Annotated in this window: 53 protein-coding genes; 33 read left to right on the plus strand and 20 right to left on the minus strand. The window is 63.8% G+C overall.

Features of this window, described 5'->3' with window-relative positions; all coding sequences use genetic code 11:
• Positions 1-256: 256 nt before the first annotated feature.
• Both RS897_RS25410 and RS897_RS25415 read right to left on the minus strand, forming a co-directional pair.
• Positions 257-691, minus strand: coding sequence for a hypothetical protein (locus tag RS897_RS25410; RefSeq protein WP_315831470.1), 435 nt, complete (start codon positions 689-691; stop codon positions 257-259).
• Between the two features lie 103 nt (positions 692-794).
• Positions 795-2489: a mucoidy inhibitor MuiA family protein gene (locus tag RS897_RS25415; protein ID WP_315831471.1), complete on the minus strand. Its 1695-nt coding sequence runs from the start codon at positions 2487-2489 to the stop codon at positions 795-797.
• Positions 2490-2711: 222 nt separating this feature from the next.
• Between RS897_RS25415 and RS897_RS25420 the strand changes: the two genes are divergently transcribed.
• Positions 2712-3314, plus strand: coding sequence for a hypothetical protein (locus RS897_RS25420; RefSeq protein WP_315831472.1), 603 nt, complete (start codon positions 2712-2714; stop codon positions 3312-3314).
• A gap of 6 nt (positions 3315-3320) precedes the next feature.
• Here RS897_RS25420 and RS897_RS25425 read toward each other — a convergent pair whose 3' ends face one another.
• From RS897_RS25425 to RS897_RS25435, 3 genes are all read right to left on the minus strand, one after another.
• Positions 3321-4364, minus strand: coding sequence for a YiiG family protein (locus RS897_RS25425; RefSeq protein WP_315831473.1), 1044 nt, complete (start codon positions 4362-4364; stop codon positions 3321-3323).
• 291 nt (positions 4365-4655) lie between these two features.
• The gene (locus RS897_RS25430; RefSeq protein WP_315831474.1) at positions 4656-5081 is read right to left on the minus strand and encodes a universal stress protein; all 426 of its coding nucleotides are present in this window, start codon (positions 5079-5081) and stop codon (positions 4656-4658) included.
• 87 nt (positions 5082-5168) lie between these two features.
• Positions 5169-5711 carry a SixA phosphatase family protein gene (locus tag RS897_RS25435; protein WP_315831475.1) on the minus strand — a complete coding sequence of 181 codons (543 nt, stop codon included), beginning with the start codon at positions 5709-5711 and terminating at the stop codon, positions 5169-5171.
• Between the two features lie 289 nt (positions 5712-6000).
• Here RS897_RS25435 and RS897_RS25440 point away from each other — a divergent pair, with 289 nt between their 5' ends.
• From RS897_RS25440 to RS897_RS25485, 10 genes are all read left to right on the plus strand, one after another.
• A complete protein-coding gene (locus tag RS897_RS25440) occupies positions 6001-7449 on the plus strand; it encodes an NAD(P)/FAD-dependent oxidoreductase (protein ID WP_315831476.1) in 1449 nt (482 codons plus the stop codon).
• 149 nt (positions 7450-7598) lie between these two features.
• Complete coding sequence (msrB, locus tag RS897_RS25445; protein WP_315831477.1) at positions 7599-8117, plus strand: peptide-methionine (R)-S-oxide reductase MsrB; 519 nt, start codon at positions 7599-7601, stop codon at positions 8115-8117.
• A 381-nt stretch (positions 8118-8498) separates the two neighbouring features.
• Positions 8499-10325, plus strand: a complete 1827-nt coding sequence (locus tag RS897_RS25450; protein ID WP_315831478.1) for a flagellar hook protein FlgE — start codon at positions 8499-8501, stop codon at positions 10323-10325.
• A 102-nt stretch (positions 10326-10427) separates the two neighbouring features.
• Positions 10428-12284, plus strand: a complete 1857-nt coding sequence (flgK, locus tag RS897_RS25455; RefSeq protein WP_315831479.1) for a flagellar hook-associated protein FlgK — start codon at positions 10428-10430, stop codon at positions 12282-12284.
• Between the two features lie 195 nt (positions 12285-12479).
• Positions 12480-13967, plus strand: coding sequence for a flagellar biosynthesis protein FlgL (locus RS897_RS25460; RefSeq protein ID WP_315831480.1), 1488 nt, complete (start codon positions 12480-12482; stop codon positions 13965-13967).
• 489 nt (positions 13968-14456) lie between these two features.
• Entirely contained in the window at positions 14457-15686 is a 1230-nt protein-coding gene (locus RS897_RS25465) for a flagellin N-terminal helical domain-containing protein (protein ID WP_315831481.1), read from the plus strand.
• Between the two features lie 561 nt (positions 15687-16247).
• Complete coding sequence (locus tag RS897_RS25470; protein WP_315831482.1) at positions 16248-17501, plus strand: flagellin N-terminal helical domain-containing protein; 1254 nt, start codon at positions 16248-16250, stop codon at positions 17499-17501.
• Between the two features lie 230 nt (positions 17502-17731).
• Positions 17732-18109 carry a flagellar biosynthesis repressor FlbT gene (gene flbT, locus RS897_RS25475; protein ID WP_315831483.1) on the plus strand — a complete coding sequence of 126 codons (378 nt, stop codon included), beginning with the start codon at positions 17732-17734 and terminating at the stop codon, positions 18107-18109.
• 3 nt (positions 18110-18112) lie between these two features.
• Positions 18113-18481, plus strand: a complete 369-nt coding sequence (gene flaF / locus RS897_RS25480; protein ID WP_315831484.1) for a flagellar biosynthesis regulator FlaF — start codon at positions 18113-18115, stop codon at positions 18479-18481.
• A 31-nt stretch (positions 18482-18512) separates the two neighbouring features.
• Complete coding sequence (locus RS897_RS25485) at positions 18513-18878, plus strand: hypothetical protein (RefSeq protein WP_315831485.1); 366 nt, start codon at positions 18513-18515, stop codon at positions 18876-18878.
• Between the two features lie 4 nt (positions 18879-18882).
• Here RS897_RS25485 and RS897_RS25490 read toward each other — a convergent pair whose 3' ends face one another.
• A complete protein-coding gene (locus RS897_RS25490) occupies positions 18883-19137 on the minus strand; it encodes a hypothetical protein (protein WP_315831486.1) in 255 nt (84 codons plus the stop codon).
• Positions 19086-19874 (minus strand): M23 family metallopeptidase, encoded by a 789-nt coding sequence (locus RS897_RS25495; RefSeq protein ID WP_315831487.1) that lies wholly within the window; start codon positions 19872-19874, stop codon positions 19086-19088. The genes RS897_RS25490 and RS897_RS25495 overlap by 52 nt, the downstream gene beginning before the upstream one ends.
• Positions 19875-20440: 566 nt before the next feature.
• Between RS897_RS25495 and RS897_RS25500 the strand changes: the two genes are divergently transcribed.
• The 3 genes from RS897_RS25500 to RS897_RS25510 all read left to right on the plus strand — a co-directional run bounded on the left by RS897_RS25500 (position 20441) and on the right by RS897_RS25510 (position 24666).
• Positions 20441-22048, plus strand: a complete 1608-nt coding sequence (locus RS897_RS25500; protein ID WP_315831488.1) for a hypothetical protein — start codon at positions 20441-20443, stop codon at positions 22046-22048.
• 67 nt (positions 22049-22115) lie between these two features.
• On the plus strand, positions 22116-22757 hold the full coding sequence (locus RS897_RS25505; protein ID WP_315831489.1) for a hypothetical protein: 642 nt from the start codon (positions 22116-22118) through the stop codon (positions 22755-22757).
• Positions 22758-22827: 70 nt separating this feature from the next.
• Positions 22828-24666 (plus strand): GMC family oxidoreductase, encoded by a 1839-nt coding sequence (locus RS897_RS25510; RefSeq protein ID WP_315831490.1) that lies wholly within the window; start codon positions 22828-22830, stop codon positions 24664-24666.
• A 223-nt stretch (positions 24667-24889) separates the two neighbouring features.
• Here RS897_RS25510 and RS897_RS25515 read toward each other — a convergent pair whose 3' ends face one another.
• On the minus strand, positions 24890-25255 hold the full coding sequence (locus RS897_RS25515; protein WP_315831491.1) for a hypothetical protein: 366 nt from the start codon (positions 25253-25255) through the stop codon (positions 24890-24892).
• A 400-nt stretch (positions 25256-25655) separates the two neighbouring features.
• On the opposite strand from RS897_RS25515, the gene RS897_RS25520 reads away from it, so the two are divergent.
• Positions 25656-26474, plus strand: coding sequence for an FkbM family methyltransferase (locus RS897_RS25520; protein ID WP_315831492.1), 819 nt, complete (start codon positions 25656-25658; stop codon positions 26472-26474).
• A 197-nt stretch (positions 26475-26671) separates the two neighbouring features.
• On the opposite strand, the gene RS897_RS25525 is transcribed toward RS897_RS25520, so the two are convergent.
• From RS897_RS25525 to RS897_RS25535, 3 genes are read right to left on the minus strand one after another with little or no spacing between them, the layout of a single operon-like run.
• Positions 26672-27157 (minus strand): hypothetical protein, encoded by a 486-nt coding sequence (locus RS897_RS25525; RefSeq protein WP_315831493.1) that lies wholly within the window; start codon positions 27155-27157, stop codon positions 26672-26674.
• Between the two features lie 17 nt (positions 27158-27174).
• Complete coding sequence (flgJ, locus tag RS897_RS25530) at positions 27175-27501, minus strand: flagellar assembly peptidoglycan hydrolase FlgJ (protein WP_315831494.1); 327 nt, start codon at positions 27499-27501, stop codon at positions 27175-27177.
• Entirely contained in the window at positions 27501-28610 is a 1110-nt protein-coding gene (locus RS897_RS25535; protein ID WP_315831495.1) for a flagellar basal body P-ring protein FlgI, read from the minus strand. The genes flgJ and RS897_RS25535 overlap by 1 nt, the downstream gene beginning before the upstream one ends.
• Before the next feature lie 320 nt (positions 28611-28930).
• On the opposite strand from RS897_RS25535, the gene RS897_RS25540 reads away from it, so the two are divergent.
• Positions 28931-29341 carry a flagellar assembly protein FliX gene (locus RS897_RS25540; protein ID WP_315831496.1) on the plus strand — a complete coding sequence of 137 codons (411 nt, stop codon included), beginning with the start codon at positions 28931-28933 and terminating at the stop codon, positions 29339-29341.
• 8 nt (positions 29342-29349) lie between these two features.
• Here RS897_RS25540 and RS897_RS25545 read toward each other — a convergent pair whose 3' ends face one another.
• A complete protein-coding gene (locus tag RS897_RS25545; RefSeq protein WP_315831497.1) occupies positions 29350-29727 on the minus strand; it encodes a winged helix-turn-helix transcriptional regulator in 378 nt (125 codons plus the stop codon).
• 152 nt (positions 29728-29879) lie between these two features.
• Here RS897_RS25545 and RS897_RS25550 point away from each other — a divergent pair, with 152 nt between their 5' ends.
• The gene (locus RS897_RS25550) at positions 29880-30491 is read left to right on the plus strand and encodes an NAD(P)-dependent oxidoreductase (protein WP_315831498.1); all 612 of its coding nucleotides are present in this window, start codon (positions 29880-29882) and stop codon (positions 30489-30491) included.
• Positions 30492-30675: 184 nt separating this feature from the next.
• Positions 30676-31041, plus strand: a complete 366-nt coding sequence (dksA, locus tag RS897_RS25555) for an RNA polymerase-binding protein DksA (protein ID WP_315831499.1) — start codon at positions 30676-30678, stop codon at positions 31039-31041.
• Positions 31042-31682: 641 nt separating this feature from the next.
• On the opposite strand, the gene RS897_RS25560 is transcribed toward dksA, so the two are convergent.
• A complete protein-coding gene (locus RS897_RS25560; protein ID WP_315831500.1) occupies positions 31683-33041 on the minus strand; it encodes a hypothetical protein in 1359 nt (452 codons plus the stop codon).
• A gap of 416 nt (positions 33042-33457) precedes the next feature.
• Between RS897_RS25560 and RS897_RS25565 the strand changes: the two genes are divergently transcribed.
• Positions 33458-35002: a PIN domain-containing protein gene (locus tag RS897_RS25565; protein WP_315831501.1), complete on the plus strand. Its 1545-nt coding sequence runs from the start codon at positions 33458-33460 to the stop codon at positions 35000-35002.
• A 220-nt stretch (positions 35003-35222) separates the two neighbouring features.
• Here the strand turns inward: RS897_RS25565 and flgH are convergent, their stop codons facing one another.
• Genes flgH through flgF form a run of 4 tightly spaced genes read right to left on the minus strand, consistent with a single transcriptional unit; the run spans position 35223 to position 38637 of the window.
• Complete coding sequence (gene flgH / locus RS897_RS25570; RefSeq protein WP_315831502.1) at positions 35223-35981, minus strand: flagellar basal body L-ring protein FlgH; 759 nt, start codon at positions 35979-35981, stop codon at positions 35223-35225.
• Between the two features lie 5 nt (positions 35982-35986).
• Positions 35987-37054: a flagellar basal body P-ring formation chaperone FlgA gene (gene flgA / locus RS897_RS25575; RefSeq protein ID WP_315831503.1), complete on the minus strand. Its 1068-nt coding sequence runs from the start codon at positions 37052-37054 to the stop codon at positions 35987-35989.
• A 14-nt stretch (positions 37055-37068) separates the two neighbouring features.
• The gene (gene flgG / locus RS897_RS25580) at positions 37069-37857 is read right to left on the minus strand and encodes a flagellar basal-body rod protein FlgG (protein WP_315831504.1); all 789 of its coding nucleotides are present in this window, start codon (positions 37855-37857) and stop codon (positions 37069-37071) included.
• A 12-nt stretch (positions 37858-37869) separates the two neighbouring features.
• Positions 37870-38637: a flagellar basal-body rod protein FlgF gene (gene flgF, locus RS897_RS25585; protein ID WP_315831505.1), complete on the minus strand. Its 768-nt coding sequence runs from the start codon at positions 38635-38637 to the stop codon at positions 37870-37872.
• A gap of 367 nt (positions 38638-39004) precedes the next feature.
• Here flgF and fliL point away from each other — a divergent pair, with 367 nt between their 5' ends.
• The 5 genes from fliL to RS897_RS25610 all read left to right on the plus strand — a co-directional run bounded on the left by fliL (position 39005) and on the right by RS897_RS25610 (position 45805).
• Positions 39005-39493 carry a flagellar basal body-associated protein FliL gene (fliL, locus tag RS897_RS25590; RefSeq protein WP_315831506.1) on the plus strand — a complete coding sequence of 163 codons (489 nt, stop codon included), beginning with the start codon at positions 39005-39007 and terminating at the stop codon, positions 39491-39493.
• Positions 39494-39510: 17 nt separating this feature from the next.
• Entirely contained in the window at positions 39511-40704 is a 1194-nt protein-coding gene (gene fliM / locus RS897_RS25595) for a flagellar motor switch protein FliM (protein ID WP_315831507.1), read from the plus strand.
• On the plus strand, positions 40701-41123 hold the full coding sequence (locus tag RS897_RS25600; protein WP_315831508.1) for a DUF6468 domain-containing protein: 423 nt from the start codon (positions 40701-40703) through the stop codon (positions 41121-41123). The genes fliM and RS897_RS25600 overlap by 4 nt, the downstream gene beginning before the upstream one ends.
• Positions 41120-41935, plus strand: a complete 816-nt coding sequence (locus RS897_RS25605; protein WP_315831509.1) for a MotE family protein — start codon at positions 41120-41122, stop codon at positions 41933-41935. Before RS897_RS25600 ends, RS897_RS25605 begins: the two co-directional genes overlap by 4 nt.
• A 168-nt stretch (positions 41936-42103) precedes the next feature.
• Entirely contained in the window at positions 42104-45805 is a 3702-nt protein-coding gene (locus tag RS897_RS25610; RefSeq protein WP_315831510.1) for a tetratricopeptide repeat protein, read from the plus strand.
• 260 nt (positions 45806-46065) lie between these two features.
• Here RS897_RS25610 and RS897_RS25615 read toward each other — a convergent pair whose 3' ends face one another.
• From RS897_RS25615 to RS897_RS25625, 3 genes are all read right to left on the minus strand, one after another.
• Positions 46066-46374, minus strand: a complete 309-nt coding sequence (locus RS897_RS25615) for a GIY-YIG nuclease family protein (RefSeq protein ID WP_315831511.1) — start codon at positions 46372-46374, stop codon at positions 46066-46068.
• 120 nt (positions 46375-46494) lie between these two features.
• Positions 46495-47202 carry a flagellar type III secretion system pore protein FliP gene (gene fliP / locus RS897_RS25620; protein WP_407654301.1) on the minus strand — a complete coding sequence of 236 codons (708 nt, stop codon included), beginning with the start codon at positions 47200-47202 and terminating at the stop codon, positions 46495-46497.
• A 56-nt stretch (positions 47203-47258) separates the two neighbouring features.
• Positions 47259-48341 (minus strand): flagellar biosynthetic protein FliO, encoded by a 1083-nt coding sequence (locus tag RS897_RS25625; RefSeq protein WP_315831513.1) that lies wholly within the window; start codon positions 48339-48341, stop codon positions 47259-47261.
• A 393-nt stretch (positions 48342-48734) separates the two neighbouring features.
• Between RS897_RS25625 and flgB the strand changes: the two genes are divergently transcribed.
• The 9 genes from flgB to RS897_RS25670 all read left to right on the plus strand — a co-directional run bounded on the left by flgB (position 48735) and on the right by RS897_RS25670 (position 57289).
• A complete protein-coding gene (gene flgB / locus RS897_RS25630; RefSeq protein WP_315831514.1) occupies positions 48735-49133 on the plus strand; it encodes a flagellar basal body rod protein FlgB in 399 nt (132 codons plus the stop codon).
• A gap of 22 nt (positions 49134-49155) precedes the next feature.
• A complete protein-coding gene (gene flgC / locus RS897_RS25635; protein ID WP_315831515.1) occupies positions 49156-49581 on the plus strand; it encodes a flagellar basal body rod protein FlgC in 426 nt (141 codons plus the stop codon).
• Between the two features lie 16 nt (positions 49582-49597).
• A complete protein-coding gene (gene fliE, locus RS897_RS25640; protein WP_315831516.1) occupies positions 49598-49915 on the plus strand; it encodes a flagellar hook-basal body complex protein FliE in 318 nt (105 codons plus the stop codon).
• Between the two features lie 150 nt (positions 49916-50065).
• Positions 50066-50329, plus strand: coding sequence for a flagellar biosynthesis protein FliQ (fliQ, locus tag RS897_RS25645; protein ID WP_315831517.1), 264 nt, complete (start codon positions 50066-50068; stop codon positions 50327-50329).
• Between the two features lie 201 nt (positions 50330-50530).
• On the plus strand, positions 50531-51295 hold the full coding sequence (gene fliR / locus RS897_RS25650; protein WP_315831518.1) for a flagellar biosynthetic protein FliR: 765 nt from the start codon (positions 50531-50533) through the stop codon (positions 51293-51295).
• A gap of 30 nt (positions 51296-51325) precedes the next feature.
• Positions 51326-52393: a flagellar biosynthesis protein FlhB gene (gene flhB / locus RS897_RS25655; protein ID WP_315831519.1), complete on the plus strand. Its 1068-nt coding sequence runs from the start codon at positions 51326-51328 to the stop codon at positions 52391-52393.
• Positions 52394-52529: 136 nt separating this feature from the next.
• On the plus strand, positions 52530-53306 hold the full coding sequence (locus RS897_RS25660; RefSeq protein ID WP_315831520.1) for an HpcH/HpaI aldolase/citrate lyase family protein: 777 nt from the start codon (positions 52530-52532) through the stop codon (positions 53304-53306).
• A 276-nt stretch (positions 53307-53582) separates the two neighbouring features.
• Complete coding sequence (gene cckA / locus RS897_RS25665; RefSeq protein ID WP_315838744.1) at positions 53583-56144, plus strand: cell cycle histidine kinase CckA; 2562 nt, start codon at positions 53583-53585, stop codon at positions 56142-56144.
• Between the two features lie 158 nt (positions 56145-56302).
• Positions 56303-57289: a Tim44 domain-containing protein gene (locus RS897_RS25670; RefSeq protein ID WP_315831521.1), complete on the plus strand. Its 987-nt coding sequence runs from the start codon at positions 56303-56305 to the stop codon at positions 57287-57289.
• The last annotated feature ends 79 nt before the right edge of the window (positions 57290-57368 follow it).

Here is a 57368-nt window from a genome sequence, read left to right on the forward strand (position 1 = left end):
TTGTTGGGAATTGGCCGGGTTTTCCCTCCGTCGGCGAAGAACGGGTAAATGGTTCCTCGGTTAGCCCTCGACAAGCAATGCATCCGTCGTGCTGCCTAACCGTATGTTCGCGGAAGCGGTGATGGGGTGCGTTCGACTTTCGAAGGGCGAGGCGATCGATCCGCGGCTCAAGAGCGGCTTTCTGACGCAGCTGATCCGAGAGGTGTCCCGATCGATTGTGTGAAGGCGCGGGGCACAAGCCTGCGCCTTTTGTGTTTCAAGTGCGGCGAAGCGCGAAGTGGGCGCCGCAAAATGCCATGGCTGCGCCGAGACAGAGCGCGACCAGGCCTCCCAGAACGCCGGATACCGTCGGAATTGCGGTCGGGCCCGAGGCGGCCTGGCCGGCGGCGGCCAGCAGCAGCACGCCGACCCCGATCAGAAATTGCCGCATGCGCAGCGGGATTTGCCCGCCGACGGCGCTATCCATCAGCGAGGCCGTGACGTAGCCGCCGATGAAGGCGGCCAGCGCCACCAGCCACCAGGCGAGCGCGGCGGCGGCCGGAATCAAATCGCCGGTGTCCGATCGCCACAGCGTGGCGAGGTCGAGCCCGAATCGCTGTCCGATCATGTGGACGGCAAGCGCCAGCAGCACGCCGGACAGCATGGCTGCGGCATGGATCAGGTGGCGTGGGAAAGAGGCCGTCTGGGGCATTGGTCTCATCGATGTCGGGCGCGGACCTATGCCCGCCATGTCTTGACGGTGTCATGACATGGCGGTCTTAGCATGAAGCCTGCGGCGGATTGAAGACTCCCAGTTACTTGGGCTCCGCATGCATCAGGATTTCCCGGTCGCCCGGCCACTTCAGGCGCCAGCCGAACCGGATGTCCTTGGCCTCGCTGGCGGCGAGGTCGAAAGTCCAGGCCGAGACGCCACGTTTGTCGGCAACCGATTTGTCGGTGGCAGGCGTGTTGCTCGACAGCGGCTCGACCGTGATCTGGTTCACGTCCGAGACCGGGATGCGGTCGGTGAGCATGATATGGATCGGCGCCTCGTGGAGATTTTTGATGCTGGTCTTGAACTCGGTCACCTGCGAGCGGGAGCTGTTGATCCAGCCGGGTTCGTTGTCCTTCTGGCGCAGCGGCACCCGCGCCACCTTGATGCGATCGTCGCTGCCGGCGCCGAGCGTTGCCTTGTCGCCAGGCGCCACCAGCGGGAAGCGACCTTTGCCGACAAAGATGCCGTCGCGCTGGATATTCACCTCACCGGGCAACAACGGTGCGTCCTCGTTCTGGATGAAGGAGAGGTCGAGATAGGCGGTCTGGTCGAGCGCGGGCGAGATCCGGGCCGTCAGCTCCGGCGGCAGCGTGGTCGAGGACAGCGCGAAGGTTTTGGGCGAACCGTCGCGCGGCACGCTGACGCGTCCCGGCACTTTGAACGAGGCCTGGAAAGCACCGGCATCGAGGGTTGCAAACACCGGTTTCGCCGGCTCCATGGCCTGCTCCTTGGCGACCGGCGGCGGCGCCATGGCGGTGGAGGGAACGGCAGCGGGAGCCGCGGCCTTGAATTCCCTGCGCGCCCTGTCCGCCGCACCGGCTGCGCGCGACGCGGCATAGAAATCATCGGCGAAGGACACGATCATCGGCGTCACCTCGGGCGCCGCGGTGCCGCCCTGGGTGCGGACGGTCGAGACCGCAATGGTCGCCTCGTCCCAGTCTTCCCCGGTGCGCTGCGTCACCTCGGCGCGCCGCACCAGTTCGAGCGACGGCTTGCGGCCCTTGGCGCCGGTGTCGAGTTTGGCATCGTAGCGCGGCGTCCAGGCCGCCTGCGAGACGCGATACACAATGGTGAGGGTGGCCTTGAGCGCGCCGCCGGCGGCGACCGCCACCGTGATGTCGCGCTTTGGCGCGCCGGGCTTCGCGGTCGCCGGGCGGGCCTGCTCGAGGGCGGCGATCTGTTCGGTCAGCTCCGTGCGCTTACCGCGCGCGACACGGATATCCTCATTGACCCGCGCGAGTTCGTCGCCGACCACGTCCCAGGCGGATTTCCAGTTGGCGGGATCGATGCCCTTGTCGTCCTTGCCCTGCCCGGTGGGACTGGTCTCGCTGAAACGCACGATGCTCTTGCGCTTGACGTCCAGGGCGTCGAGCCGGGCGGCGATGGTTTCGCTCTGGTCCTTCAGCGCGGTGATCCTGGCTTCGAGCGCTGCGTCCACCACTGGCCTCGCGTCGCCGGGCGACAGGCGGGTCTCGACCGAACCGATGGCCAGCGCGCCGTCCGCGATCGCCTCGACCCGCACCGAGGCCGGATCGAGCACGGTGGGCAGGCCCTTGATCAGCAGGGTGGAATTGCCCTGCGGCAGCGCAACCTCGGTCAGCCGCGTGACCATCGCGCCGTCGGGAAAGACGGTGACGGCATCGATGCGTGAGGGTGCATCGATATCGGCGGCGTGGGCGGCGGTGAGCGCAAGCGGAGAGGCGGCTGCGAGGAAGGCGAGGGTGGTGATGCGCATGGCAATGCTCCGGTCCTAAAAAATCCCCTGCGTACGTCATCGGTGGACAATTCGGCGGCTTGGCGGCGGCGGCGCGGCGTAAAACGGATGCGACCTGAGTGCCGGCGTCGCACCTCGCGCGCATCTCCCATATGGGATCGGCTGGACCGCTCGTCCCTGCAATCCTATACCGGTGCCGGACCGGTTGCTGCCGGCCTCGGCCCGTTTGTGACAAGAGGTGGCATGTTGCCGACCCAACTGGCGATCTCCGGTGACACGGCCGCCACGAGGCCGTCATATCGCTACAAGCCGTCGCTCATCGGCACGCCCTGGACGTTCGATCTGACCGACGACGGATTGTCGTGGCGGATGGGCGCGCGGTCGGGGGTGTGGCCGTACGCCACTATCGCTACGATCCGGCTGTCCTACCGCCCGATCTCGATGCAGTCGCGTCGCTTTCGGGCCGACATCTCGAACCTGTCAGGCAAATCGATCCGGATCCTGTCGGTGAACTGGCAGACCCCGGCGCTGGTCGCGCCGCAGGACGAGCCCTACCGGACGTTTGTGCAGGAATTGCATCGCCGCGTCGCGGCTGCAGGCGGCACGCCCGTGCTGGTCGCCGGTCTCGGTCGCCGAACATATGCTCTCGCCGGGATCGCGATGGCGCTGGTCGTCCTTGGGCTGGCCGCGCTGTTCATCCGCGCGGCCATGATCGGCTCCTACGGCGGGATGTTATTTTTGGCAGGCTTCGCGGCACTGTTCGGCTGGCAACTCGGCCGCTTCATGCGCCGCAACAAGCCGCGGTTTTATGCGGCCGGCGATGTGCCGCGCGATCTGCTGCCATGAGCCGCGTCATTTCCGGAGCAGGGTGAAGATCTCGCTCGGCAGCTGCAGGTCGATGGTGTCGCGGACGACCCGGAAGTCGGTGCGGGGACGATCGTCGGCCGCGTCCTTGAACGCCGCGGGATTCGCCTTGATGTCACGCAGCATCTTGCGCATCTTCACCGCAGCGTCCTCATTGAGATCGCTGTCGTAGAAGCGCGCCTGCGGCGAGCCTGATTTACCGATGTCGGCGGCGAATTCGGCGCGGCGCTTGTCGGCGAGCGCCGAGATCGCGGTGGTGAGCTCGGTGAGCTTGTTGATGTCGGCGGCGCGGCCCTTCGCAAGTTCATCCGCAAGGCCGCGGGCCTGCTGCCAGTCGGCCAGCATGGTGCGTGCAGCGTCGGCCTGCGTGGCGTTGGGCAACAGGCGATCGATCGCCACTTTCACGGCGTCGACATAGACGGTGTGAAGATCGTTGGAGGCGGCGTGACAGGATTTGCCGAAGGCCACCAGCCGCTCGTTGAGCGCGTCGCCCTTCTTGAACTTGTCGCCCTCATAGTCCTTCGCGTTGACGTAGTTCGACATTTCCTTGAAGACGGGAAAGCTGTCCTTGATGATGGTGTTGGCATTGGTCATCGCCTGCGACAGGCGCTGCTGCAGGTCGGCGCCGAAGGCGGCCGAGACCGGAGGCAACTGCTCGAAAGTCCGGATCGAATAGTTCAGCACCAGCACCGGTGTGCGGCCATTGCGCCATGACGGATACTGGTTGGAGGCCCACAGGGTCCAGGCCGCGTTGGCGCAGGCGCTCTGCAGGGTTTTGATCGCATCGAGTGTGTTGGATACCTCCGCCGTTTCCCTGGCCGCGGACTTTGCAGCGGGATTGGCAGTGGAATTAGACGGTGCCTGCGGCTTCGTTTCGGTCGGTGTGCGACCGGAGCTCGGTGCCGGTGTCTCGGAATTCTGCCAGGGCCACGTCCATGCGAGTCTGGTTGCACGTCCGTTGTCCTGTGCGCCGGCCGGCGTGGCCGCCTGGGCCAGCAGGACGGCGATCGCAGCGAGATGGAGATTCCGCATCGGACAACAGCCTCGTCAAACAGTAGGAGGCCGCACGTGCGGCCGGCCTCCAAAGGAATTCGTGGTGAAATTTCAACAGGCGTCGCTCCCTGAGGAAGCGGCTGCTGAGGCGAGGCCGGGACTTTACACAGCTGTCGTGGCTGAGCCAGCCGTGCGGGCGCAGAGCGGGAATTCCTCAGCGGGCAGATCAAATGGCCTTATCGAATGGGCTTAAAAACTTGACGCGTTTTCTCCGCGCAAACGCTTCGCGTTTGTCGCGGGGAACCGGTCCCCACTTCGCTCGAAAACGCTTTAATGTCGCACCACCAGCACCGAGCACTTGGCGTAACGCACCACGTGGCCGGCGTTGGAGCCGAGGAAGTAGGTGCGCATCGCCGGCCGGTGCGAGGTCATCACGATCAGGTCGGCGTGGATGCTGGCTGCTTCCTCCAGGATCTCGTGATAGATGCCGCCCTGGCGCACGATGGTGGAAATCCGCCGTGCCTCGATGCCGGATTCTGCGGCGACGATGGTCAGCGCTTCTTCGGAGGTCTGGCGTTGCTGGGTGTCGAAATCGGCGGGCACATATTCCGCCAGCATCACCGGCGTCATCGGCAGCACGTTGAGAAGGCGCACGGTGCCGCTGAAGGTCTGCGACAGCGTGGCTGCGGTTGCGATGGCGGGTTTCGCGAGATCGGTGTCGGAGAGATCGATCGGGACCAGAATTGTCTTGAACATAGGCGTCTCCGTGTCTTGAACACCATGAGGTGCTGCGGTTCGGATCGTGCGCTACTTCCCAACTCCACTGTTCTACGATTGACGTCGCTACTCGCCGCCTGAGGCCTCCTTCAGCAGGCGCGGGCTGACAAAACGTTCCAGGCGTCCGCGCCGGAACGACACGTCGCCCCAGTCGTCGGTCGCGAAATCGATCACCGTGAGGCCGCTGGTCGGCAGGTTGTCGAGCAGCGCCTGCCGGGCCTTGCTGCTGCCGCTCGCGACCAGCGCCAGCGCGAGTTCATGAAGCCCCGGATTGTGGGCGATGACAAGCAGCCGTTGCGGATTGTCGCCGGCGGCGGCCTGGATGATGCCGAGCAGGCCACCGGCATCTGCTGCGTAAAGTTCATCGAGGTGGTCGATCCCGATTTTCGCTTTTTTGGGCCACGCGTCCGAGATGCCGTCCCAGGTCTGCCGGGCCCGGACCGCCGTCGACACGAACGCATGGTCCGGCAACAGATCCTGCTCAGTGAGGTAGGTGCCGATTCCAGCGGCATCGCTCCAGCCGCGCTCGTCGAGTCGGCGGTCACGGTCCTTGCCCGTGGGGGCGTCTTTCTCGGTCTTGGCGTGGCGCAACAGCAGCAATTGGCGCATCAGCAGTCTCGGTTTCGGTCCAGCTCCAATGAATAGTGTAGATGATAAGTGTGGTGGTTTGGAAATTCCCCTTTACCCTGCGGCGAGTCGACCCAGGGAATTTCCAAACCAGAGCCACACTAGAATCTAGAGCCACACTAGAATCTAGAGCCACACTAGAATCTAAAGTGTCCAGTGTCCTGTCGAATCCGAAGTTCGCTCAGAGGTTGCAGCAAAGTATGGCGAACTTCGGATTCGGGACACTGGGCGACAACGTGACAAGCGACCACGCTAACCGTAAATAAAAACCATGACGACGGCCGGGAACAAAGATGTCGAGGACAAGAAGCCGGGGGATAACGCCGCAGTTGCGCCGGCGCGGCCGCGGCTGACCTTCGATCTCGACGTCGATGTCTGCGTGGTCGGTGGCGGCCTCGCCGGATTGACGGTGGCGCGGGAGATGGCCCGCAGCGGCGCGAGCGTCGCGGTGCTGGAGGGCCGGCAGGTGGGCTGGAACGCCTCCGGCCATACACTCGGCACCGTGATGCCGGGATTCGGCCACCCGATCGCGGATCTGATTGCGCGCGTCGGTTTCGAGGACGCCCGCGAATTGTGGGCGCTGGCGCAGGAGGGCGCGGATTACATTCGCGCCGCCGTCGCCGACATGCCCGGCATCGGCTTCTCCGAAGGCGCGCTCGAGGTCTCGACGGTGGACAGCGGCGACGAGTTGATCAGCCGGCTGCAAACCCTGGGGGAAGATTTCGGCACCGACGTCGAAGGCTGGCAGGCCGAGCGCGTGCGCGAGGTGCTGCGGACGCCGCGCTACTTCCACGCCATCCATTATCCAAAAGCGTTCCAGATCGATGGCCGCCGTTATGTGCATGGGCTGGCCGCACTCGCCGAGCAGGCCGGCGTGCGCATTTTCGAGGACACGCCGGTGGTCGGCCTCGATCCGGCCGGCATCCGCAAACGCATCGCCACGCCGCAGGCCAAGCTGCGCGCCTCGCATGTGGTGCTGGCGGGTGGCGTGCATCTCGGCGCACCGCTGCAGCGGCTGTCCGACACGCTGCTGCCGGTGCAGCGCTGGGCCGCGGTGACCGAGCCGCTGGGCGAGCGGCTCGCTGACGTCATCGCATTCCAGGGATCGGTCAGCGACACCGGCGGTCTTGCGCATTATCGCATTGTCGAGGGCGATCGGCTGATGTGGTCGGGTCCCGAGACCACCTGGACGACGGGTCCGGAGGCGAAGCCCCAGCGGGTCGGACGGACCATCGCCCGCCAGATCCAAGCGCTCTATCCGCAACTCGGACAGGTCGCGATCTCCGAGGTGTTCGGCGGCGTGTTCGGCCGGACCGTGCACGGCATGCCGCAGGTGGGGGAATGGCGCCGCGGCGTGTGGGTGGCGAGCGGTTTTGGACGACAGGGGCTGAACACGTCGGCCGCCGCCGGGCAATTGATCGCGGGCGGCATCCTGCACGGTGACGATCGCTGGCGGCTGTTTTCGCCGTTCGAACTGGTGTGGGCGGGCGGCCATCTCGGCAAGATCGCCGGCCAGGCCGTCATCACCTGGTCGCGCGGGCGGGCGACCGCCGCCGGCATTCTGGCGCGCTATCGTGAAGGGGCGCGGGCCCGCGCCCGCGCGCAGGAGGCCCGGGCGATCGCTGCCCGCGATGCACGCACGGCCCGGCTTGCCGGCCGGCGCCCGGATTCGCCCGAGGGCTCCGCGCCGCAGTCGATCACGGATGTCACCACGCCTTAGCCAGCCGGGGTCGGCGCCGGAACAGTCGCCCGGGAACCGGGGAGGCTCGCGAGAAAGTGAGCAGGGCGGCGGCGTCTGGTGTAACTTTGGGGCCGGGACGCCGTAACTTGGGTGAACGCTTTCAGGGAGCCCTTGCCAGGGAAACGACCATGACCGATCGCCGCCTGTTGCTGACCACCGTTGCCGGCCTGTCGTTTCTCGCCGCCTTTCGCTGGCTGCGCGGCGATGCCCATGCGGCCGGGGCATCGCAGAGTAAGTCCGAGACCTTCGAGATCAGCAAGACGCCGGAGGAATGGCGGCGCCAACTGAGCTCGGCGCAATACGGCATCCTGCGCGAGCATGGCACCGAGCGGCCCTACACCAGCCCGCTCAACAAGGAGCACCGCAAGGGTACCTTCGCCTGCGCCGGCTGCGACCTGCCACTGTTTGCCTCCGAGACCAAGTTCGACAGCGGCACCGGCTGGCCGAGCTTCTACCAACCGCTGGCGGATGCGGTGGGCACCACGGAAGACCGCACCTTCATGATGCTGCGCACCGAGGTGCATTGCCGCCGCTGCGGCGGTCACCTCGGCCATGTGTTCGACGATGGCCCCAAGCCGACCGGGCTGCGCTACTGCATGAACGGGCTGTCGCTGACCTTCAAGCCGACAGACGCGTCGGCGTCGTAGGTGCGCCTGTCCCACGACTATTTGTGACGGAAAGCGCTTCACAACATTCAGCGTCATCCGCGGGCTTGACCCGCGGATCCAGCTTAAACGCACACGTCGCGTTCTGATTTTGTTGACGAAAGCTGGATTGCCGGGTCAAGCCCGGCAATGACGGAGAAAAAACGCCGCGCCTGATTTTGCGTTTCCATCCGTATCAACATATTTCCCGGTAATTCTTGCCGTCCTAGGCAAGAGTGCACCGGTGGATTCGCCCCGTTAATTATTTAGATCGTTGAATTTACTGAATAAAATGCTTTGGCACGCAACTTGCGATGTCTGCTTCGAACCGTGGCCTGATTTTGTGAACACCGGCAGCCACCCGGTCGAAGTTGGAGACGAAGCATGGGTCTTTTCGGCGCTCTCACCACCTCCGTCGCGGGCCTTCGCGCCCAGTCCTATGCGCTGGAAAACATCTCCGGCAACATCGCGAACTCGCAGACCACCGCCTTCAAGCGGATCGATACCAGTTTCCTGGATCTGATCCCGCAGACCGGGGTCAACAACCAGCTCGCCGGCAGCGTCACCACCGGATCGCGTGAAACCAACACGGTGCAGGGCGACGTGCAGAGCGCGGCGGTCTCCACCTACATGGCGATCAACGGCAACGGCTTCTTCGTGGTGCAGAAGCCGGGCTCCTTCGCCGACAACCAGCCGGTGTTTTCGGGCGTCGACAACTACACCCGCCGCGGTGACTTCGCACTGGACAAGAACGGCTATCTGGTCAACGGCGCCGGCTACTATGTCGAGGGTGTTCCGATCGATCCCTCCACCGGCAACATGACCGGCAGCGTGCCGCAGGTGCTGAAGTTCGCCAACGACTTCCTGCCGGCGGTGCCGAGCTCGGTGGTGAACTATCGCGCCAACCTCTCGAGTTATCCGCTGACCACCAAGAGCGACAAGTCGGTCCCTGGCTCCGAGCTGCTGCGCCCGGCGGATTTCACCGGCGGCAACCCGCGCACGCTCGGCACGCCGGCGACGCCGCCGACCGACGCGACCGTGACGGGGGCGGCCAAGAACAACAAGTTGACCTCGCCGACAGCGATCACGGGATCGACGTTGTTGAACGGCGCTACCAACACCGATTCGCTGACGACCAATTTTGTCCTGGGCGATACCATCACGGTGAACGGCACCCCGATTACCATCGTCAATACCGGCACCAATTTGGCAGCCAACCAGATCGACCTCACCACCGGCACGATCCAGGATCTGTTGACGAACATCGACAAGATCACCGGTGCGTCAGCGACAGTGCCGCCGACGCCGTCGACCATCAGCGGCGGCAAGATCACCCTGCATACCGGCACAACCGCCGACTTGGCGATCACCACCAGCAACGCCACGGCGTTCGGAGCCCTCGGTATGACCGCGCCGGTGAATGTGGCGCGCATCGGCGGCGGCACCGCCGGCACCGGCAAAGTGGTCGGCAACGACCTGACGGCCTTCATCAACGAATCCATCAGCGGCGGCGCGGTGACGGCCTACGACATCTCCGGCTCGCCGGTCAGCCTGCAATTCCGCTGGGCCAAAGCGGATTCGGCGTCGCTCGGCGCCGGCCACACCGACACCTGGAACCTGTTCTACCAGGTCGACCCCAACGCCACCGGCACCGACACCGCCTGGCAGAACGTCAACACCGACTTCACCTTCTCGGCGAACGGTCAGATGAATCCGCCGATCAGCGGCATTACGCTGACCACGCCGACCGTCGGCGGCGTACCGCTCGGCAACATCCAGCTCAATTTCGGCGCCGGCGGCATCACTCAGTTCGCCGACGCCAACGGCAACGTCAAGGTCAACCAGATCCAGCAGGACGGCTTCCCGGCCGGCTCGCTGCAGACGGTGTCGATCGGCCAGAACGGCCGCGTGGTCGGCAATTATTCCAACGGCCGCAACATCGACCTGGCGCAGATCTCGGTCGCGACCTTCAACGGCACCAACTTCCTCAAGCGCATCGACGGCGGCGCATTCCAGGCGACCGACCAGTCCGGCGCGGCGCTGTTCGGCAGCGGCGGCACCGTCGTCGGCTCGTCGCTGGAAAGCTCCAACACCGACATCGCCGACGAGTTCACCAAGCTGATCGTCACCCAGCAGGCCTACTCGGCCAATACCAAGGTGATCACGACGGCGAACAGCATGGCGCAGGATCTATTGAACGTGATGCGCTAACGCGCATCACGCCGATAATGTGATGCGCTGACGCGCATCGCGCGGAAAATTGAAAACGATCGTCAATCTGGTCCCGACCGTAACTGAAAAGAGCCGTTCGTCATGAGTCTCAGTCAAGCTCTCTCGATCGCGATGTCGGGGCTGCGCGCCAACCAGCTCGCGCTGTCTCTAACGTCGTCGAATGTGGCCAATTCCGACACGCCCGGCTACGTCCGCAAGACCATCAATCAGATCCAGACCACGTCGGGCGCGATTGGTGCAAACGTCGCTGTCACCGGCGTCAACCGCGAGCTCGATCTGTATCTGCAGCAGCAGATCCGAACCGAGCAGTCCGGCGCCTCCTATGCCGACCTGCGCGCATCGATCCTGGGCAGCCTGCAGGCGATCTACGGCACCCCCGGCAACACCGGCACGCTGGAGACCTCCTTCAACAAATTGGTGACGGCGGTGCAGGGGCTGTCGACCTCTTCCGACAGCCAGTCGGCGCGGGTCGGCGTGGTCAATGCGGCGCAGTCGCTGGCGTCGCAGCTCAACAGCATGTCGAACGGCATCCAGTCGCTGCGCAGCCAGGCGGAAGCCGGGCTCAATTCGGCCGTCAACACCGCCAACACGGCGATGCAGCAAATCGCCAGCCTCAATGCCAAGCTGCAGGGCACCAACAACAACGATGCCGCGGCCGCCGCGCTGAAGGACCAGCGCGACCAGTATATCGACCAGCTGTCGCAACTGATGGATATTCGTGTCATCGACGGCGGCAACAATCAGCTGCAGGTGTTCACCAATTCCGGCGTGCAGCTGGTCGGCGCCGAAGCCTCGACCCTGTCGTTCAATCCGCAGGGCACGGTGACGCCGAACACGCAGTGGGATGCGGACCCCACCAAGAGCAACCTCGGCACGCTGACGCTGAATTTCCCGAACGGCGGTTCGCTCAACCTGAACCAGACCAACTCGATCCGCTCCGGCACCATCGCCGGCTACCTCGAGCTGCGCGACAAGACGCTGGTGCAGGCGCAGACCCAGCTCGACCAGTTCGCCGCCGGCATGTCGAGCCTGTTGTCGGACAAGACCACGGCGGGCACCGCGGTGACGTCGGGCGCCTCGAACGGCTTCGATCTCGATCTGTCCGGCCTGCAGACCGGCAATGTGGTCCATCTCACTTATACCGACGCCGCCAACGTCAAGCATCAGGTCTCGCTGGTGCGGGTGGACGATCCCTCCGTGCTGCCGCTCTCCAACAACGCGACCACCGATCCGAACGATCAGGTGATCGGCGTCGATTTCTCCGGCGGCATGGCGTCGGTGGTGAGCCAGCTCAATGCCGCGCTAGGCCCGGCCAACCTGCAGTTCTCCAATACCGGCTCGACCCTGCGGGTGCTCGACAACGGTTCGGGGGCTGCGACCGTCAACGCCGCCTCGGTGACGTCGACCACGTCGTCGCTGCAGGGCGGTAGCGGCGAGCTGCCGCTGTTCACCGACGGCAGCAGTCTCTACACCGGCGCGATCACGGCCGGCGGCCAGCAGTCGGTGGGGCTTGCGGCGCGCATCCGCGTCAACAGCCAGATCGCCGGCGATCCCGCCAAGCTCGTGCAGTACAGCGCGACCACGACGTCCGGCGACACCAAGCGGCCGGATTTCCTTTATCAGCAGCTCACCGCCGGCAAGTCGCTGTATCCGGCCTCGACCGGCTTCGGCACCACGGTGACGCCGTTCTCCGCAACACTGGGCAGCTTCTCGCAGCAGATCACCGCGGCCCAGGGCCAGGCGGCGGATACCGCCAAGCAGATCGCCGACGGCCAGGACGTGGTGCTGAGCACGCTGCAGGCGAAATTCAGCAACCAGGCCGGCGTCAACATCGACGAGGAACTGGCGCATCTCCTCTCGCTGCAGAACGCCTATGCGGCGAATGCGCGGGTGATGTCGACGGTGAAGCAGATGTTCGACGCGCTGCTGCAGGTTTGAGTGCCGCAAGGTCGCCAAGCAGTAGGGTGGGTTAGCCAACGGGTCCGCGCGAAGCGCGGCCCGATGACAGGCTCCGCGTAACCCACCGCTGTCTCGGCGATGTGCAAATGGTGGGTTACGCCTTCGGCTAACCCACCCTACGAGTGACTGCTGCGTTATCGGTTCGGTGCGACGGTTTTTGAGAGTGGGGTTATCATGACGGTTAGCGGCGTAGGCTTCAGGACATCGTTCCTGTCAACGCGAATCCTGGATCTGCAGAGCCAGTTCGACGATCTGCAGGCCCAGCTTGCCACCGGCAAGAAATCGGACAATTACGCGGGCATGGGCGTCAACCGCGGCTTCGCCATCGCCCTGCGCGCGCAGATCTCCAGCATCGACTCGTTCGCCGACACCATGACCAACGTCACCACCCGCATCAACGTCGCCAATGCGGCGCTGACCCGGATCAGCACGATCGGGACCACGGTGCAGGGCGCGGCGACCTCGTCCTCGACCCAGATCACCAGCAACGGCCAGACCATCGCCCAGGCGCAGGCGCGCAGTTCGCTCGACGAGATGCTGAATCTCTTGAACAGCCGCTCCGGCGACCGCTACCTGTTTTCCGGGCGTGCCACCGACACGGCGGCGGTTGCGTCGACCGACGACATCATGAATGGCGTCGGCGCCCAGGCCGGCCTCAAGCAGCTGATCAACGAACGCAAGCAGGCCGATGTCGGCACCGGGACCGGACGGCTGACCCAGGCGACGCCGACACCGACCTCGATCTCGCTGACCGAGGACGCCGGCCCGTTCGGGCTGAAGCTCGCCTCCGTCACCTCGTCGGCCGGCAGCGTCACCGTCAGCGGGCCGACCGGCTCGCCCGCGACCGAGTCGATCGATCTCGGTGCGACCAACCTCAACAATGGCGACACCATCACGTTCGCGTTCAAGCTGCCCGACGGCAGCAGCGAGAATGTGCAGCTCACCGCCACCACCACGGCGCCGCCGCAGACCGGCCAGTTCCTGATCGGCGCGAATTCGACCGCGACTGCGGCCAACCTCAATGCCGCGCTGACCACCGGCGTCAGCAACCTCGCCAACGGCGCGCTGGTCGCGGCTTCCGCCATGAAGGCGTCCAGCGAGTTCTTCAGCGGCAATCCGGTGCCGCGGGTCACCGGGCCGTCGTTCGCCACCGCGACCACGCAGACGCCGGGGACATCGGCGAACACGCTCTCCTGGTACACCGGCGAAACCGGCACGGATTCGGCACGTGGCACCGCCACGGCGCGGATCGACGACGGCATCAGCGTGCAGTATGGCGCCCGCGCCAACGAGCAGGCCTTCACCAACCAGCTGCAGACCATCGCGGCCATGGCCGCCATGAGCACCGTGACCGGCGACCCCAACGCCAACGCCCAGATCACCGGGCTCTACCAGCGGGTGTCGACCAAGCTGTTGCCGCAGACCGGCCAGCAGAGCGTGCAGGACATCGCGGCGGATCTCGCCGGCGCGCAGGTCTCGATGAAATCCGCCGGCGACCGCCAGGCGCAGACCAAGAACACCGCGCAGACCATGCTGCAGTCGATCGAAGGCGTCACCGACGCCGAGGTCTCGGCGAAACTGCTCGCCGTGCAGAACAGCCTCAACGCATCGTACCAGACGACCGCGATGCTGTATCAGACGACGTTGCTGAAGTATTTGTAGGGGTAGACAGCTGTCGCCGCGCATGGCGTCTGGTTTGTTTTTCCGGAGCGGATCATCCTCTCCGGGTCATTGCCGGGCTTGACCCGGCAATCCAGCTTTCTTCGGCGACATCACCGCGCGCATTTGAGCGCTTAAGCTGGATCCGCGGGTCAAGCCCGCGGATGACGCTGAGTGTTGGGCGGAGCTTTCTGACAAAACTCCCCCGAACGACTCTGGCCTGCCGTGGGCAAACCAAGCCTTCAACGAAAGCCCACTCAGCGCATTCCGATCGCTGCCGTTCAGGTTTGCTTAAGATCCTGACGCCTCGCCCGCCTGATTCCCGTCGGATCGCTTCCACCATCTTTACCCATTTTTAAGCACGTTTTTTGAACAGGAGCGGTACCACCGTATCTCCTGTTCCAATTCATTTTTCATTGATCATTTGGCTTCAGGTTCCACGGGCTCGGCCAAGAAGGCCGATTGTTGCGTAACGCCAGAAAGGTCGTTCACATGGCTATTACTCTCACCGCTTCCGTTCGCCAGAACCTGCTCTCGCTGCAGGACACCGCGAGCCTGCTCTCGACCACGCAGGGCCGTCTTGCCACTGGCAAGAAGGTCAACAGCGCGCTCGACAATCCGACCAACTTCTTCACTGCCGCCGGCCTCGACGCCCGCGCCAGCGACATCAACAACCTCCTGGACAGCATCGGCAACGGCGTGCAGGTTCTGCAGGCTGCCAACACTGGCATCACCTCGCTGCAGAAGCTGGTCGATACCGCGAAGTCGATCGCCAACCAGGCGCTGCAGCAGCCCGGCGGTTACAGCACCAAAGCTAGCCTCCTCACCGACGCTCCGGCGACCGGCGTGGCGGGCACCGCGACCGACCTGACCGCTGGCGGCACGAACGCGCTCCAGGGCAAAACGCTCGTCTTCAAGACTTCGGCGACTGCTACGACCACGCTGACCCTCAGCAATGTGGCCGGTGCCGGCAACGTCAACTCGATCGATGCGATCAACACCGCTCTTTCGACGGCCGGCGTTCAACTGACCGCAAGCGTCGGTGCTACCGGTGCGATCACCTTCACATCCACCAACGATGCTGCTTCGCAGACGATCACCAAGACCGGCACCTACGCTGCGCCGGGCGCCGGCTCGTCGTCTTCGGTCGACATCTCCGGTACGGTTGGCACCACTGCGGCGGTTACTGCTGCTGTTGCGGACGTCAACTCGCAGAACACCCGTGCGGGTCTGGTCGCTCAGTACAACCAGATCATCCAGCAGATCACCACGACGGCGCAGGACGCGTCCTTCAACGGCATCAACCTGCTGAATGGTGACTCGCTGAAGCTGGTGTTCAACGAAACCGGCAAGTCGACCTCGACGATCGCGGGCGTGACCTTCGATCCGAACGGCCTCGGCCTGGCTGCGGCCACGGTTGGAACCGACTTTATCGATAACGTCGCCACCAACAAGACGCTGACCGCGCTCAACACCGCCAGCGTCACGCTGCGCTCGCAGGCTTCGGCCTTCGGTGCCAACCTGTCGATCGTGCAGGTTCGTCAGGACTTCAACAAGAACCTGATCAACGTGCTGCAGACCGGCTCGTCCAACCTGACGCTGGCTGACGCCAACGAGGAAGCGGCCAACAGCCAGGCGCTGTCGACCCGCCAGTCGATCGCCGTCTCCGCGCTGGCGCTGGCCAACCAGTCGAACCAGAGCGTTCTCCAGCTCCTGCGCTGATTTCAGCGACAGGTTCGATCCATCACGACGGCGGGGCTTCGGCCTCGCCGTTTTTTTGTGTCTGCGGTTCAGGTTAGCGCCCGATGTTCTGAAGTTGAATCAGCGTAAACCGGCCCGACGCTCAGCGTTTGAGCGGATACGCAGCAGAGTTTGCCAAGCCTTTGTAAAGGCGGGAATGTTGGCATTTCCTCTCGTCATGGCCGGGCTTGTCCCGGCCATCCACGGCTTCCTTCGCTGAGCTGCCGTTAAGACGTGGGTGCCCGCGACGAGCGCGGGCATGACGAGCGAAATAACTAGCGTCTGATTTTTGTTAATCGCTGTTTTTGAATCAAACTCTCAGCGCGATAGAGCAGGGCCCTAGACTAACCCGCATTTCATCACACTTCCGCCGCCGGAAATCGGCGCGTCGCCCGTATAAAGTTTCGGTTTACCACGTTTGCTAAGCCCCCATTAACCGCATTTTAAAAGCTTTTGTTCACCATGATGCCTGGGTGAAATCACGTAGCCCGTTGGCGCGGGAAAAAAGTCGCCGGCGATGCACACTTGAGGAAGGCGTAGAATATGTCCGATATCGTCCTGACGGCATCCGTTCGTCAAAACCTGCTCTCCCTGCAAAACACCGCCGATCTGCTCTCGACCACGCAGACCCGCCTTGCCACCGGCAAGAAGGTCAACAGCGCGCTCGACAATCCGACCAACTTCTTCACCGCTGCCGGCCTCGACGCCCGCGCCAGTGACATCGGCAACCTGCTCGACAGCATCGGCAACGGCGTGCAGGTGCTGCAGGCCGCCGACAAGGGTATCACGGCGCTGCAGAAACTTGTCGACACCGCGAAGTCGATCGCCAACCAGGCACTGCAGCAACCCACCGGCTACAGCACCAAAGCCAGCATTCAGTTTACCGGCACAGGCGCTGCGTCCGGGGCAGGCCTGGGGGCGAAAGCGTCCGACCTCACCGACAGCAAGCTCAACACCGCTGTCTTTACCTTCACCAACTCCGCAGGCGTTGCTGCCACCATCACGATCGGTGGCGCGGCCACGCCGTTCGATCCGGTGGCAAAGACGGCGACAGTCAAGACTCTCGACCAGCTCAATACGGCGTTGGCGGTTGCCGGCGTTAACTTGTCGGCCTCGATCACCGGTACAGACAATCTGACTTTTACCTCCACCAACGACGGTGCAGGTCAGACCATCAGCAATACCGTAGCCCCCACCGCCACACAGATCGATGCGATCGAAGTGACCGCAACGAATACGGCCGCTGCTCCCACGATCGTTCCGTCAGTTCCCGATGCAGTGTCGCAGACCGCGCGCGCCACCCTGGTCGCGCAGTACAACCAGATCATCCAGAACCTGACGACCACGGCGCAGGACGCGTCGTTCAACGGTGTCAATCTGCTGGATGGCAACTCGCTGAAGCTGATCTTCAACGAGACCGGTAAGTCGACCTTGACCATCGCGGGCGTGAACTTCGATCCGAACGGTCTTGGTCTGGCCCCGCTCACCGCAGGCACCGACTTCACCGACAACGTTCTGACCCAGAAGGTGCTGACGCAGCTCAATAACGCCAGCACCACGCTGCGGTCGCAGGCGTCGGCCTTCGGCGCCAACCTCTCGATCGTGCAGATCCGCCAGGACTTCGCGAAGAACATCATCAACGTGCTGCAGACCGGATCGTCCGCGCTGACGCTCGCGGATTCCAACGAGGAAGCAGCCAACAGCCAGGCGCTGTCGACGCGACAATCGATCGCGGTCTCCGCGCTCGCGCTCGCCAACCAGTCGCAGCAGAGCGTGCTGCAGCTGCTCCGCACCTGATCGCGGCGAAAATATCGGCTACGGACAACGGCGGGGCAGGGCCCCGCCGTTTTTCATTGTTATCGTTGGGAAGCTGTCCGACGCAATGCGAGACGTGCCCGATTCATGAAGCAAAAGCCTTCATTTTGATGCAGTTTTGCACTCGGATGGTCGCTTGTTGGTCATGATGATTCGTGGATTTTAGAGAGAGCTCGCGCTCCGCGGCGCGGCTGTTGGCAAGGGGTGAAGCAATGGCGCTGAAGGTTGAACTGAAGCCGTTCGAGCGGATCATCATCGGCGAGAGCGTGATCACCAATTCGGAGACGCGCACCACTTTCCTGATCGAGGGCGAAGCGCCGATCCTGCGGGAGAAGGACATTCTTACCGCGGAGAGCGCGAATACGCCGGTGAAGCGGCTCTATCTCTGTGCGCAGATGATGTACCTGGAGAAGGATATTCCCAAGTATCAGGAGCTTTACATGGGCTTCGTCGGGGATTTGCTGGAGGCGGTGCCGAGCTTCCGGCCGGAGATCGAGGCTGCAAGTAAGTTAATTTTAAGCGGCTCGCTTTACAGTTCGCTAAAGGAAATCCGCAAACTTATAAAACGGGAAGAGGAGTTGCTGAGGTGACGAATGTCTAATGCTGCCGCCCAGGCCTACGCGCGCGTTGCGACCACCACTGCCTCTCCCCGTGATATCGAAGCCCAGGCGCTGCTGAAGGCGGCGAACAAGTTGCAGGCGGTCGTCTCCAGCGAAGCGACCTACGAGCAGACCACCGAAGCGCTGATGTTCAACCGCAAGCTTTGGACCATCTTCCTCAGCGATGCGTTGCGTGACGAGAACAATCCGCAATCCATCGAAGTGCGGCAGAACATCGCCAACATCGGCATCTTCGTCCTGACCCAGACCATGGCGCTGCAGATCAGCCCGCAGGCCGAGCACATCAAGCCGCTGATCGAGATCAACCGCAACATCGCGGCCGGCCTCGGCGGTCGCGCCTGAACCTCATCGCGAACCAGGCTGGAATTGAATCATGGCTGACATCTTCAGCGTTCTCGCGGCCGGCTACACCTCCACGCCACCCGCGATTCCGTCGCGCGCGCCCTATGTGCCCGTCGATGCCACGCTGTGGGAAGGCACCTGGAAAGGGACCTATTCCACCGGCGAGAAATTCTCCTTCACGGTGACCAACGTGGAGGGGTTTCGCGCCAAGGTGCGTTTTCAGAGCGGCAACGGTCCGATCAGATACCAGGACATCCTGATCAAGGACAATGCCTTCAAGATGGGCGATTCCAAGTTCCTGCTGACCAAGGAGGGCCACGGCACCATCAAGACCGTGGTCACCAATCCCGCCACCGGACAATCGACGTTGAACTCGGCGCCGGTCGATCGGACCTGATTGTTTATTCCCCGATCTCCAGCGTAAACGCCTTCCGCAACACCTCGGCGCCATCCCGCATCACGGTATACGTCGCCTTGTAGCTGCCGGTTGGCCATGTCGGCTTGCTGCGGCGGCGGCCGGCGGTGACAAAGGCCTGGGCCTTGTCGTTGTCCAGCGGCGGCGCGCGATATTCTGCGAACGGGCTGCCGTCGGGAAATTGCACTGTCAGGATCTGCAGGTCTTTGGCCTGCAGGCCGATGGTGCGCACATAGGCCACCAGTGCTTCGGCTGACGCCGCGACGGGGCTTTCACCGCGCCACTCTCGATCAACTCCATGGTCACCGGCAGGCCGGCGAAACCGGCATTGAGGATCTCGCTGCCGCGATAGGCCAATGCGGCCGCTTGGGCGGGCGCCCACAGCGCGTGGCCGCCGTTGCAGGCCTCGCTTGCGGCATCGGCGGCAAACGGATCGACCATGGTGCCGTTGTGGCGCACGGTGAGATGGATGTGGGGAAACTCCGTATCGCCGGAGAGGCCGACCAGCCCGAGCGGCTGTCCCGCCGTGACATCGTCACCGGCTTTGACCCGCAGGCTGCCTTTGGCCATGTGGCAGTATTGCGTACTCCAGCCGTCGCGGTGTGCAATCACAGCGCCGTTGCCGCATTCCTTGCCGGCGACCGCGGCACGGCCGGTCTCGCGGACGGAGACATCATCGATGCCGTCGCGCACCCGCAGCACGCGCCCGGGCGCGGCGGCCAGCACCTCGACGCCCTTTTTCTGGATCTCGAGATCGGGAATGCGGATGTCGGTGCCGTCGTGGCCGTTATAGCTGCGGCGGCCGCAGGCGAAATCGCGCACCTTCTCGGAGCTGTCATGGTCGACGTAGTTCTGGACGAAGCAGGTGACGCCGGGCTCGCATTTGATCGGCAAGGCGAGGGTGTAGGCATCGTCGGCAAGGGCAGCCGGCGTCGCGGCAAGCACAACGGCGGTTGTGAGGGCGGTTATCTTGATCATCGCGCAGCACTTCGGTTGCCGGTCGCGTTCAGCGGAACGCGACCTCTGACCCGGCGAAGTATTGCTTGAGTCGGATGCCGATAAAAGCGCCGCAAGCGCGGCGTTGCGCTGCCCGGTCGCACTTGGCCTGAAGCGGGTCGTTTTGTGGCTGCGCCGTCTTGTTTCGGCGGCGGCCAGCGGTGACGTAGACCAGAGCCTTGACGGCTGCAACTTCTGCGCACAAGATAGAAGCCGACGATAATTACATCCAAGAATTGCATTTGATCTGATCCACCGAGGTCGCGACGGATTGCTGATGCATGGCGTGGCGCGTTCATGCACAGAACCAATTGATGTCAGCGCGTTCCTCGCAAGCCGCTTGGCGGGCGATCTCGCGCAGGTCGAATTTTCGCAAGTCGTTGATCTCAAGTCGTTGATCTCAAGCTATTGATCTCAAGCCATTGATCTCAAGTCGTTGATTCCAGCTCGTCGATCCTCAGTGCAGGCACCAGCAGGTTTGGTGCGGGCGAAGACAAAACGGACAAAGACAAAAAACTAACTGGAGACACTCCAACCGGAGGCAGTCGATGAAACGGGTCAGACTCTCCACGGTCTTGCTCGCCAAAACCTTGCTTGCCAAAACCTTGCTTGCAACGGCAGCGCTGACCGCAGCGCCACTGGCGATCGGTCCGACGTATGCGGCGGGATGTTTCGCGGCACCGTACTCCTGCATGCCGGGGACCGACGTCAATCCGGCCACTCCGCCGGATTATCAGAGCCAATACCTGGCGTACGCCGGCCTGGTCTGGCAGGACTTTCTATCCCTGAACTTTCCCGCAGCCACCGATGGCTCGGGCCGGCCGATACCCCAGCCGAGCGCGATCAATGGCCTGAATTATGCGGGTGGTGAGTACATCCCCGTCTGGCAGACCTGGTCCGAGGCAACAGACCTGTTCCGACCCGGTGCGGCCGTGCCGCCAGCGTTCGGTGGCGGGCATATCCTGCCGAATGCCTGCGCACAGCTGAATGAAGGCGCTCTTCCGGTGTTGCGCCGCGTCGGCACTCAGATTGTCACCGACATCCCGGTGCTGTCGGAGTACATCCAGGCCAACCGCATGGGTCCCGTCGTGGACAAGCAGGGCGACTACGTGCGCTATGGCCTGAACTTCAATGGGCCGATGCACGATTATATCGTCCAGCACAAGTTGTACTCGGTCGAAGGCCAGCTGGTCCTGGACGCCGACAATCCGAACCGCGACAAGCTGACCGTGCACTTTCCGAAAGGCGCCTATCAGACCCAGACCGGTTCGATCTTCGTCAAGTCATCATGGAAGATCCTGACCGAGGCGGACAACCAGGGCGCGTTCTTTCGCACGTCAGCATATGTGTATGAGGAAGCGGGCGGGGCGTTTCATGACGAGCCGACCGTCAAGGAGCGATGCCGCCTGATGACGGTCGGCCTTGTCGGTTTTCATATCGTGCACTTCACGAACTCGGCGCCGGCGTGGGTCTGGGCCACGTTCGAGCACAAGGACAACGCGCCGTGGCTTGCGGACTTTTCGCAACCGCTGAGGCCGCAACCGTACACCTTCTTCGATCAGCAGACCTGCCCGCCCTCGGGCGGCTTGCCGAGCTGCGTGTTCGGGGTGCTGCCGAAGCAACCGTGGAATCCGGAGATTCCGGGCCAGGTCCCGACCCAGCTGGTCCGGTTCGCGGCGCCGGGCGAAGGCGCGATCCGCGCCAACAACGCCTACCGCACGCAGCTGCAGCAGGCCTACGGCACCACGGTGTGGAACAACTATTTCCTCACCGATGTCCAGTTTCCGACCAATACCCAGGCGACCGGTACGGCGGGCGTGAAGGAGATCAATCCGGCTTATCCCGATGCGTTGCCCTCGCCATCGTTCCTCGCCAACTCGACCATGGAAACCTACATCCAGGGCTTCCATTTCGGACAATCCACGACCAACGGCAATCAGATTCCCGTCGACGACCAGATGGTGTCCAACGGTTCGCCGCCGGTCGATCCGTGGAACGTGCCGCCCGCGGTGTTCAACCGCTCGGGCGGATCGGAGCGGGTCTCGTCGAGCTGCGTGAGCTGTCATGCGGACGCGTCGATGACGACGGGCTCGAGCGGCAATTTTGTGTTCTCGCTCAGTCGCGCGCAGAAGACGGCAACAGGCGCGAAGCAGTAAGGGTGGCTTACAGCGACATATGGATCACGCGTCGAACTGATCGGACCGCACCGGAAGGACAACTCCCATGCCCATCGACAAGCTGCCCATTCCCCGTCGCAACATCCTCGCGGGCGCCGGCGCGCTCGGGGTGACGCTGCTCGCACCGAAGCTGCCGCTGTGGAGCCTCGCGGAGGCGGCGCCAGTGGCCAACGCTCCCATCAGTTTCAGGGCGTTGTCCTCGGCGCTGGTCGGTGTCCCGGAGACGTCGCTGGAGCCGCTGGTGCAACAGGATAATTATTCGACCGCGGATGTCTTCTATGGACTCGAAAACCTGGCGGGCGCCGCCGCGGTCCAGGCGATGCTGGCCGAGTGGAATTCCTATCCGCCGGGAATGCCGGCGCAGGTGAGAGCCGACCGGCTGCTGAGGGGGACCGGAACCGTACTGCGTCCCGATGCCGTGGGCACGTTCTCGCGCCTCACGATGCTGTCGTGGCTCTACGGCGTCTGGTACGGCGGCACCGAGGTTCAACGCAATCCCGCCGCGACCAATTTCATCACCGATCCCGCCTATCGCCAGGACTTCATCATCTCCGGGCGGGCGTACAAGAACAGCTGGATCTGGCGCATCGCCCAGGCGCATCCGATGGGCTTCAGCCAGTTCAACTTCGGCAGCTGGGCCAGCCCACCGCCGACCCTCACGAATTACGGCATCACGCCGGTCAGCTGACGCGTCCTCGCGCGTTCAGTCCCACGCCTTCGAGCAGCATCGTCGTTTCGGATCCCGACAGGAGGCCCAGTTGGCAACTCAAGAGGCAGCGCAGCAGACCTATGACGTCGTGATCGTCGGCTCCGGACATGCCGGCGCCTTCATGGCCTATGAGCTCGGCATGCAGAAAAAACGCGTGCTGGTGATCGAGGCGGGCTCGACCACGAACCGCAATCGCGAAGACTACATGGAGAACTTCTACCTCAGCACGTTCAAGTCCCCGGAATCGCCGTACCCGCCGAATCCGAACGCACTCGATCCGGCGCGGACCAACACGCCGCGGGCGACGATCCAGGATCTCGTGCTCGGCTGGAACGATCCGGCGAAATCCTACCTGACCTACAACGCCGGCTCGATGCCGTTCGCAAGCACCTATGAGAAGGTGGCGGGCGGGACGGGCCTGCACTGGATGGGCACGACGCTGCGCATGTCCCCGAACGACTTCAAGATCAAGACGCTGTACAATCACGGGCTGGATTGGCCGCTGAGCTATGACGACCTGGTCCCTCATTATGCGGTGGCTGAAGCGTTCATCGGCGTATCGGCCAATGTCAAAGACCAGCGTCAGACCAATACGCCTTATCCGGCCGACTATCAGTTTCCGATGCCGGGAATTCCGGGCTCGATTCTCGATCAGATCACCAAGGCCCGTGTCGACGGTCCGCCGCTGACCAACGAGAACTACGGGCCCAACGCACAAACGTTGGTGACGCCGACGCCGGCCGGCCGCAACTCGGTGCCCTACGACAACCGGCGGGTCTGCCACGGCAACACCAACTGCACGCCGATCTGCCCGATCCAGGCGAAATACGATGCGGCCTATGCGCTGCACAAGGCGCTGGCCACCGGATACGTCGATGTGATGTACCAGACCGTGGTCGATGTCGTGAGAGTCGACGCCGCCAACAAGGTCACCGGGCTGCATTACCTGACCTACGATTCCATCGCGGTGCCCGCCACCGGCGGCCGCACGGGAGAGGGCACCGCGGTCGGCAAGTATTATGTGCTGGCCGCGAGCGCGATCGAAAATGTGAAGATCCTGCTGAACTCCCCCACCGATCGCGGCTACACGGTTGCAAACAGCGGCGGACTGGTCGGACGCCACCTGATGGACCACCCCTGCTACCTGATCTGGGGGATGATGCCGGAGGGGACCCACGCCTACGGCTACCGGGGACCGATTTCGACGTCAGGAATCGAGTCGCTGCGGGATGGTCCATTCCGCTCGAACCGCTCGGCATGGCGCATTGAAATCGGCAACGAGGGCTGGAACTGGCCCACAACCGATCCCTACACGACGGGCCTCGACTGGATCTACGGCAGCAACAACGGCCAACTCAATCCGAAGTCGTCGATTGCCGGCAGCAACGACTTCGTCACCATTCTGAACGACCTGCTCACGCGCCAATTCCGCGCCGCGTTCCTGGTCGAGGAAACCGCCGATCCGCTGAATCGTGTGCAGCTGTCGAACACTTACGTCGACAATCTCGGCCTCAAGCGTCCGGTGCTCAGCTACAAACTGTCGAACTACGTAATGGCGGGCTTTCGACAGGCGCGGATTGCGTCAGCCGAATTCATGCGGCGGCTCGACGCGCAGCAGTTCACCGCATTCGATCCGACCGCCGGAACCAAGTTTTCGTTCGAAGGCCAGGACTACAACTATGCCGGCGCCGGCCACGTCTGCGGCACCCACATCATGGGAACGGCAACCGGCAACTCGGTGGTGGACAGCCGGCAGTGCAGCTGGGACCACGACAACCTCTATATCGCCGGATGCGGCTCGATGCCCAGCATCGGCACCGAGAATCCCACGCTGACCATGGTGGCGGTGGCGGACCGCACGGTGCAGCAGCTGCTGCAGCGACTGTGAGGGGGACGGGGGAAACAATATCCGCCGGCGCAAGCGCAAGCATCGCCGCTGGGGCCTCATGGTTCTCCGAGCGATTCGTAGCATCGCCGCGAGACGCGCGTTCACGCTTCTCACAATGCGGAGAGATCGTGTTTGTGCGCCGCGTTCAGCGCAACGCACAACATATTCCCGCTCTGATGTTTTGCGCGAGTCAGAGGTTGATTCCAGCGCCGCGGGCGCGGCGTTAGGCTGTCCGGTCGTATCTCGCCTGCTCGGCCTGCTCGCGTTTCACCTCGTCCTGGGCGCGCAGGTAGGTCCGCAGCCGCAGCCGTGCTTCATCGGGGAACTGACGCACCACAAGGCTGGTGCGGTTGTCGACCACGCGATAGACGATCGACGCGGCGGCGCGATCGATCACGACCTGATCGGTCAGGTTGCTGGCATCGGGTTGCGGATTGTTACGCACGTTGGCTGCCGCATCGGCTGCGGTGGTTGTCTTCGGCGGCGGCAAATCCGTTTCCACGGCATTGCGTGCCGCGTCCGGCAATGGCCTGACGATCGGTGCCGCAACCGGTCCCCCGACCGGCTTGATGTTGAAATCCGTACCCATGGAGCCCTCCTGGCTTCCTGCGAGTCAAATCCCAACCCTCTCCAAACGCAACCATATGTCAGCCACCTCAACGACGTGTTGAAAAACAACACAAATGCCGCGTGCATGCGCCCGCAGCATTTCGATTCAAATTTGAAGCGAGGCCATCCTGGCCAAGTGCTGGACGCGAACGATCCAGGGCAGCTTAAGCCTAATCGTGTTGCGTAAATTTAACTGCCGCGGGCGACGTGCAAATGTAGTTAAAATTGTATCGATGAGGGCCGCTGGTCCGATCCCGGCGCGTACCCGTTTCCGAATATTGCTATAGTGTCGACGAATTATGTGATTCGATTTCCGTTCGATGTTGCGCCTTGTCCGGACACGGCCGGCGTATGTGTCATCGCCCTCTCAGGAGACACTGATGCGCAATATAACCCGCAAGCTGGCGTTCGTGCTCGCCGCCTCCAATCACGGCACGATGATCGTCAACCGCCTCGACCATCGCATGCTCGCGCCGGGCCAGGGCTATGGCGTCGGCTTCCAGATCCTGGAAAACGCCTCGTTCGACCCCTCCGAAGTCGGCATGATGGTCGAGCTTCTGGCGGTCCGCCGCTCGCATTATGGCGACGGGGTGGTGGCGATCGACTGCGGCGCCAACATCGGCGTGCACACCATCGAGTGGGCCCAGGCCATGACCGGCTGGGGCTCGGTGGTGGCGGTCGAGGCGCAGGAGCGGATCTATTACGCGCTGGCCGGCAACATCGCGATCAACAACTGCTTCAACGCCCGTGCGCTGCATGCGGCCGTTTCCAACGAGAGCGGCACCATGAACATCCCGAACCCCAATTACCTGATGGCCTCGAGCTTCGGCAGCCTCGAGCTGCGGCAACGCCCGCAGACCGAGTTCATCGGCCAGGCGATCGATTATTCGCCGGAGAAAACGGTCGAGGTCCGCATGATGAAGCTGGACGAACTGGGCCTCGCACGCTGCGACCTCATCAAGATCGACGTCGAGGGCATGGAGATGGAGGCGCTCGAAGGCGGGCAGCAGACCATCGAGCGGGCTCATCCCATCATGCTGATCGAATCGATCAAGGCCGACAAGGCTCAGCTGCGCAATTGGCTCGCTGAGCGCGGCTACAATGTGATGGACGCCGGCATCAACCTGCTGGCGATTCACTCCAGCGACAAGACGTTGAAGGACGTGCAGGCGGCTTCGACCAGCCAGGCGGCGGAGTAGGCTCGGGCGTCTGGACGAGGCGAGGTGTTGCAACATCGGATGCCGTCATGCCCGCGCTTGTCGCGGGCATCCACGTCTTTACGACCTTTCAAGCAAGTAAGACGTGGATGTCACAGCGACTTGGCTACGCCAAGTCGCGGGGGACAAGCCCGGCCATGACGAAAAAAGCAAATCCGTGAATGAAACTCCCAGCGCTCTTACAGCGTCCGGCTCACCGTCAGAGGCTCGGCACGGCGCGTGTTCGGTGCGCTGCGCTTGCCGGCGGAGGTGTAGGTCTGCGGCGTGTTCTTCTTCTGCATCTCGCCGTTGACGCCGCGGATAACGCCTTCGGACACCGCATGCGCGGTGGCCAGCACCGTGAGGTTGACCTGCAGCATGGCGCGGAACACGTCGTGGTGGCGGTGCAGCGCTTCCAGCAGATCAGGCGCGGAGTCCGCAAAATAGTTCTGGCTGGTGGTGAGCTGGCTGATCGCGGTGAGGTAGGCGCGCGACAACTCGGTCTTGCGCGGCTCCAGCGCCATCGCCTCGCGGACCTTGCCGGCGCGCACCAGCGTGGTTTCGGTCTCGATGACCTCGAGCAGGGTGGTCATCACCTCCATCAGGCCGTTGGAGAGTTTTCGCGCGTCGTCGGGAGTTGCGATTGTTGCAGCGGCTGATGACGTCGGCTGGGACTCGTGTGTCATATCGTTTACTCCCGGGTTCAACTGTTCCGCGCGGCCTGCTGCATGATCAGCGAGCGGTAGACGTCGCTGGAGATGCCGATGCCGCCGGCCTTGGCGAAGGAGCGCGCATACTGGTCGGTGAGCATCGAGCGCCAGGCGCCGGTGCCGACCGTGTCGCCGTAGGGACCGTCGCCCTTCAGGCCGCTGGTCATCTGCGAAAACATCGTGTTCAGGAACACCGCTTCGAGATCCTGCGCGGAGTTCTTGGCTTTGGTCTGGGCCTGGGGCGAGACTTTCTTCAGCGCGTTGTTGAAGGCGGTGTCGTTGGCGCCCAGCGCGCCGAACGGAATGGAGGTGCTGCTCATCACATCGCCTCGATGTCGGCCTGGATGGCGCCGGCGGCCTTGATGGCCTGCAGGATGCCGATCAGATCGCGCGGGCCGATACCGAGGCCATTGAGGCCGTCGACGAGTTGCTGCAGCGAGACGCCGTCCTTGACCAGCGCGAGCTTCTTGCCGTCCTCCTGCACGCCGACCCGGGTGTTGGGGGTGACCACGGTGCGGCCATTGGAGAACGCGTTGGGCTGGCTGACCTGCGGGCTTTCCGAGATGGTGACGGTGAGATTGCCCTGTGCCACGGCCACCGTGTTCACCCGCACATCGCGGCCCATCACGATGATGCCGGAGCGCTCGTCGATGATGATCTTGGCGGCGAGATCCGGCTCGACCTGCAACTGCTCGATCTCGGTCAAGAGCGCGACCACGTTGCCCTTGAATTCCGACGGGATCGAGAGCTGCACGGTGGAGGGATCCACCGGCTCCGCGGTCTTGGTGCCGAGGAAATCGTTGACGGCGGCGGCGATGCGCTTGGCGGTGGTGAAGTCGGAGTTGCGCAGCGCGAGGCGCACATTGGGCAGGCGATTGAGTGCGAACTCGACCTCGCGCTCGATGATGGCGCCATTGGCGATGCGGCCGACCGTCGGCACGCCCTTGGTGACGCTGGCGGCCTGGCCCTCGGCCTGGAAGCCGCCGATCGAGAGCGAGCCCTGCGCCACCGCATAGACGTTGCCGTCGGCGCCGAGCAGGGGGGTGACCAGCAGTGTGCCGCCCTGCAGGCTCTTGGAATCGCCGAGCGCGGAGACGGTGACGTCCATCCGGGTGCCCTGGGTGCCGAACGCCGGCAGGTTGCCGGTGACCATCACGGCCGCAACGTTGCCGGTGCGGATGGTGGCGCCGCGAATGTTGACGCCCATGCGCTCGAGCATCGCCTGCAGCGACTGCTTGGTGAAGGGAATGTTGTTCAGCGTGTCGCCGGTGCCGTTGAGGCCGACCACAAGGCCGTAACCGATCAACTGGTTCTGGCGCACGCCTTCGATGTTCGCGAGATCCTTGATGCGCGAGGTCGCGCTGGCCGGTCCGCAAATCAGCAGCAGCGCAAGCCACACCGCGCCCACTGCCTTAAAAACCCGTGTCATCCTCTGCTCCCCGCTGAGGTGGTCTACTGGGCCTCGCGCCACGCTCCCACATGGCACCGGTCCGCCGTTAACTCAGCGAAAACCATGCCAGAGGCCTAAGTTATTGAATAAGCTTATAAATGTTGCTGAGGTCGTGGTGCCAAACCGGCCGTGGGAGCGGCGAACTTGCCGGTTTGCGGCAGTTTTTGCCGGGCCGTTTACTGCGCATTAACCATAAAAAGTGAGAGTTCCTGAACAGACGTCCTTAAGAACCGCGATGCCACGATCGGGCAGAGCCGGTTTGCGGGCCACCTCGAAGCCGGATTGGCGAGACCGCACCCATGCGCATTTACGGATCCAACGGACCAACATTCGGAGCGCCTGCGTCCAATGCCCGGCGCGCCGGCTCGAGCGGCTTTTCGCTGCCCGACGCGGCCGAGACCAGCGAGGCCCGCTCCACCTCCGCGCCCAAGACGGTCGGCAACATCGACGCGCTGCTGGCGCTGCAGGGCGTGGAAGATCCGCTGGAGCGGCGCAAACGCTCATTCAAGCGCGGCAAGACCGCGCTCGACGTGCTCGACGATCTGAAAATCGGTCTGCTGACGGGAGAGCTCAACGCCTCCACCGTGCAGCGCCTGCGCACCGCCGCCGCCGACCTGAAGACCGTCTCCGGCGATCCCGGCCTCGATGCCGTGCTGTCGGAGATCGAGCTGCGGGTGGAAGTCGAGCTGGCGAAGGCCGGGCAGTTCTGAAGCTTGCCTCAAGCCGCGGCCACTGACTCCTTGCTTGCTGAATCGTAGCGCCGCTGAGCGGCCTGCACGTCTTTCAAATTGTTCTCCGCCCATTGCCGCAACGGGTCGACCGCTTGTGCCAGCGTCAGGCCGAGCGGGGTGATCGAATACTCGACCGTCACCGGCACGGTGGCGATGGCGCGGCGGCGCACCAGGCCGTCGCGCTCCAGGCTCTTCAGGGTTTGCGACAGCATCTTCTGCGAAATGCCGCCGACCGCGCGGCGCAGTTCATTGAAGCGGCGCGGGCCCTCCATCAGCAACAAGAGCAGCAACACCGCCCATTTGTCGCCGACGCGATCGAGGATGACCCGCGTCGGGCATTCGGCGGCGTAGACGTTTCCCTTCATCGGTTGCTCCCTGATCTGGTTACCCTGGTGTGATCTGGTGCGGTGAAAGTGCTCTCTTTTGCACCTGCACTCCTTTGGCTATCTGGTAACTATCAGAAACCTGTTTCTGAGCCAAGTTCTAAACCCAGACCAAAGCCAGAGGGATCATTACCATGAAGATTGCCGTTGTCGGCGCCACCGGCCGGGCCGGTTCGCGCATCGTGGCCGAACTGCTGCGCCGTGGCCACCAGGTCACCGCCATCGCCCGCAATGTGGACAAGCTGCCGCCCCAGCCGAATCTGACCGCCCAAAAGGGCGACGTGTTCGACCAGGCGGGGCTGACCAGCCTGCTGGCCGGGCATGACGTCGCCATCAGCGCCGTGCATTTCCTGGCGAGCGACCCGGACAAGCTGATCGCCGCTGCCAAGGCCTCCAAAGTGGGCCGCTACATCGTGGTCGGCGGTGCCGGCAGCCTGGAAGTGGCCCCCGGCGTCCGACTGGTCACGGTTCCGAATTTCCCCATGGAATACAAGGCCGAGGCGGAGAAGGGCGGGGCGTTCCTGGACCTGCTGCGGGCGGACACGGAGCTGAACTGGACCTTCATTTCACCCTCCGCTTTGTTCACGGACGGGGAGCGGACCGGCCAATTCCGGCTCGGAAAAGACCAGCTTTTGACCGCGGCAGACGGCAAAAGCTGGATTTCGTTTGAGGATTATGCGGTGGCGCTAGCCGACGAGATCGAAAAACCGGCCCATTCGCGGGCGCGCTTCACCGTCGGCTACTGACATCCTCAGTTCCGTGTTCATAAGCTGCCTCAGGGGGTTGCCGGCCCCCTAGGGCGATATTGTCTGTCACATCGGCCCGCTATATAAGCGGCCCGCCACCGGGCTTTCCGGTGGCCTCGCACGGATTCGGTGATCAGTGTTGGACAAGGTGAAGAACTATCGGCCCTCGGAGAAGGAGCCTTTCATGAACGAGCGCCAGCGCGAGTATTTTCGCGCCAAGTTGCTCGCCTGGAAGGAAGAGATTTTAAGGGAAGCGAAGACCACCCTGCAGCAGCTGCAGGACGAAAACGTCAATCATCCGGACCTCACCGACCGCGCCTCCTCGGAAACCGATCGCGCGATCGAGCTGCGGGCGCGCGACCGTCAGCGCAAGCTGATCTCGAAAATCGATGCGGCGATCGCCCGAATCGATGACGGGTCGTACGGCTACTGCGAGGAAACCGGTGAACCGATTTCGCTGAAGCGGCTCGAGGCACGACCGATCGCAACGCTGTCGGTCGAGGCGCAGGAGCGCCACGAGAAGCGCGAAAAGGTCTATCGCGACGAGTAGGGCGTCGCCGGCGGCGACGCGATACATAAGAGTTTTCTGATCGCGGCGGGCTGCCGGGCCTTGCCGCGATTTTTGTTTGGCGACCATCGAATTTGGCGGCGAACATAAAACGTGCAGCACGGCGGCCTTTTCTTTCCGCATTCCGCCGATTGATTGGACTTTTGAATGTGCGGCGGTTGGCTACAGTGAGGTGCCGGCGACGCAACTATACCGGCAGCGAGCCGCCGGCACATCCCCGGCAAGTGATCCTGGCGGCTCGCAGTTGCGTATCCCCCGTTAGATATGATCTGCGTACCCGATCCGCTTGGGTCTGAGTCGCTATGTCCGGCGTCCAGTCGCCGGACGCCGTCAGGCTTTGTTCACTAACTCGTAGTTTTGCGGACGATCGAAGCGGAACTTCCGTGTAGCCTCTGTGTTGCGGTCTCGACGCAATCGTCTCGAATCATCTGCAAGGTGACGCTCCATGGATTGGTTCACCTGGAATGTGCTGTGGTCGCTGGCCGCCAGCCTGGTCTGGTTCATGACCATCGTGTCCCATCCCGACGCTGAAGTGCGCGAATACCAGCCGCGCCATCGGTAATCCTCGCGGTCACGGTTCTCTGCAACGCTTTCCGGCGCTACGGATGCCGCCTGCCCGCGATTCAGGGCTTGCCCGCGACAAAGCCATAATAGTTCTTCAGGAAATCCTCGACCGTCAGCGCCGCGCCCTGCGGCACCTGAAAGTCCCGCTGTCCCCACGTGAAAATCTTCAGCCTTGCGTTGCCACCCGACAAGTCGACCTGCGACTGCAGCACCACGAGATGGTTGTGCTTCTTTGATGTATCCGTTTGCGTCGCGGCGTTCAGCATGCAGGCGTTGATGGACAGACAGACACTGTAACCCAGGCCGAACAGCCGGCTGGCTTCCTCGATGTTGTGCTGGTCGGCGTGATCCTCATCGACGGTGTTGCGGACGTCCGAATAGCCTGACTTCGCGAACCACTGAGACAACTCCTTGGACTTGGTGCCGGAGTCCTCATCGTCGTAGGTGTTGTAGTCGTAGAGCCAATTCTCCGAATCGCGCAGGCTCGCCATCGTCATCCAGTCGACCGGCGCCAGCCCCGAGTCGCTGGGCAGATTGTAGGTGCGCAGGTCGCTCCCCGGCTTGATGTCGAGATTGTTGATGCTCGCCTTGCCGTTCTCGAACAGATCGATTGCGAACTTCGCGTAGCGTCCCGGATTGTCGGACGCGACCTCGTACAGCATCGCGGCCGGTCCGCACAGGTCCGCCTTGCCCTGGTTCAAGAGGCCTGGATTGGCGATCCGCATCAACAGGCCGAGTCCGACTTCGTCGCGGTCCAGATGCGGAAAGGATTTCCCGCCCGATCCCTTGAGAAAGTCACAGGCGCGGTCGGCAGCCCATTGCTGCTTGACGGTGGCGAGGCTGTTGCGCTCCTTGATGGTGCCGCCAACGTCGGTCACGAATGTGGTCAGCATCTTCTTCGATCGTGGCGAGATGCTGCGGGACGTGGTCGCGATGACGGAAAGGTCGGCGAGTTCGGTGGCGCTGACGATGCCGTCGCTGAGCGTGCTGCGGATGATCTCGACGATGTCGCCCTGGCTGAGGCTGCCATCGTCCTCCAGCCCCTTGCGTAGGCCCGCGAGGACGGAAGCGCTCTTGAGGTCGTCCCATTGCCCTTTGGGCGGCGGCGCGGCCGGCGGGGGCGGCGGCAGATACGAACGCGTCCCCAGCTTCAGCATCAGCGGGAACATCTTGCCATTGGGATCGACGAAACCCGATTGATGGCGAAAATGTTTCTTTTCGAACAGCAGGATGGCGCGATACAGCGGCTCACTGGCGATGCCGGCGACCACCCGGCCATTGAGACCATGCCAGGCGCCGCCGTCGGCAACGGGAATGCCGTTCAACAGCCCGATCACCACCTCCTGGTCGTCCTTCCAGTTCTGGCAGTGGATTCCCGTGTTGGCATGCCGTCCCACGCGGCCGCGCAGCTGTACCATCGAATTCCTCGTCGCAAGTTGACCGGAGAATTTTCGATCACCGTTGCATCGGTAGTCTCGCGCCGGCCGAGGTCGGTTCGAACATCAGCGCATGTCGTGTGCGCGCAGGACGCGGTCTCCCCCGAGTGGGGGATGGCGCGGTCCGAGCAGTCTCGTCCGTTCGAAGGGCGCCTGCACAACAGCGCGTGATCGCCGAACCCGCCGCACAATTCACCCGACACATCGATCTAGTGTCCCGAATTCGAAGTTCGTATCGCTTCGCAGCATCCTCAGAACGAACTTCGAATTCGATCAGGACACTAGAAAACTTTGGATTCTAGCGTGGCTCATGTTTCCGAAATTCCCTCGAAGGAATCGCCGAGATCGGAGGGGAGTTTCGGAAACGCCACACTAGTCGTCAGCGGGAGACATCGAGAGTGACTGTACTTGTGGACAAGAACGTGATCACGAACCTTGCGCGCGGCAACCCCGCCATTGCGGAGGCGCTGAAACGGTGCCTCGCTTCCGGCGAGCCGATTTATATGTCGCGCTCGGCATACAGCGAACTGGTAAACGACTCGCCGATCCATCTGCGGATGGGCTACACATCGCTGCTTCGCGACCTGAAGCTGCAGGTCGCGCCGGACGGAGCTTCCAGCATCACCGACCGCGGATCGTTCTATGGCGACAACGCTGCCCATGAGCCGAAGCCAAATCAGACAGGCCCGGTCAAGGAGTATGGAAACGGAAAAAGCAAGGAGAAGCCCGGCGACGCTTTCGTCGCGGCGGAAGCGAGGGCGCTGAACGCGCGGCTGTGGACGATGGATCGGAATTTCGCGAAACGGGCCGCGAACCTCGGCGTCACCCTGGCGCGGGAATGCGACATCCAGGACAAGCGAGGTGACGAAGATATCGCGCAGGCGCGGCGGCTGATGGGTTTGAAGCCCACCAGCATGCTGCAGAACCAGCCCGCAAAACCGATCGTGACAAAAACCGCGCCGTCCGGCCCGCAGTCGGCAAACACGGCAAAAAACAAGGCGACCGGGAACGAGAAGGCCACAAAGAGCGAAGTGGGAGCGCCGCTCGAGGCCGTCCCGGAGTACGGACCCAATCAAGCGGGGGATGCCAAATTTCAGGCCGGAACGCTGGGCCTGGAGGGCGTCAATCTTCTGCTGCAAAAATTCAACAATGCCATCCAGGCCAGGCGCTTTCAGGCGGAGTTCGACAAGATACTCCCGGAAATAAAGCGACGAATGGCTGACGATCCGCAGCTCGGAGCGCTGGTGTCCGTCGGTTATTCAAAGGGGCCGGAGGATTCGTCGAGTGTGATCGAGAGCGTGACGGTGTTTCAGAACATCCGGGTCGGCTACGGCCTCAACCGGGCTGATGCGACACGCGACCTGAATTCGCGCGCGTCCATGCTGCCCGGCAGGTCCGATGTCGGGCAGGAGCTATGGCTGAAGCCGAGTGCGCCAACGGACATCTCGCGGCTGCGGCTTCCGTTCGATACGACAATCGCGGGGCTAGCAACGTTCGTGCCGGGGAAGGAAAAGCTGGTGCGCGTCGCATTCAAGGGCGTGGCGGGGTTCGACGACAAGTTCTTCAGCAAGGAAGAGCTGTCGGTGCCCGCCGGGATGACGCCCCGCTTCTATTATCTCTGGCCGCCGGACCAGATCACCTTCCGGCGCGGGGTCTCGCAAACAATCAGCATCGACTGGGAGATGTCGGACGGGGCCGATGTCACCAAGGGAGATGTCGATCCCTTTAGCACCAATATCCCCGTGGTCAAGCTGGACTCGTCGATCAATCCCTTCGATGCGACGGCGGCGATGGTCTGGCCTGCTGACAACAGCACAGCCAATTTGTTCCAGAAGACACGACCGACGCAGGATAACTACGGCATGCTCTCGATTTATGGGATCGGCATGATGCGGTGGGTGAGGCCGGAGTTCATCCGTATCCTGAAAGCCCCTTTCAATTGAGAAGTCCTGGTGATCAGGGATCTGTTCGCAGGCTTCAAAACGACCACGGCCTTCGGCAGGGGAGCTACCGAAGGCCGCGTCGTTTCACTTTACCGCGCCTAGGTTCGCGGCAAAGTGTGGGAGCTCGTATCAGCGACGCGAAGCGCGGCGCTGGTGGTGTCAGGTGACCGCGTTTCCTCTCGGCTGTTGATCAGCCTTGATGTCAGTCTCGTCCGGTCGATCAGAACGGCAGCAGCACATCCAGCACCTGCTGGCCGTAGCGCGGTTGCTGTACGTCGCTGATCTGGCCGCGGCCGCCATAAGCGATGCGGGCCTGGGCGATCTTCGATGAATCGATGGTGTTGTCGCTCTGGATGTCTTCCGGGCGCACGATGCCGGCGACGATGAGTTCGCGGACTTCGTAATTGACCCGGATCTCCTGCTTGCCTTCGACCACCAGATTGCCGTTCGGCAGGGTCTGGGTGACGACGGCGGCGACGTTGGTGGTCAAGGCTTCCTGGCGTGCCACCGTTCCCTTGCCGTCGCTGGAGGATGTGGAATCCGCGGTCAGTGTACGCCCGGGCAGCGATGCGGCCAATTTTCCCGACAGCCACTGCGATCCGAGGAACGCGGTGGTCCCGCTGTCTTCCTTGTTGGTGCGGCTGCGCTGGGTTTCGTTGGCGATGTTGGCCTTGTCGGTGATGTTGACGGTCACCGTCAGGATGTCACCGACCTGAGCCGCGCGCTGGTCCTTGAAGAACGCCCGCGATCCGGTGCGCCACAGGGAATTCGGGCTGTAGGACGCCGGCTGCGGTGTCGGCATCGGCATCTGCACCGGCTTGTAGCCGGGCTGCGTGGTTGGATTGTCGATTGACGAGAGTGCGGGTCGCTCGCCGATCGCGGACAGGCGATCGATCGCCGAACAGCCGCCGGACAGGCCGCCGACCCCAATGAGACTGGCGATCAGCAAAGCGCGGTTGAACTCTTTGTACGTGACCATGACCATTACTCGGCTTTCGTGACATCGGACGGTTTGCCGGCGGGCGAGGCGACGGCGGCGGTGGTGAGGATGCGCGGCGTGGTGGCGATGACGGAAACCTGGCTGGGCCCGGTGACCACGCCCTGCAGCGTGCGTTTCGACTGGGTGTTGATCACGGAAACGGTGTCGCCTTCGCTGCCGTTCTCGGTCGCCTTGGCGCGCATCGTCAGATAGAGGCCGTCGCTCTGGTAGATCAGGGTGACGATCTGGTCGCGCTGCACGAGGTCGGGCTTGGCGAGGTCGGCGAGCCGGATCGCCTGCCCCGCGCGCATCGCCTTGCGGGTCTGCATGCCGACCGCGCGCTCGCGCCGGGCCGGGTCGTTGCCGACTTCCTGGCGCGGCCGCCGCTCGACCACGACGTCGGAGGACCTCAGAATCTCATTGCGGTCGACGCTGCGGACGAGAACGCCGACCTCGACAGTCTCGACCGCTGTTCCCGTGAAGCGCAGCCGCGTCGGAATCGGGCTGTTGGTGTTGGCGAGTTCGAACAGTATGTCGAAGCGGCCGTTGCGGGGATCGAACCGGGTCGAAGCCGGCTGCAGGTCTCCGGTGGTGGCGGGATCGAGCTGCAGCGCCCGCAGTTCGCGGTCGAAGGTCACGGTGATGTTGGCGGCTTCGCCCAATCCGTTGCGCCGTTCCAGCAGTGCGGCGATCCGCTGCTCGACGTCCTTTGATGCCAGTGTGCGCGACAGCCGTGTCACGCTGATCTCGCGAATGTCCCTGGCATCGACGCCGATCACCTGATGGGCGCGCAATGTCGCCAGCACTTGCGTCGCCGAGATCGATCCGGTGGTGCCGAGATCGGGCGCGCGATAGATCGCAATCTGTGCCGCCGGTCCGGCATTGTCGATGACATCGCCGATCCGCACCACGTCGCCGCTCACGGTGACGGTGGGCCGCAGCACCGGCGTCGCGAGGACGCCGGCCGTCACTGCTGTGGGGAAAGCGGCGTCCGTCACCGTATCGGACTGGGCCAGCGCGCTGACGCAGCTGCCGAGCAGCAGGGACGTGATCAGGAGGGTGCGAAGGGCCATGATCGTGACTGCCTTTACCGGAACAGACCGGTGGTGGACTGCATCATCTGGTCGGCGGCGCTGACCACCTTGGCGTTCATTTCATAGGCGCGTTGGGCGGCGATCAGGTCGGAGATTTCCGACACCACTTCGACGTTGGCCTGTTCGAGATTGCCCTGCTGCATGTCGCCGAAGCCGTCGGTGTTGGCGATGCCGTCCTGCGGCGGACCGGAAGCGGGCGTGTCGGTGAACAGGTTGTCGCCGATCGGCTGCAGGCCGGCCTTGTTGATGAAGCGGGTGACGCCGATCTGGCCGATGATCTGCGGCGTGGTCGATCCCGGCACGGTGACCGACACCTGGCCCTGCGCATTGATGGTGAGGCCCGACGAGTTCTGCGGGATGGTGATGGTCGGCTGCAGCAGGTTGCCCTGGGCGTTGACGATACGGCCCTGGCCGTCGGTGGTGAAGGTGCCGTCACGGGTGTAGGTGAAGGTGCCGTCGGTCATCTGGATCTTGAAGAAGCCTTCGCCGCGGATCGCGATGTCGAGATCGTTGCCGGTCTGCGACAGCGTGCCCTGGGTCATCGAGCGCGGCGTGCCGACGGTCTTGACGCCGCCGCCGACATCGATGCCGACCGGCATGATGGTGCCCTGGTCGGAGGCCTGCGCGCCGACGCGGCGCACATGGTCATAGATCAGGTCCTGGAACGCGGCGCGCTGCTTCTTGTAGCCGGTGGTGCGCATGTTCGCGATGTTGTTGGAGATGACCTGGACGTTGAGTTCCTGGGCGGCCATTCCCGTCGCTGCCGTATAAAGTGCTCGCATGGGTCAGTCTCCTCAGTTCGGAACGTCGGCAAGTTTATCGAGTGCGTTTTTGCGCATGTCGCCCTGCTGCTGCAGGGTCGACGCGATCTGCTGGTAGGTGCGCGTGACTTCGATCATGCGGCTCATTTCCGTGACCGAATTGACGTTCGATTTCTCGATGAAGCCCTGGCGCAGCCGCGATGCGGTGTCGGTCTGCGCCACCACGCCGGCGGGAGCGGAGTAGAGGTTCGCGCCTTCCTTCTGCAGTTTCTGGGGCTGCGCGAAACTAGCGATCCGCAATTTGCCGCGCACTGCGTCCTGCAGGGTGTTGAGGCCTTCGCGCACCGTGATGGTGCCTTCCGGCGAGATTACGATGTCGCGGTCGTTCTGCTGGAAGACGATCGGCCCGTTGCTGCCGAGCACGAGGTTGCCGTCGACGGTGGTGAGCTGGCCCTGCGCATTGATCTGCAGCGAGCCGTTGCGGGTGTAGCGCTCGCCCGCCGGTGTCTGCACCGCAAGAAAGGCTTTGCCGTCGATGGCGATATCGAGCGGATTGCCGGTGTTCTCGGTCGAGCCCGCGCTGAGGTCGCGCCAGGTGGCGCGGTCCTGCACGTAGCTGAACACGCGGTCGCGGCCGACGAAATTGTCGGCATGCGCCACCGGCATCAGGTATTCCTGGAACAGCGAGTTATCGGCCTTGAAGCCGTTCGTGTTCACGTTGGCGACGTTGTTCGATATCACGTCGATCTGACGCTCAAGCGTCATCTGACGTGACAATCCGATAAGGAGGGTATTCTCCATCGGTGGTTCTCCCCTGCAGCTGGATCGCAGTCGGCCCTCCCAGGCCTCCTTTTGATCCGGTCGAACCCTTGGCTCTCCCAAGCCGCCGGTTCGATCCTTACAAAGCGAGAGTCGTGCCAGACGGAAAAATCGAGTTATTGCAGTCTGTTATCGTTTCGGCGGCCGGTTTTGGAGACGGCAATAAAGGACTTGTTGACCATAATTGCCGGCAATTTTTTCCTAGTTGAGTTTCAAAAGTAAGGAACCATTAACCATTGCGGCCCTAGTTTGGTTTCAACAGGGCGCTTGGGCGCCGGCGGCATTTGTATCGCGTAATCAGCCAGTTCGGCAGCATCGAGCTCATTCCCGCAACAGGGGCGAGCCGGCGGTGGCAGACGATCAAACAGACGAGGGTGCGGCCGAAGGCAGCGCTCCGAAGACCAAATTCAAGCTCATCATCGCTGTGGTGGGGGTGTTCGCGATCCTGTGCGGGGGCGCGAGCTATTACTTCCTCTTCATGCGTCAGAAGGCTGAAGAGAAGCACGCTGAGGCTGCAGCAGTGCCGAAGCCGCCGGTGTTCGTCGATGTGCCAGAGGTGCTGGTCAATCTGTCGAACCTGCCGGGTGAGCGGGTGCAGTATCTGAAGGTCAAGATCGCGCTCGAGGTCAAGGATTCGCCGGTGGTGGCGCAGATCCAGCCGTCGATGCCGCGGCTGCTCGACATCTTCCAGACCTACTTGCGCGAACTGCGGATCGGCGACCTTCAAGGGTCGGCCGGGATGTTTCGCCTGAAGGAAGAGCTGACGCGGCGTGTCAACGCGGCGATCCAGCCCAACCAGGTGAATGCCGTGCTGTTCAAAGAAATCATCGTGCAGTGACGGGGCGGAGCTAGGTCATGACACCGAACGATGTCGATCAGGATGCACTAGCCGCCGAGTGGGGCGCTGCGCTGGATTCGGAAGATCCGGAAGCCGCAGCCGCCGAGGCTGCCGCCAACGAACTGACGGAGGCGATGGCGGAACAATGGGCCGCCATGGTCGACGAGAGCAGCAAGGGGCTCAGCGCTGCGGCTGGCGAACGCGTGCTGTCGCAGGAAGAGATCGACAATCTGCTCGGCTTCAGTGTCGGCGAGGTCAATCTCGACGATAATTCCGGCATTCGCTCCATCATCGATTCCGCGATGGTGTCCTACGAGCGTCTGCCGATGCTCGAAATCGTGTTCGACCGGCTGGTCCGGCTGATGACGACTTCGCTGCGCAATTTCACCTCCGACAACGTCGAGGTCTCGCTCGACCGCATCACCTCGGTGCGGTTCGGCGACTACATGAATTCGATCCCGCTGCCCGCCGTGCTCGCCGTGTTCAAGGCGGAGGAGTGGGAGAATTTCGGGCTCGCCACCGTCGACTCCAGCCTGATCTATTCCATGATCGACGTGCTGCTGGGCGGCCGCCGCGGCACCACCTCGCTGCGCATCGAGGGCCGACCCTACACCACCATCGAAACCAATCTGGTCAAGCGCCTGGTCGAAGTGGTGCTGGCGGATGCCGAGCAGGCGTTCCGCCCGCTGTCGCCGGTGTCGCTGTCGATCGACCGGCTCGAGACCAACCCGCGCTTCGCCGCCATCAGCCGTCCCGCCAACGCCGCCATCCTGGTGCGGCTGCGGATCGATATGGAAGATCGTGGCGGTAACATCGAACTGCTGCTGCCTTACGCCACCATCGAACCGATCCGCGACGTGCTGTTGCAGATGTTCATGGGTGAAAAGTTCGGCCGCGATCCGATCTGGGAAGGCCACTTGGCCACCGAAATCGGTCGTGCCCAGATCGCTGTCGATGCGGTCCTCTATGAAGCCGACATTCCCTTGAAGGAGCTGATGCAGCTGCAGGTCGGCGATACGCTGCCGCTCGACATGCGCGCTGACGCGGTGGTGTCGGTGCGCTGCGGCGACGTCATCCTGACTGAAGGACGGATGGGGCGGGTCGGCGACCGCGTCGCCATTCGCGTCACCAAGCCGCTTCGCAAGCCGCACATGACGCTTGCGATGTTTGAAAAAGCCGATGAACAGACGAAAATGATGGAGGCACAATGAACCATTCTGTAGGGATGATCATCGAAACACTGGTCGCGATTTTGCTGGTCGCGACAATCGGGTACTGCATGTTGCTCAATATGCGCCTGAAGCGGCTCAAGGCCGACGAGCAGTCGCTCAAGGCGACGATTGCGGAATTGATCACCGCGACCGAAATCGCCGAGCGGGCGATCGGCGGCCTCAAGGTGACGGTGCGCGATTGCAACGAAAACCTCGGCGGCCGGCTGACCGCCGCAGCCGACATCACCACCGCGCTCGACAAGCGGCTGGTGGCCGGTGAAGAGCTGCTGCGGCGGCTGTCGCGCATCGTGGCCGCGGGCCAGGTTGTGAAGGACATCGAGCGGTCGTCGTCCGCGGCGTCGCTGGCTGAGGCTGCAACGGCATTCGCCGATCGCAAGCGCACGGCGGTTGCGGCATGACATCCAGGCGTAACTTCCGCGTCATCCCTCTGGTGCTGGCGGCGATCATCGGTCTGGTCACGCTCAAGACCCTCGGGCTGGTGCTGGAGGGCGGTTATATCTTCGACGACCGCAATGTGTCCTCTGCCACGACGTCTACCCAGGTTTCGGACCGGATGTCGTGGGCGCAGGAGATGTTCAACTTCCCGGGCGGCCGGTCGCGTGCAGCCCCTGATGTCTCCGACATCACGGGCTCGGTGACCGCCAAGAAGGAAGAGCCGAAAGCTGAGAAGAAGCCCGAGGACAAGCCGGCGGAGCCGCCGGCCGGTCAGGTGGTGGTGCTGCCGCAGGAGGGGGAGCGGGCGGTGTCCGCCTCCGAACGCGCCATCCTGGAGCGGCTGCAGGAGCGTCGCCAGGAGCTCGAGGCGCGGGCGCGGGAGATCGACATCCGCGAAAACCTGCTGAAGGCCGCCGAGAAGCGCATCGAGGGCAAGGTCGAGGAGATGAAGGCCGTCGAGGCGCGGATGGGCGCCGCGAGCGACCAGCGGACCCAGGCCGATGCCGCCAAGTTCAAGGGCATCGTCACCATGTACGAGGCCATGAAGCCGAAGGATGCCGCGAAAATCTTCGACCGGCTCGAAATGTCGGTGCTGATCGAGGTCGCAAGCCAGATCGCGCCACGCAAGATGTCCGACATCGTCGGCCAGATGCAGCCGGAAGCGGCCGAGCGGCTGACCGTCGAGATGGCGCGCCGCGCTGGCGGCGACAAGACCGCCTCGGCTTCCGATCTTCCTAAGATCGAAGGCCGGCCGGTCGACGGCAGCAGCAATTAAGACGTCGGCAAGTTCGCGACGATCAATTATTTGCGCCATCCGGCGTCATTCCCGCGGCACCGGATGGGGTTGCTTAACAGCTCCTTAAACGCCTGAAACTACAGTCCGTCGCGTGCAATCGCTGGCCGCGAGGCCGCCGAGGGAATTGGGTCGAGAGACGTGAGCAGGATGCGAACGAGTCCCGGACGAGAGTGGCTGTTTGGGTGTGAGGCGGCGCGACACCATCTTGCGTCGTTGCGAATCGGTGCGGCGCCGGCGGCGCTGCTGCTCTCGCTATCGGTGCTGTCCGCCCAGGCCCAGCCTAAAGCCCAAAGCCAGCCTAAAGTCCAAGCTCAGGCTCAGACCCAGGTTCAGCCTCAAGCCCAACCGCGCGCTCCGCTTCCGCAGCAGGCCGAGGCCGAACCCATCAAGGGCGAGGCGAGCTTTTCCGCCGGCGGCGGTTATGCCCGCCTGGTCCTCAAGCTCGCCGAGGACGTTGATTCCGAGGTAATGACCGCGGGCTCGATCCTGGTCATCCGTTTCAAGAAGCCGATCGACATTCCCGTCGAGAGCCTCGCCAATGCGGTGCCGGATTATGTCGGCATGGCGCGGCGCGATCCCGACGGCATGGCGATCCGGCTGGCGCTGTCGCGCAAGGTCACCGTGAATTCCATGACCGCGGGTGAGCGGATCTTCATCGACCTGTTGCCGGAGAGCTGGAAAGGCCTGCCGCCGCCGCTGCCGCAGGAGGTGGTGCGCGAGCTCGCCGAGCGCGCGCGCGTGGCCGAGCGGGCGCTGCGCCAGCAGAAGCTGGTCGCGGAAACCAGGAAGCGCCCGCCGGTGCGGGTGCGCGCTTCGGTGCAGCCGACCTTCGTCCGCTTTGTGTTCGAACTGCCGTCGGGCGTCGGCGTCTCGTCGTCGTTGGAAGACAAGAAGCTCTCGCTTGTGTTCGCAACCCCGATGACCTTCGACCTGACCGACGCCAAGCTGGTCGCGCCGGCGAACATCTCGGCGATCGAGCAGAAGATCGACGGTGAGGGGGCGACGGTGTCGTTCGCCGTGATCGGCGACGTCGATGTGAAGTCGTTCCGTGAGGATGCCAACTACGTCGTGGATGTCGGCTTCGATCAGTCCCGCAAGTCGTCGGCCCTTGTGACTCCCAAGACCGACACCAGGGCTGAGCCCAAAACAGAGACGAAGGCGGCACCGCCTGTGGTGACGAAGCCGGCGAGTGTGGCGCCGGATAAATCGAGCGCCGTGACACCTCAGGCCGAGCCGGCTGCCGAACCCGTTATGGAGCAGATCAAGGCGGCCGCGGCGGCCACGCCGCCGCCGGCTGCTGTGCCGGAGGCGGCTGCACCCCCGGCGCCGATTGCCGCGGTGCCGGTCGCCTCGCCGACACCGGCGCCCGAGATGGTGCGAGTCGAAGCCGCGCCCGCGCGCGACGACGCGACGGTGACGGTGCGCGCCACGCGCAGCAGCGACGGCTTGCGGCTGGCATTTCCATTCAAGACGGCGACCCCCGCCGCCGCGTTCCGCCGCGGCGATGCGGTCTGGCTGGTGGTCGACGATCAAGCTGGCATCAACACCGAGGCCATCCGCCGTGACGGCGGATCGATCATCGGCGATGTCGTCACGCAAAAGCTCGACAAGGGCCAGGCGATCCGCATCCGTCTGGGACGGCCGCAATTGGCGAGCCTTGCGGGCGAGGGCACGGGTTTTGTCCTGACGCTTGCCGATACCATGGAGATGCCGCAGCAGCCGCTCTCCGCCATCCGCAACATTGCCGATCCGGCACGGGCGCATGTCGCCGTCATGCTGGCGAATCCGGCCATCGTGCATCACCTGATCGATCCCGAGGCCGGCGATCCGTTGACCGTGGTCACCGCGCCGCTGCCGGCCCACGGCTTCGTCAAGCGCCAGGACTTCGTGGAATTCGCGCTGCTGGAATCGATCCACGGCGTGGTCGTTCAGTCCAACGCCGACGACCTCGCCATCACCACGTCGCCTGACCGGGTGGTGCTGACTCGTCCCGGCGGGTTGACATTGTCGTCGGCCGATCTCGCCCCGCAACGGATTGCGGGTGGTCCGCGTCCGCTGTTCGATCTCGCGGAGTGGCGGCAGAACCGCGATGCCATCTTCGGCAAGCGGCAGGACGAATTGATATCAGCTGCGGCCCAGGCCAATGGCGATGCCAGGACAGCTGCGAACATCGAGCTCGCGCGGTTTTATCTGGCGCGCGGCTTCTATCCCGAGGCCAAGGGCGCTGCCGATCTGGCGCTCGCCGATGCCAAGCCCGGCACCGAGGATCCGACCGCACTCATCGTGCGCGCGGTCGCCAGCATTCTGAGCGGCCACCCCGAGGCCGGCTTGAAGGATTTCGGCAATTCCGTGATCGGCAGCGGCTACGATCTGCAGGTCTGGAAAGGCCTCGCGGCCGCGGGTCAGGACAAATGGCCGGATGCCCGCGAGAAGTTCAAGAATGCGGAATTCGCGATCGCGGCGCTGCCCGACGATCTGCAGCGCATCGTGCTTGCGACCGCCATGCGCGCATCGCTCGTCGTCAGGGATTACGCCGGTGCCTCGGCCCGCAGCAATGATCTCGACGTCATCGGCATTCCGCCGGAGAGGATGCCTGCGATCGCGGTGATGCGGGCAGGGCTCGCCGAAGCGCTGGGACGCGAGAAGGAAGCCTTGAGCGTCTATCGCGACGTCATCGCTTCGAACGATCGTCCGGCCGCCGCCGAGGCACGGCTGCGCGAAATCGCACTGCGCCAGAAGCGCAACGAGATCGGCGCTGACGAGGCCCTGCAGGGGTTAGAGACCCTGGCGGTGAGCTGGCGCGGCGGCGACATCGAACTCGAAACCCTGCAGCAACTGGCGCGGGTGTATGCGGCGTCCGCCCGTTATGCGGACTCGTTCGCGGCGGCGCGCCTCGTCACCCGGCTGTCGGCGAACTCCGACGTGTCGCGGCAGACGCAAGACGAGACCTCTGCGCTGTTCTCGCAGGTGTTCCTCGGGCCAAAGGGTGATGAGCTGCCGCCGATCGAAGCGCTGGGGATGTTCTACGATTATCGCGAGCTGACCCCGATCGGACGGCGCGGCGACGAGATGATCCGGCGGCTGTCGGAGCGCCTGGCCAATGTCGACCTGCTCGATCAGGCCGCCGATCTGCTGCAGTACCAGGTCGATCACCGGCTCGAGGGCGCCGCGCGCGCCCAGGTGGCTGCGCGCCTCGCCACCGTCTATCTGATGAACCGCAAGCCGGATCGCGCGGGCAGCGTCCTCAGGGATACCCGGATCGCCGATCTCGCCGGCGAACTGCGCCAGCAACGGCTGCTGCTGGAGGCGCGGGCGCAAAGCGACATCGGCCGCCACGATCTCGCACTCGACATCGTCTCCAATCTCACCGGCCGTGAAGTGGTGCGGCTGCGCTCCGACATTTATTGGGCGGCACGGCGCTGGCGCGAATCCGCCGAGCAGGTCGAGCTGTATTACGGCGACCGCTGGAAGGATTTCCAGCCGCTCAATACCGTTGAAAAGGGCGACGTGATCCGGGCCGCGATCGGCTATGCGCTTGCCGAGGACGTGTTGGGACTTGCACGTTTCCGCGAGAAATTCGGCCCGAAGATGAGCAGTGGTGCCGATCGCGTGGCGTTCGACATCGCCAGCAAGCCTGTCGCGGCAAGCAGCGCCGAGTTCACCCAGATCGCGAAAATGGCGGCATCGGTCGACACCCTGGACGGCTTCCTGCGCGAAATGAAGACCCGCTTCGGCGATACGACAATGGCGAAGGCGGTGCTGCCGCGCGCCATCTCGCAGGCGGACCCGACCCCCACCGGCACGCTGCCCAAAGTCGGTGGCGTGAAGAGCGCGAGCGCTGTGCAGTAGCCTCTGTTCCGTCATCCTGAGGTGCGAGCCTTGCGGTGCGCTTGCACCGCTGGGCGAGCCTCGAAGGATGAACGGCCCGGGCCGTCGCCTTCGAGGGCCGCGCTACGCACGGCCACCTCAGGGTGACGGTTAACTGAAGCTTCGATCTCGTTATGCTTCAGTGTTGGGAGCGTGCCTAGTTATCCGTCATCCTGAGGTGCGAGCCTTGCGGTGCGCTTGCACCGCTGGGCGAGCCTCGAAGGATGAACGGCCCGAGACCTTCAATCAGGCTTCGGCTTTCCGGCGCGCCGACGAGCTAGCCCCTTCAGAGTTTGCCAGTTCGACGCAATCAAGGCTTCTTTCTTCGCTCTGCCCCAGCCTTTGATCTGACGTTCGGCCGCGATCCCATCAGTAATCCGATCGAAGTAGTCCGACCAAACCATGACTACCGGCCGGCGTGAGAAGGTGTAACCATTCGGAAAGGCGCCGGCATTGTGCTGATCGATCCGCGGACCGAGGTCCTCACCTGACGTGCTCCCGACGTAATAGGAATTGTCGGCACAACGGAGCAGGTAAACGAAGATGCCCACGGGCTATCATCCTTCGAGGCGCGCAAGAGCGCGCACCTCAGGATGACGATCACGTGGGAAAGATCAATAGGTGTTCTTCGGAGGCATGCGTCGACATTCGTTCAATCCGGATCGCCCTCGCTACCCCCCGTAACTCTGCACCAGGCTTCCGGCCACCAGCGACCAGCCGTCGACCAGCACGAAGAAGATCAGCTTGAACGGCAGCGACACCACGACCGGTGGCAGCATCATCATGCCCATCGACATCAAGACCGACGCCACCACGAGATCGATGATCAGGAACGGCAGGAACAGCAGGAAGCCGATCTCGAAGGCGCGCTTCAGTTCGGAGATCATGAACGCCGGCACCAGGATGCGCAACGACATGTCCTCGGGGGTCGCCGGCGGCGGCTCGCGGGACAGGTCCATGAACAGCTTGAGGTCCTTCTCGCGCACGTTCTTCTGCATGAAGCTGCGCAATGGCACCGAGCTTTTCTGCAGTGCCTCCTCGACGCCGATCTGGTTGGCGATCAGCGGCTTGATGCCGTCGTCATACGACTTTTGCAGCGCCGGTCCCATGACGAAGGCGGTCAGGAACAGCGCCAGCGCCAGGATCACCGAGTTCGGCGGCGCGGTCGCGGTGCCGAGCGCCGTGCGCAACAGCGACAGCACCACCACGATGCGGGTGAACGACGTCATCATGATCAGGATCGACGGCGCGATCGACAGCACCGTCAGCAGCGCGATCAGCTGGATCGCGCGCTCCGTGACGCCGCTGCCCTGGCCGCCGAGATTGATGCTGATGTCCTGGGCAGCCGCCGGCGCGATCAGCGCTCCGGCAGCGGCCAATCCTGCAACGACGACAATGAGAAGGGATAAAACTCTACGCGGAACTTTGCCGAGACTCACGTCGGCGACTTCGGACGGCCGAGCAGGCTGGCCATCTCGTCTTCCAGATTCTCGAACGACGTCGCCTTGGGGCCGGGCGGGGCAACCGGCGGCGCCGGTGTGTCGCTGCGTGGTGGTGGGCTGACCGAAATCTCGGTCGGACGCGGTGCAGGACGGCCCGGCGATTCGGGGACGACCGGCGGGGCGCGTTCTGCCGCTGCGGGCTCGCTGGGCTTGCGCAGTGCCGCTTCCAGCCGCTGCGCCATCTCGGCGAGGTTCTGGTCCGCGGCCGAGAGGGCTGGTGCAGCCGGGCGCTCGGCGACGCGCGGGGGCTGAGGCTTCGCCACCGGTTCGATCGGCGGCGGCGCCGAACGCGGCATGATCGGCTCGCCGCGCGGGATCAGGGGTTCGCTGCGCGGGGCCATTTGCTCGCTTCGCGAAACGGGCTCGCTCCGCGAAATGGGTTCACTTCGCGGCATCGCAGGCTCGCCACGGGGAATAGAAGGCTCGCCACGCGAGATCAAAGGTTCGCTGCGGGGCATCGTTTCACTGCGCGGCAGCGGCCGCGGTCGCACCGGTGGTTCCGGGCGCATGGGTGGTTCGGCCGCCAGCGGATCGCTGCGACGGTCCGTGATCGAGGGCGACGGCCTGCGGGCTTCGTCGGCGAATGATGGACGAGTCGGGCGGGGCGGCAGTTCCGGCAGCACCGGATCGTGGTGATCGAGCCCATCGAGCGGAGTGTCGGCCCAGCTGCCCGCATCCGGCAGCGGCGCCACGCGGGGCGGCAGCTCCGCGCCGATCGGTCCGCGCGGCGACGTCTGCTCACGCTGCGGCACCGCGCGCACGATGTTCGGCTCGATCACGATGTCGGTCGGGCCGCCGATCATCAGAAGATGTTCGACATTGTCGCGGCGCACCAAAACCAGGCGGCGACGCGTATCCACTGTCGCGGCGTCGATCACGGCGAGACGCGGCATTCGTCCGCGATTCGCGTTCGAGCCAATGCGATTCTTGCCGAATCGACTGACCAGCCACACAGCGAGGCCGACGATGGCCAGAACGGCCAGGAAGATAAGAGCGAATGTCACTAATTGCGGCATGTTTGGTCCCCACCAAACAGAGTGTACTTCAATGTGCAGATTCGTCGAACGTTGCGGCCGAAGAAATTATTGCCCGATTGTGCAGCGGCGGCGCCCGATTCTCCGCGAATCCCTGAAGTGTTGCTCCATTCGTTAAATGTCTCGGCCACGGGTTAATGCCAACAGGCACTATTTACCACCCCGGCAGTCCAAAAATCGGCCCCATCGAAACTCTCGCCGGCACCAAGCCGGAAGAAATTTCAATGACTTGCATGGTTAACGGCGAATTAATGGCAAAAGTGAGCCGGCCTGTCCTATTAACCAGATGTTAACCATAATCACGGCAAATTCTGCCTACCTCTTCAGGAACTTGGCGATCAGGAACCTGGCAAAGAGGGTGCAGAGGCCGCCGTCATGCCCATCACCGATATTCCCGCGCTCTCCATGCTGCGCACCCGCATGCAATGGCATCAGGAGCGGCAGCGGGTGCTCGCTGAAAACATCGCGAACTCCGACACTTCGGGCTTCAAGCCGCGCGATCTGGTTGAGCCGAATTTCGACCGGTCGCTGGCCACGCCGGTGAGCTCGCTGTCGATGGCGCGCACGTCTTCGGCGCATTTTTCGGCGACGGGGGGCGGCGAGAGTTTTCCGACCACCACCAAGGCCGGCTACGAGACGCGGCCGGCGGGCAATGCGGTCAGCCTGGAGGACGAGATGCAGAAGTCGGCGTCCAACCAGATGGATTTCGCCGCCGCCACCTCGCTCTACAGCCGCAGCCTCGGGCTTTTGAAAACCGCAATCGGGAAACGCTGAGCGCAGCGAAAGGGACTAGCCGATGGCCGACGGAGCAGACTTCCTCAAGGCGATGAGCATCGCGACCTCCGGCCTGCGCGCGCAGGCGGGGCGGATGCGGGTGCTCTCGGAAAACATCGCCAACGCCGATTCCACCGCGCCAACCGCCGGCGGCGATCCTTATCGCCGCAAGGTGCCGACATTTTCCTCCGAGCTCGACCGCACGCTCGATGCGCGCGTGGTCTCGCTGGGGCGAATCAAGACCGATACGTCGTCTGCGTTCCGCGTCAAATACGAGCCGGGAAATCCCGCTGCGGATGCCAGCGGCAACGTCAAGTATCCGAACGTCAATTCGTTGGTCGAAATGACCGACATGCGTGAGGCCCAGCGTTCGTACGAGGCCAACCTCAACATCATTACCGCGACGCGCCGGATGATCCAGCGCACGCTCGACATTCTCAAAGCTTAATCGGGAGACCTGAGCCATGGCTTCGCCTGTTGCCGCCGCCAATGCCTATTCGAGTTTCGCCCGCATGATGGAGGGCGGTGTCACAAAACCGTCGTTGCTGGGGAGCGAGACCGACGGTCAATCGTTTGGAACACTGTTGAAGGAGACGCTGGGGAGCGTCATGGAGGCGGGCCGCAAGTCGGACGCGCAAACCATCGCGATGGCCGGAGGGAAGGCCAACGTGATGGACGTGGTGACCGCGGTTGCGGAAACCGACGTCGCCGTGTCGACACTGGTGTCGGTCCGTGACCGGGTCATCCAGTCCTACGAAGACATCATGAAGATGCCGATCTGATCACTTGCTGATCATTTGGGTCGATTTGGGGAGCCCCGATCGTCTGGGGAGACTGATCGGGGCGAGTCCTGACCTCATCTCGAGACGGCGTTCGCGCCTCCTCGGGGTGGGGTTCGGGGGTGGTTGCGAGGCTAGGGGTAGGGATCTGACATGACTGGGGCTGAAGTCCTCGACGTCGCGCGCGACGCAGTGTGGACCATTGTGGTCGTCTCGTCGCCGCTGATGCTGGTCGGTCTTGTGGTCGGCGTGGTGATCTCGCTGGTGCAGGCGCTGACGCAGATCCAGGAGCAGACGCTGGTGTTCGTGCCGAAGATCCTGGCGATCTTCCTCACCATGCTGCTGGCGTTGCCGTTCATGGCCGACGCCATGCATAGCCACATGATGCGGATCTCGTCGCGAATCATCGGTGGCTAGTGCGGGGCTCAGAAATTCCCTCCACCCTTGCCGCTTTCTCTTCGAGGGAATTTCTGAGCCAGGCCGCACTAGAGAATCATATTATGCTCGTGTCCTCTCTAATCCGAAGTTCGCTACGGATCGTCGCCGCGAATGCTGGCGAACTTCGGATTCGGGACACGGGCCGCATGATGGCGGCCCTCACCACGCTGCGGGCCGCTGATGCGCATCGACATTTCACTGTTGCCGGCCCTGGCCGCCGCCTTTGTGCTGGCGTTCGCCCGCATCGGCGCAATGGTGATGCTGATGCCGGGCTTCGGCGAGACCAACATCCCGACGCGAATCAAGCTCGGCATCGCGCTGATGCTGACACTGATCATCCTGCCGCTGCATCGCTCCGCCTATCACATCGACATGACGTCACTGACGCCCCTCATGGTGCTGATGGTGCAGGAAATCATCATCGGCGTGGTGCTCGGGGCCACCGCGCGGGTGACGCTTGCGGCGCTCTCGGTCGCGGGCTCGGTGATCGCGCAGCAGCTCGGGCTGGGTTTCGTGACCTCGGTCGATCCCACCCAGGGCGCGCAGGGCGCGCTGATCGGCAATTTCCTCACCATTCTCGGCCTGACGCTGCTGTTCGCCACCGACATGCACCATCTGGTGATCGCGGCCTTGAACGACAGTTACCGGATCTTTGTGCCGGGCGAGATCATGCCCAGTGGGGATGTCGCGGCTTTGGCGACCCAGGCCTTCACCGCGGCCTTCAAGATCGGCGTCCAGCTGTCGTCGCCGTTCATCGTGTTCGGCCTGGTCTTCAATGTCGGCCTCGGCCTGCTGGCGCGCATGATGCCGCAGATGCAGGTCTATTTTGTCGGCGTGCCGCTGTCGATCCTTGCGGGTTTTCTGGTTCTCGTCGCCGTGATCGCCACCATGATGGGAACGTTCCTGGATTATTTCGGTGGAGTGATGCATCAGCTCTCGCCGTAACGGTATTGCGAAAGGCCGGAGGCTTAACCGATGGCCGATGAAGATACCTCAGAGAAGACACAGGACCCCACCCAAAAACGTCTCGACGACGCTCATGAGCGTGGCGACGTCGTCAAGAGCCAGGAGGTCAACACCTGGTTCGTGATCGCCGGCGCGGCGCTGGTGATCTCGTCGTTTTCGGGCAGCGTCGGCGCTGGCATCGAACTGCCGATGCGCAATCTCTTGGCGAACGCGCATCTGATCCGCACCGATGGTCCGGGGCTGCTGGCGCTGGCCAAGAATATCGAACTGGTGCTGTTCGCAGCCCTCGGTGTTCCCCTGCTGCTGCTGTTGATCGCGGCGCTCGCCGGCAACCTGGTGCAGCACCGGCTGGTGTGGTCGTCCGAGCCGCTGATCCCCAAATTCAGCAAGATCTCGCCGCTGGCGGGCGCCAAGCGGCTGTTTGGCGCGCAAGCGGCGGCGAACTTCCTGAAGGGCCTGGTCAAGCTGGTCGCGCTTGCCGCCGTCATGACCGCGATCCTGTGGCCGGAACGGCACCGTGTCGACGCCATGGTGCGGCTCGATCCGTCCATGATCATGCCCGCGACCAAGACGCTGTCGATGCAGCTGATTGGCGCCGTGGTGGCGTTGCTCGCCGCGGTCGCGGCGGCGGATTATTTCTTCCAGTACCGGCAGTGGTTCGAGCGGCAGAAGATGTCGCTGCAGGAGGTCAAGGAAGAGTACAAGCAGTCGGAAGGCGACCCGCACATCAAGGGGCGGATCCGGCAGCTACGCCAGATGCGCATGAAGAAGCGCATGATGGCGGCGGTGCCGACCGCCTCGGTGGTCATCACCAACCCGACCCACTTCGCGGTCGCCCTGAAATACGAGCCGGGCATGTCGGCGCCGATCTGCGTCGCCAAGGGCGCCGATGCAATCGCGTTCAGGATCAGGGAAGTCGCCAACAAGAACGACATTCCGATTGTCGAGAACCCGCCGCTGGCCCGTGCACTGCACGCCACTGTCGATGTCGACGACGAGATTCCGGTCGAGCATTATCACGCGGTCGCCGAAGTCATCGGCTTCGTCATGCGCCTGCGCCGCCGCGGCGCGCGGTGAGGCGCAGCTGGCCGCCGTCGCAGGTCGGGCGCTGAACGATTTTACGTGGCCGCTCCGGACCGCTAAGGGTGATACCCTGCACGCCGATTTCGGGCCACGGGGGGCCGTGGTGGTGCAGTTCACATGAGAGTTGTTCATGAATCTCGCTAAAAACCCTTTCAAGGCCGCGCTCGCCGCCAAGCAGGTGCAGATCGGCCTGTGGTGCAGCCTGTGCAGCAACATCGGCGCCGAGATCATTGCCGACAGCGGCTTTGACTGGATCCTGGTCGATACCGAGCATGCGCCGAACGAACTGCCGTCGGTGATGGCGCAATTGCAGGCCATGACCCGCGGCACCGCTATGCCGGTGATCCGGCCGGCCTGGAATGATCCGATCCTGATCAAGCGCCTGCTCGACATCGGCGCGCAGTCCCTGCTTGTTCCGTTCGTGCAGGACGAAACGGAAGCCGCTCAAGCGGTGGCTTCCTGCCGGTATCCGCCCGCAGGCATTCGCGGCATCACCACCGGCAGCCGCGCCGCCCGGTTCGGCCGCGTCAGCAACTATCTGAAGGAGGCGGACAACGAGATCTGCGTGCTGGTTCAGGTCGAAACACTCAGCGCCATCGACCGGCTGGACGCGATCGCGGCCACCGACGGTGTCGACGGCGTGTTCATCGGGCCCTCGGATCTCAGCGCCTCGATGGGGCATATCGGCAATCCGCAGCATCCCGACGTGCAGCGGGTGATCGAGCAAGCTGTGAAGCGCATCACGGCTGCCGGCAAGGCCGCCGGCATCCTGACCCCGGTGGAGGCCGACGCGCGCCGTTATATCGAATGGGGCTATCATTTCGTGGCCGTGGGCTCGGACATCGGGCTCCTCGCCAAGACCGCCGATGCGCTGGCCGCCAAGGCCAAATCGTGGATTTCCGGTTGAACCACCACCTACGATAAGCTCGCAGGGCGCGCCGGACGCGCCCTGCGATAGCTGTCGCTCCGCTCCCGGCTTGACGCTCCCTGACGCCGCCGGCCCCGTAAACCGGGGAAACCGGCGTGTTCCATCAGCAACATCGGTATCTGCTTCTGTGTGCGGACAGCGCGTCCGTGCATGATTCGCTTGCGCTCTAACCTGCGATTCAGGCACTCAGGGCGGGGCGAAGCCGCCCGGACGTATGATGACGACGTGACGATGAAGGCAGCCCACGCCGACCCGATGGCCATCGAATTGAGCAGAGATCCGCATCCTCCGGAACCGGATCAGGTCGAGACCCCGCGGCGCAGCGGCAGCATCCTTCTCGTGCTGGTGGTGGCGGCCGGCATCGTGGCGTCGGCGGTCGCCTTCATGGCGCTCGGGCGCGCCCAGGCGCAGCCTTATATCCTCGGCCTGCTGGCGGTTCTCGCCATGGTCGGCCTGTTCACACTGTTTGCCTTCGCCGCCGGGATCATCCGGTTTGCCGACCGCGGCACTGAAGATCCGGTGATGCGGCATATCGCCGACCAGGCGTTCGACGGGCTCGCAGTGACCGATGGCCGCGGCCACATGGTCTACGCCAACCAGGCCTATTTGACGCTGACCGGCGCGGTCGGAGCCGACGATGCGCGGCCGGTGGAGCGGGTGTTCATCGGCAATCCCGACGTCTCGGAAGCGGTGTTCCGCCTGCTCAAGGCCGCACGCGAGGGCAAGCGCCAGCAGGAGGAGGTCCGTGTCGCGGGCACCGGTGGCGGGAACGGGCGCTGGCTGCGGCTGTGCGTGCGCCCGCTCGGCAGCGCCAAACGCGAGTCCCGGTTTACGGTGTGGTCGCTCGCCGACATCACCCGCGACCGCGAGCGGCAGGAGGACGTGTTCCAGGAACTGCAGCACGCCATCGAGTATCTCGATCACGCGCCCTGTGGATTCTTCTCGGCCAATCCGGCCGGCGAGATTGTCTATATCAACGCCACGCTGGCCAACTGGCTCGATCAGGACCTTGCCGAGATCGGCTCCGGCGGCTTGCGGCTGGCGGACATCGTCTCCGGCGACGGCGCCGCGCTGCTGACCTCGATCACGGCCGACCCCGGCGACGTCAAGACCGAAAGCTTCGACGTCGACCTGCGGATGCGCAACGGCAAGACGGTGCCGGTGAGGCTCTATCACAAGCTGGCGTTTGGCGCTGACGGCGTTCCCGGTGCGTCGCGCACCCTCGTCATCAACCGGGCGCGCGATGAAGGTGCCGATCCGCAGCGCACCGCCGAGGTGCGCTTCATGCGCTTCTTCGACCACACGCCGATGGCGATCGCGACCGTCGATCGGGCCGGCGCGGTGGTGCGCGCCAACGCGCGCTTCGCCAAGCTGGCGCAGAGCCTGCCGTCCGCTGGTGGCGCCAACAAGTCGATCCTGGCCGTGGTCAGCGAACGCGATCGCGGCGCACTGACGTCGGCCATTGCGAAAGCGGCCGAAGGGCATGGCGACATCTCGCCGGTCGAGGCGATGCTGGATGGTCCGGCCGAGCGCTGGGGCCAGTTTTTCGTCACCGTGGTCGAGGCCGAGGAGCGCGATTCCGAGGCCGCCATCGTCTACATGCTGGAGACCACCGAGAAGCGCACGCTGGAAAATCGCGTGACCCAGCAGCAGAAGATGGAGATGGTCGGCCAGCTCGCGGGCGGCATCGCCCACGACTTCAACAACGTGCTGTCCGCCATCATGATGGCGAACGACTTCCTGCTGAACGCGCACAAGCCGACCGATCCGTCGTTCCAGGACATCATGCAGATCAAGCAGAACGCCACCCGCGCCGCGACACTGGTGCGGCAGTTGCTGGCGTTCTCGCGCCGGCAGACGCTGCGGCCGCAGGTGCTGGCGCTGGGCGATGCGATGTCCGATCTCACCATGCTGCTGCGCCGGCTGATCGGCGAAAAGGTCAAGCTCGACCTCGTGCATGGCCGCGATCTCTGGCCGGTCAAGGTCGACGTGTCGCAGTTCGAGCAGGTGATCGTCAATCTGGCCGTCAATGCCCGCGACGCCATGCCGGATGGCGGCAAGCTGACGATCCGCACCGGCAATGTCAGCGCGGCCGACGCCTCGAAGCTGCCTTACAAGGGCATGCCGGCGGCTGATTACGTCACCATCGATGTCACCGATACCGGCACCGGCATTCCCGCTGAGATCGTGGACAAGATCTTCGAGCCGTTCTTCTCGACCAAGGAGGTCGGCAAGGGCACCGGTCTTGGCCTGTCGACGGTGTACGGCATCGTCAAGCAGACCGGCGGCTTCGTCTATGTCGACTCGCAGGCCGGGCAGGGCACGTCGTTCCGGATTTTCCTGCCGCGCCATCACCCCGAGCTTGAGGCCGTGCCGGAGCCGGCTGCGGTGGCAGTGGCAGGCAACGGCCAGGAGCAGGCGGCAAAGCCGCGCACCGATCTCACCGGCCAGGGCACCATTCTGCTGGTCGAGGACGAGGACGGGTTGCGCTCGCTCAACGCACGCGGCCTGCGCTCGCGCGGCTATACGGTGCTGGAAGCCTCGAACGGCATCGAGGCGCTGGACACCCTGGTCGAGAACGACGGCGCGGTCGATCTCGTGGTGTCGGACGTGGTGATGCCGGAAATGGATGGCCCGACGCTCTTGAAGGCGATGCGCGGCCGCAATCCCGATCTCAAGATCATCTTCGTCTCGGGTTACGCGGAGGATGCGTTCGCGCGCAGCCTGCCGGAGAATCAGCAGTTCGCTTTCCTGCCGAAACCGTTCACGCTGAGCCAGCTGGTGGCCCAGGTGAAGGAAACCATGACCGCGTCCTGACGTCGCACAAGCCCGGCTCAAGCCTTGTTTTAATTGGGGAAACTTCTGCCGGCCGCGACTGAGGGCCGCAGCCTTGCGGTTCCGCCTGCGCTTCCTTTTTGGCCGCCATCCCCCATGTTAAGGACGCTTTCCCCGTGCCGGGGATTGAGGGATTAACGATGAGATTTTCGCAGCGCATGCGCGCCTCCATCAAAGCTCTCGCCATCGTGTTGTCGGTGGCCATGCCCGTCGCGCTGATCGTGTCGGCCGCCGATGCTCGCGTCGGCGGTGGCTCCAGCTCCGGATCGCGCGGATCGCGGACCTTCTCCGCGCCGCCGAGCACGTCGACTGCGCCGAATGCGGCGCGGCCGTTCGAACGTAGCGCCACCCAGCCGTCGAACCCGGGTCTCGGTGCGCCGGCTGCTGCCGGCGCCGCCAGCCGCGGCGGCTTCTTCAATCGTCCGGGCCTGCTTGGTGGCCTTGCCGCCGGCTTCCTCGGTGCCGGCCTGTTCGGCATGTTGTTCGGTGGCAGCCTGTTCGGCGGCCTCGGCGGTTTGTCGTCGATCATCGGCCTGATCCTGCAGATCGGCCTGGTGGTGATCGTGGCGCGCCTGGCCTGGTCGTGGTGGCAGCGGCGCAATGCGTCGCAGAACGCTTACGCCGGTGGCCCGGCGGGTGGTCCTGCGCATTATGAGGCGGCACCGCAGCCGCAGCAGCCGGACCAGATCAAGGGCTTCGGCTTCGGTCTCGGCTCGGGCAGCGCACCGCCCAAGATCGGCCCCGATGATTACGAGGCGTTTGAACGCCTGCTCAGCGATATCCAGGCGGCCTGGACCAAGCAGGACGTCACCGCGCTGCGCCGTCTGACGACCGATGAGATGGCATCATACTTCACTGACGATCTCGCCGAGAACGCCAGGAAGAACGTGGTCAACGAGGTGACGAACGTCAAATTGCTGCAGGGCGACCTGGCGGAGGCCTGGCGTGACGGCGATACCGAATACGCCAGCGTCGCGATGCGCTTCTCGCTGATCGACAAGACCACCGACAAGGCCACCGGCCGCGTGGTCGACAACAGCGACCAGCCGATCGAGGTGACCGAGGTCTGGACCTTCCTGCGCGACCGCGGTGCGGGATGGATCCTCTCCGCGATCCAGCAGGTCTGAGACCTTTGATTGCAAATTGAAATCAAAAGCGCCGCATTCGTGCGGCGCTTTTTTTTGTATAGTGCGACGGTCGCCGCGG

The sequence above is a fragment of the Bradyrhizobium prioriisuperbiae genome, from assembly GCF_032397745.1.
In the GTDB taxonomy this organism is placed as follows: domain Bacteria; phylum Pseudomonadota; class Alphaproteobacteria; order Rhizobiales; family Xanthobacteraceae; genus Bradyrhizobium_A; species Bradyrhizobium_A prioriisuperbiae.

Coding starts and splice junctions, on each gene's coding strand:
- RS897_RS25420 (WP_315831472.1), top strand. CDS start 2,712: ATGTTGCCGACCCAACTGGCGATCTCCGGTGACACGGCCGCCACGAGG.
- RS897_RS25525 (WP_315831493.1), bottom strand. CDS start 27,157: ATGACACACGAGTCCCAGCCGACGTCATCAGCCGCTGCAACAATCGCA.
- RS897_RS25425 (WP_315831473.1), bottom strand. CDS start 4,364: ATGCGGAATCTCCATCTCGCTGCGATCGCCGTCCTGCTGGCCCAGGCG.
- RS897_RS25470 (WP_315831482.1), top strand. CDS start 16,248: ATGTCCGATATCGTCCTGACGGCATCCGTTCGTCAAAACCTGCTCTCC.
- flgJ (WP_315831494.1), bottom strand. CDS start 27,501: ATGAGCAGCACCTCCATTCCGTTCGGCGCGCTGGGCGCCAACGACACC.
- RS897_RS25535 (WP_315831495.1), bottom strand. CDS start 28,610: ATGACACGGGTTTTTAAGGCAGTGGGCGCGGTGTGGCTTGCGCTGCTG.
- RS897_RS25605 (WP_315831509.1), top strand. CDS start 41,120: ATGACATCCAGGCGTAACTTCCGCGTCATCCCTCTGGTGCTGGCGGCG.
- flgH (WP_315831502.1), bottom strand. CDS start 35,981: ATGGTCACGTACAAAGAGTTCAACCGCGCTTTGCTGATCGCCAGTCTC.
- RS897_RS25435 (WP_315831475.1), bottom strand. CDS start 5,711: ATGCGCCAATTGCTGCTGTTGCGCCACGCCAAGACCGAGAAAGACGCC.
- RS897_RS25600 (WP_315831508.1), top strand. CDS start 40,701: ATGAACCATTCTGTAGGGATGATCATCGAAACACTGGTCGCGATTTTG.
- RS897_RS25520 (WP_315831492.1), top strand. CDS start 25,656: ATGCGCAATATAACCCGCAAGCTGGCGTTCGTGCTCGCCGCCTCCAAT.
- flgA (WP_315831503.1), bottom strand. CDS start 37,054: ATGGCCCTTCGCACCCTCCTGATCACGTCCCTGCTGCTCGGCAGCTGC.
- fliE (WP_315831516.1), top strand. CDS start 49,598: ATGGCTTCGCCTGTTGCCGCCGCCAATGCCTATTCGAGTTTCGCCCGC.
- RS897_RS25660 (WP_315831520.1), top strand. CDS start 52,530: ATGAATCTCGCTAAAAACCCTTTCAAGGCCGCGCTCGCCGCCAAGCAG.
- RS897_RS25670 (WP_315831521.1), top strand. CDS start 56,303: ATGAGATTTTCGCAGCGCATGCGCGCCTCCATCAAAGCTCTCGCCATC.
- fliR (WP_315831518.1), top strand. CDS start 50,531: ATGCGCATCGACATTTCACTGTTGCCGGCCCTGGCCGCCGCCTTTGTG.
- RS897_RS25495 (WP_315831487.1), bottom strand. CDS start 19,874: ATGATCAAGATAACCGCCCTCACAACCGCCGTTGTGCTTGCCGCGACG.
- flgF (WP_315831505.1), bottom strand. CDS start 38,637: ATGGAGAATACCCTCCTTATCGGATTGTCACGTCAGATGACGCTTGAG.
- RS897_RS25550 (WP_315831498.1), top strand. CDS start 29,880: ATGAAGATTGCCGTTGTCGGCGCCACCGGCCGGGCCGGTTCGCGCATC.
- dksA (WP_315831499.1), top strand. CDS start 30,676: ATGAACGAGCGCCAGCGCGAGTATTTTCGCGCCAAGTTGCTCGCCTGG.
- RS897_RS25415 (WP_315831471.1), bottom strand. CDS start 2,489: ATGCGCATCACCACCCTCGCCTTCCTCGCAGCCGCCTCTCCGCTTGCG.
- RS897_RS25500 (WP_315831488.1), top strand. CDS start 20,441: ATGAAACGGGTCAGACTCTCCACGGTCTTGCTCGCCAAAACCTTGCTT.
- RS897_RS25560 (WP_315831500.1), bottom strand. CDS start 33,041: ATGGTACAGCTGCGCGGCCGCGTGGGACGGCATGCCAACACGGGAATC.
- RS897_RS25485 (WP_315831485.1), top strand. CDS start 18,513: ATGGCTGACATCTTCAGCGTTCTCGCGGCCGGCTACACCTCCACGCCA.
- flgG (WP_315831504.1), bottom strand. CDS start 37,857: ATGCGAGCACTTTATACGGCAGCGACGGGAATGGCCGCCCAGGAACTC.
- RS897_RS25460 (WP_315831480.1), top strand. CDS start 12,480: ATGACGGTTAGCGGCGTAGGCTTCAGGACATCGTTCCTGTCAACGCGA.
- flhB (WP_315831519.1), top strand. CDS start 51,326: ATGGCCGATGAAGATACCTCAGAGAAGACACAGGACCCCACCCAAAAA.
- RS897_RS25450 (WP_315831478.1), top strand. CDS start 8,499: ATGGGTCTTTTCGGCGCTCTCACCACCTCCGTCGCGGGCCTTCGCGCC.
- fliM (WP_315831507.1), top strand. CDS start 39,511: ATGACACCGAACGATGTCGATCAGGATGCACTAGCCGCCGAGTGGGGC.
- RS897_RS25515 (WP_315831491.1), bottom strand. CDS start 25,255: ATGGGTACGGATTTCAACATCAAGCCGGTCGGGGGACCGGTTGCGGCA.
- cckA (WP_315838744.1), top strand. CDS start 53,583: ATGGCCATCGAATTGAGCAGAGATCCGCATCCTCCGGAACCGGATCAG.
- msrB (WP_315831477.1), top strand. CDS start 7,599: ATGACCGATCGCCGCCTGTTGCTGACCACCGTTGCCGGCCTGTCGTTT.
- RS897_RS25625 (WP_315831513.1), bottom strand. CDS start 48,341: ATGCCGCAATTAGTGACATTCGCTCTTATCTTCCTGGCCGTTCTGGCC.
- flgK (WP_315831479.1), top strand. CDS start 10,428: ATGAGTCTCAGTCAAGCTCTCTCGATCGCGATGTCGGGGCTGCGCGCC.
- RS897_RS25505 (WP_315831489.1), top strand. CDS start 22,116: ATGCCCATCGACAAGCTGCCCATTCCCCGTCGCAACATCCTCGCGGGC.
- RS897_RS25410 (WP_315831470.1), bottom strand. CDS start 691: ATGCCCCAGACGGCCTCTTTCCCACGCCACCTGATCCATGCCGCAGCC.
- flaF (WP_315831484.1), top strand. CDS start 18,113: ATGTCTAATGCTGCCGCCCAGGCCTACGCGCGCGTTGCGACCACCACT.
- RS897_RS25610 (WP_315831510.1), top strand. CDS start 42,104: ATGCGAACGAGTCCCGGACGAGAGTGGCTGTTTGGGTGTGAGGCGGCG.
- RS897_RS25465 (WP_315831481.1), top strand. CDS start 14,457: ATGGCTATTACTCTCACCGCTTCCGTTCGCCAGAACCTGCTCTCGCTG.
- flgC (WP_315831515.1), top strand. CDS start 49,156: ATGGCCGACGGAGCAGACTTCCTCAAGGCGATGAGCATCGCGACCTCC.
- RS897_RS25430 (WP_315831474.1), bottom strand. CDS start 5,081: ATGTTCAAGACAATTCTGGTCCCGATCGATCTCTCCGACACCGATCTC.
- fliQ (WP_315831517.1), top strand. CDS start 50,066: ATGACTGGGGCTGAAGTCCTCGACGTCGCGCGCGACGCAGTGTGGACC.
- RS897_RS25440 (WP_315831476.1), top strand. CDS start 6,001: ATGACGACGGCCGGGAACAAAGATGTCGAGGACAAGAAGCCGGGGGAT.
- flgB (WP_315831514.1), top strand. CDS start 48,735: ATGCCCATCACCGATATTCCCGCGCTCTCCATGCTGCGCACCCGCATG.
- RS897_RS25540 (WP_315831496.1), top strand. CDS start 28,931: ATGCGCATTTACGGATCCAACGGACCAACATTCGGAGCGCCTGCGTCC.
- flbT (WP_315831483.1), top strand. CDS start 17,732: ATGGCGCTGAAGGTTGAACTGAAGCCGTTCGAGCGGATCATCATCGGC.
- RS897_RS25545 (WP_315831497.1), bottom strand. CDS start 29,727: ATGAAGGGAAACGTCTACGCCGCCGAATGCCCGACGCGGGTCATCCTC.